This window comes from Paraburkholderia denitrificans, from assembly GCF_042655705.1.
Classification (GTDB): Bacteria; Pseudomonadota; Gammaproteobacteria; order Burkholderiales; family Burkholderiaceae; genus Paraburkholderia; species Paraburkholderia denitrificans.
Genome location: NZ_JBHSMP010000017.1, coordinates 228,969 through 286,639 on the forward strand (window position 1 = coordinate 228,969; position 57,671 = coordinate 286,639).

At 61.9% G+C, this 57,671-nt stretch carries 48 protein-coding genes (2 of these 48 cut by a window edge); 40 read left to right on the forward strand and 8 right to left on the reverse strand.

Translation table 11 applies throughout. The features are described 5' to 3' along the window. Positions 1-568, forward strand: partial view of an acetoacetate--CoA ligase gene (locus ACFPTO_RS15600; protein ID WP_377712479.1) — the final stretch only. It extends 2,612 nt beyond the left edge of the window; only the last 568 of its 3,180 coding nucleotides appear in the window; its start codon lies off the left edge, out of view; the stop codon is at positions 566-568. 84 nt (positions 569-652) lie between these two features. On the opposite strand, the gene ACFPTO_RS15605 is transcribed toward ACFPTO_RS15600, so the two are convergent. Further along, a complete protein-coding gene (locus tag ACFPTO_RS15605) occupies positions 653-1,525 on the reverse strand; it encodes a DUF707 domain-containing protein (protein ID WP_377712481.1) in 873 nt (290 codons plus the stop codon). A 412-nt stretch (positions 1,526-1,937) separates the two neighbouring features. Here ACFPTO_RS15605 and glf point away from each other — a divergent pair, with 412 nt between their 5' ends. Next, complete coding sequence (gene glf, locus ACFPTO_RS15610; RefSeq protein WP_377712483.1) at positions 1,938-3,026, forward strand: UDP-galactopyranose mutase; 1,089 nt, start codon at positions 1,938-1,940, stop codon at positions 3,024-3,026. 35 nt (positions 3,027-3,061) lie between these two features. On the opposite strand, the gene galE is transcribed toward glf, so the two are convergent. The 5 genes from galE to ACFPTO_RS15635 all read right to left on the reverse strand — a co-directional run bounded on the left by galE (position 3,062) and on the right by ACFPTO_RS15635 (position 10,155). Continuing rightward, positions 3,062-4,093: a UDP-glucose 4-epimerase GalE gene (gene galE / locus ACFPTO_RS15615; protein WP_377712485.1), complete on the reverse strand. Its 1,032-nt coding sequence runs from the start codon at positions 4,091-4,093 to the stop codon at positions 3,062-3,064. A 34-nt stretch (positions 4,094-4,127) separates the two neighbouring features. Continuing rightward, positions 4,128-5,288, reverse strand: a complete 1,161-nt coding sequence (locus ACFPTO_RS15620) for a glycosyltransferase family 4 protein (protein WP_377712632.1) — start codon at positions 5,286-5,288, stop codon at positions 4,128-4,130. A 336-nt stretch (positions 5,289-5,624) separates the two neighbouring features. Beyond that, positions 5,625-7,046 carry a mannose-1-phosphate guanylyltransferase/mannose-6-phosphate isomerase gene (locus tag ACFPTO_RS15625; RefSeq protein WP_377712487.1) on the reverse strand — a complete coding sequence of 474 codons (1,422 nt, stop codon included), beginning with the start codon at positions 7,044-7,046 and terminating at the stop codon, positions 5,625-5,627. Beyond that, positions 7,043-8,995, reverse strand: a complete 1,953-nt coding sequence (locus ACFPTO_RS15630) for a capsular polysaccharide export protein, LipB/KpsS family (protein ID WP_377712489.1) — start codon at positions 8,993-8,995, stop codon at positions 7,043-7,045. Before ACFPTO_RS15630 ends, ACFPTO_RS15625 begins: the two co-directional genes overlap by 4 nt. Then, positions 8,995-10,155: a glycosyltransferase family 4 protein gene (locus ACFPTO_RS15635; protein ID WP_377712491.1), complete on the reverse strand. Its 1,161-nt coding sequence runs from the start codon at positions 10,153-10,155 to the stop codon at positions 8,995-8,997. Before ACFPTO_RS15635 ends, ACFPTO_RS15630 begins: the two co-directional genes overlap by 1 nt. A gap of 863 nt (positions 10,156-11,018) precedes the next feature. Here ACFPTO_RS15635 and ACFPTO_RS15640 point away from each other — a divergent pair. The 19 genes from ACFPTO_RS15640 to ACFPTO_RS15730 all read left to right on the forward strand — a co-directional run bounded on the left by ACFPTO_RS15640 (position 11,019) and on the right by ACFPTO_RS15730 (position 36,966). Continuing rightward, entirely contained in the window at positions 11,019-12,179 is a 1,161-nt protein-coding gene (locus ACFPTO_RS15640; protein ID WP_377712492.1) for a polysaccharide biosynthesis/export family protein, read from the forward strand. Positions 12,180-12,244: 65 nt separating this feature from the next. Continuing rightward, positions 12,245-13,420 carry a KpsE/RkpR family capsule polysaccharide export protein gene (locus ACFPTO_RS15645; protein ID WP_377712494.1) on the forward strand — a complete coding sequence of 392 codons (1,176 nt, stop codon included), beginning with the start codon at positions 12,245-12,247 and terminating at the stop codon, positions 13,418-13,420. Further along, on the forward strand, positions 13,413-14,216 hold the full coding sequence (locus tag ACFPTO_RS15650) for an ABC transporter permease (RefSeq protein WP_377712495.1): 804 nt from the start codon (positions 13,413-13,415) through the stop codon (positions 14,214-14,216). Before ACFPTO_RS15645 ends, ACFPTO_RS15650 begins: the two co-directional genes overlap by 8 nt. Further along, positions 14,213-14,857, forward strand: coding sequence for an ABC transporter ATP-binding protein (locus ACFPTO_RS15655; protein ID WP_377712497.1), 645 nt, complete (start codon positions 14,213-14,215; stop codon positions 14,855-14,857). The genes ACFPTO_RS15650 and ACFPTO_RS15655 overlap by 4 nt, the downstream gene beginning before the upstream one ends. A gap of 82 nt (positions 14,858-14,939) precedes the next feature. Next, the gene (locus ACFPTO_RS15660; RefSeq protein WP_377712499.1) at positions 14,940-17,159 is read left to right on the forward strand and encodes a WavE lipopolysaccharide synthesis family protein; all 2,220 of its coding nucleotides are present in this window, start codon (positions 14,940-14,942) and stop codon (positions 17,157-17,159) included. Beyond that, a complete protein-coding gene (locus tag ACFPTO_RS15665) occupies positions 17,153-17,911 on the forward strand; it encodes a glycosyltransferase family 2 protein (RefSeq protein WP_377712501.1) in 759 nt (252 codons plus the stop codon). The genes ACFPTO_RS15660 and ACFPTO_RS15665 overlap by 7 nt, the downstream gene beginning before the upstream one ends. Continuing rightward, a complete protein-coding gene (locus ACFPTO_RS15670) occupies positions 17,908-18,522 on the forward strand; it encodes a PI-PLC domain-containing protein (RefSeq protein ID WP_377712502.1) in 615 nt (204 codons plus the stop codon). Before ACFPTO_RS15665 ends, ACFPTO_RS15670 begins: the two co-directional genes overlap by 4 nt. Before the next feature lie 22 nt (positions 18,523-18,544). Further along, on the forward strand, positions 18,545-19,177 hold the full coding sequence (locus ACFPTO_RS15675) for an HAD family hydrolase (RefSeq protein WP_377712504.1): 633 nt from the start codon (positions 18,545-18,547) through the stop codon (positions 19,175-19,177). Beyond that, positions 19,174-19,902: a glycosyltransferase family 2 protein gene (locus ACFPTO_RS15680; protein ID WP_377712505.1), complete on the forward strand. Its 729-nt coding sequence runs from the start codon at positions 19,174-19,176 to the stop codon at positions 19,900-19,902. The genes ACFPTO_RS15675 and ACFPTO_RS15680 overlap by 4 nt, the downstream gene beginning before the upstream one ends. Positions 19,903-19,904: 2 nt before the next feature. Further along, positions 19,905-20,228, forward strand: coding sequence for a hypothetical protein (locus ACFPTO_RS15685; RefSeq protein WP_377712507.1), 324 nt, complete (start codon positions 19,905-19,907; stop codon positions 20,226-20,228). Positions 20,229-20,232: 4 nt separating this feature from the next. Continuing rightward, complete coding sequence (locus tag ACFPTO_RS15690; protein ID WP_377712509.1) at positions 20,233-22,014, forward strand: hypothetical protein; 1,782 nt, start codon at positions 20,233-20,235, stop codon at positions 22,012-22,014. A gap of 1 nt (position 22,015) precedes the next feature. Next, positions 22,016-22,651, forward strand: coding sequence for a hypothetical protein (locus tag ACFPTO_RS15695; RefSeq protein ID WP_377712511.1), 636 nt, complete (start codon positions 22,016-22,018; stop codon positions 22,649-22,651). Between the two features lie 50 nt (positions 22,652-22,701). Then, positions 22,702-23,910 (forward strand): capsule biosynthesis protein, encoded by a 1,209-nt coding sequence (locus tag ACFPTO_RS15700; protein ID WP_377712513.1) that lies wholly within the window; start codon positions 22,702-22,704, stop codon positions 23,908-23,910. Further along, a complete protein-coding gene (locus ACFPTO_RS15705; RefSeq protein ID WP_377712515.1) occupies positions 23,900-24,685 on the forward strand; it encodes an SDR family NAD(P)-dependent oxidoreductase in 786 nt (261 codons plus the stop codon). The genes ACFPTO_RS15700 and ACFPTO_RS15705 overlap by 11 nt, the downstream gene beginning before the upstream one ends. A 1-nt stretch (position 24,686) precedes the next feature. Then, positions 24,687-26,228: an LTA synthase family protein gene (locus ACFPTO_RS15710; protein ID WP_377712517.1), complete on the forward strand. Its 1,542-nt coding sequence runs from the start codon at positions 24,687-24,689 to the stop codon at positions 26,226-26,228. Continuing rightward, positions 26,225-33,937, forward strand: coding sequence for an SDR family NAD(P)-dependent oxidoreductase (locus ACFPTO_RS15715; RefSeq protein WP_377712519.1), 7,713 nt, complete (start codon positions 26,225-26,227; stop codon positions 33,935-33,937). Before ACFPTO_RS15710 ends, ACFPTO_RS15715 begins: the two co-directional genes overlap by 4 nt. Then, positions 33,934-34,857, forward strand: a complete 924-nt coding sequence (locus ACFPTO_RS15720; protein ID WP_377712521.1) for a UDP-3-O-acyl N-acetylglycosamine deacetylase — start codon at positions 33,934-33,936, stop codon at positions 34,855-34,857. The genes ACFPTO_RS15715 and ACFPTO_RS15720 overlap by 4 nt, the downstream gene beginning before the upstream one ends. Before the next feature lie 36 nt (positions 34,858-34,893). Then, on the forward strand, positions 34,894-36,243 hold the full coding sequence (locus tag ACFPTO_RS15725; RefSeq protein WP_377712523.1) for an aminotransferase class I/II-fold pyridoxal phosphate-dependent enzyme: 1,350 nt from the start codon (positions 34,894-34,896) through the stop codon (positions 36,241-36,243). Between the two features lie 84 nt (positions 36,244-36,327). Next, complete coding sequence (locus ACFPTO_RS15730; RefSeq protein ID WP_377712634.1) at positions 36,328-36,966, forward strand: GNAT family protein; 639 nt, start codon at positions 36,328-36,330, stop codon at positions 36,964-36,966. Between the two features lie 43 nt (positions 36,967-37,009). Here ACFPTO_RS15730 and ACFPTO_RS15735 read toward each other — a convergent pair whose 3' ends face one another. Both ACFPTO_RS15735 and ACFPTO_RS15740 read right to left on the reverse strand, forming a co-directional pair. Next, the gene (locus ACFPTO_RS15735) at positions 37,010-37,831 is read right to left on the reverse strand and encodes a glycosyltransferase (RefSeq protein WP_377712525.1); all 822 of its coding nucleotides are present in this window, start codon (positions 37,829-37,831) and stop codon (positions 37,010-37,012) included. After that, positions 37,828-39,090: an oligosaccharide flippase family protein gene (locus tag ACFPTO_RS15740; RefSeq protein ID WP_377712527.1), complete on the reverse strand. Its 1,263-nt coding sequence runs from the start codon at positions 39,088-39,090 to the stop codon at positions 37,828-37,830. Before ACFPTO_RS15740 ends, ACFPTO_RS15735 begins: the two co-directional genes overlap by 4 nt. 193 nt (positions 39,091-39,283) lie before the next feature. Between ACFPTO_RS15740 and ACFPTO_RS15745 the strand changes: the two genes are divergently transcribed. From ACFPTO_RS15745 to ACFPTO_RS15835, 19 genes are all read left to right on the forward strand, one after another. Then, complete coding sequence (locus ACFPTO_RS15745; RefSeq protein WP_377712529.1) at positions 39,284-40,735, forward strand: phosphomannomutase/phosphoglucomutase; 1,452 nt, start codon at positions 39,284-39,286, stop codon at positions 40,733-40,735. Positions 40,736-42,372: 1,637 nt separating this feature from the next. After that, positions 42,373-42,561, forward strand: a complete 189-nt coding sequence (locus tag ACFPTO_RS15750; protein ID WP_377712531.1) for a Flp family type IVb pilin — start codon at positions 42,373-42,375, stop codon at positions 42,559-42,561. A 106-nt stretch (positions 42,562-42,667) separates the two neighbouring features. Further along, positions 42,668-42,856, forward strand: a complete 189-nt coding sequence (locus tag ACFPTO_RS15755) for a Flp family type IVb pilin (RefSeq protein ID WP_377712533.1) — start codon at positions 42,668-42,670, stop codon at positions 42,854-42,856. Between the two features lie 77 nt (positions 42,857-42,933). Then, on the forward strand, positions 42,934-43,482 hold the full coding sequence (locus ACFPTO_RS15760; protein WP_377712535.1) for an A24 family peptidase: 549 nt from the start codon (positions 42,934-42,936) through the stop codon (positions 43,480-43,482). 114 nt (positions 43,483-43,596) lie between these two features. Then, positions 43,597-45,018, forward strand: a complete 1,422-nt coding sequence (locus ACFPTO_RS15765; protein ID WP_377712537.1) for a P-loop NTPase and SpoVK domain-containing protein — start codon at positions 43,597-43,599, stop codon at positions 45,016-45,018. A 62-nt stretch (positions 45,019-45,080) separates the two neighbouring features. Next, on the forward strand, positions 45,081-45,917 hold the full coding sequence (gene cpaB / locus ACFPTO_RS15770) for a Flp pilus assembly protein CpaB (protein ID WP_377712539.1): 837 nt from the start codon (positions 45,081-45,083) through the stop codon (positions 45,915-45,917). Positions 45,918-46,014: 97 nt separating this feature from the next. Continuing rightward, positions 46,015-48,003 (forward strand): type II and III secretion system protein family protein, encoded by a 1,989-nt coding sequence (locus ACFPTO_RS15775; RefSeq protein WP_377712541.1) that lies wholly within the window; start codon positions 46,015-46,017, stop codon positions 48,001-48,003. 21 nt (positions 48,004-48,024) lie between these two features. Beyond that, positions 48,025-48,327, forward strand: a complete 303-nt coding sequence (locus ACFPTO_RS15780) for a hypothetical protein (protein WP_377712543.1) — start codon at positions 48,025-48,027, stop codon at positions 48,325-48,327. 24 nt (positions 48,328-48,351) lie between these two features. Next, entirely contained in the window at positions 48,352-49,626 is a 1,275-nt protein-coding gene (locus tag ACFPTO_RS15785) for a pilus assembly protein TadG-related protein (protein WP_377712545.1), read from the forward strand. Positions 49,627-49,666: 40 nt separating this feature from the next. Then, the gene (locus ACFPTO_RS15790) at positions 49,667-50,125 is read left to right on the forward strand and encodes a TadE/TadG family type IV pilus assembly protein (protein ID WP_377712547.1); all 459 of its coding nucleotides are present in this window, start codon (positions 49,667-49,669) and stop codon (positions 50,123-50,125) included. Continuing rightward, the gene (locus tag ACFPTO_RS15795) at positions 50,122-50,586 is read left to right on the forward strand and encodes a TadE/TadG family type IV pilus assembly protein (RefSeq protein ID WP_377712549.1); all 465 of its coding nucleotides are present in this window, start codon (positions 50,122-50,124) and stop codon (positions 50,584-50,586) included. Before ACFPTO_RS15790 ends, ACFPTO_RS15795 begins: the two co-directional genes overlap by 4 nt. Before the next feature lie 27 nt (positions 50,587-50,613). After that, positions 50,614-51,792, forward strand: a complete 1,179-nt coding sequence (locus ACFPTO_RS15800; RefSeq protein ID WP_377712551.1) for an AAA family ATPase — start codon at positions 50,614-50,616, stop codon at positions 51,790-51,792. An 86-nt stretch (positions 51,793-51,878) separates the two neighbouring features. Continuing rightward, positions 51,879-53,177, forward strand: a complete 1,299-nt coding sequence (locus tag ACFPTO_RS15805; RefSeq protein WP_377712636.1) for a CpaF family protein — start codon at positions 51,879-51,881, stop codon at positions 53,175-53,177. Positions 53,178-53,252: 75 nt separating this feature from the next. Next, entirely contained in the window at positions 53,253-54,230 is a 978-nt protein-coding gene (locus ACFPTO_RS15810) for a type II secretion system F family protein (RefSeq protein WP_377712553.1), read from the forward strand. Positions 54,231-54,257: 27 nt separating this feature from the next. After that, positions 54,258-55,238 carry a type II secretion system F family protein gene (locus ACFPTO_RS15815; RefSeq protein WP_377712555.1) on the forward strand — a complete coding sequence of 327 codons (981 nt, stop codon included), beginning with the start codon at positions 54,258-54,260 and terminating at the stop codon, positions 55,236-55,238. Positions 55,239-55,252: 14 nt separating this feature from the next. After that, the gene (locus tag ACFPTO_RS15820) at positions 55,253-55,714 is read left to right on the forward strand and encodes a MarR family winged helix-turn-helix transcriptional regulator (protein ID WP_377712557.1); all 462 of its coding nucleotides are present in this window, start codon (positions 55,253-55,255) and stop codon (positions 55,712-55,714) included. After that, a complete protein-coding gene (locus tag ACFPTO_RS15825) occupies positions 55,714-55,950 on the forward strand; it encodes a hypothetical protein (RefSeq protein WP_377712559.1) in 237 nt (78 codons plus the stop codon). Before ACFPTO_RS15820 ends, ACFPTO_RS15825 begins: the two co-directional genes overlap by 1 nt. Before the next feature lie 56 nt (positions 55,951-56,006). Further along, positions 56,007-56,948, forward strand: a complete 942-nt coding sequence (gene waaC, locus ACFPTO_RS15830) for a lipopolysaccharide heptosyltransferase I (protein WP_377712638.1) — start codon at positions 56,007-56,009, stop codon at positions 56,946-56,948. A 100-nt stretch (positions 56,949-57,048) separates the two neighbouring features. Then, a protein-coding gene (locus ACFPTO_RS15835; RefSeq protein WP_377712561.1) for a Kdo hydroxylase family protein crosses the window boundary here: on the forward strand, positions 57,049-57,671 show its 5' portion. 262 nt of this gene lie beyond the right edge of the window; only the first 623 of its 885 coding nucleotides appear in the window; the start codon lies at positions 57,049-57,051; the stop codon falls past the right edge of the window.

Here is a 57,671-nt window from a genome sequence, read left to right on the forward strand (position 1 = left end):
GGGCGAGCAAATCGAACTGCTCTGCATCCTCGACACCTACGTGCACGAGCGGTGCCTCCCGTTCCCGGACTGGCTGCGTTACCAGTCGGTGTATATGCGGCGCCAATGGAAAGCGTGGTGCGATGTTCCTCAGGTCGAGCGCGCGCAGTTCATCTCGCGCAAGCTGTCCGGCGCGGTCGACAAGATCAGGCTGCGCCTGGGGCATATGGCTCGCACCCCGACGCCCGAGGTCTTGAGCTTGCCGCCCGCCGTGCAGCGCATGCGCGAGGCGATGCGGGTCGCGATGGCGACATATCGGCCGAAAGCGTACGACGCCGGACCTATCCACTATGTTCGCGCGGCTCACCCGATCATCGACAGAGCGAGCCCCATGCCGCTGTGGCAACATATCGCGCGGCACGGCCTCAACGTGACCCGATTCGGTTCCGGTCACTATGACATGGTGCTGGAACCCTATGTCGAGCCGCTCGCGCGTACCCTCGACCAGATGCTGACCGGCAACAGCCTGTCGGCGACGACACGGCCCGAGCGCGGGGGCACGACGTCGGAAAGCCGGTACGCGCTATAGGCCAGTGACCCGTGGAGGTGCGGCTGATGAACCAGCCGCACCGCTCACGGTGTTGGTGGGGCGGCGGAGGTCACGTTCAAGCATCTATGCACGTTCATGGCGATGTGCCAGATGAATCCACGGGATATATTCCTTCAGGATCCGCGCGTGGCCACGGAAATTTTCGCGCCGCACCGACAAGCTGCCCTTTGCGCCGTAGAGGTAAAGCAACGGATTGCCTAACAGGCCGCTTTCCAGCGTCTTTTTGTCATCGCGCATTCTGGCACGACGTACCTTTACCGATATCTTCAGCCCGAATGCACCGAGCGTCCGATGCAGTTCGGTGACTGGTGTGACGGCTGCGGGTGCCGTTGCAGCGGCGCCCATACCGTGCCCCGCCGATCCGATCGGGCGCGTATGGAACACGGCAAATCGGTCGACTATGCCAACCCGTCCCACACCTGCCAACTGATTGGGCCATAAATAATCAAGGCCCCATCCCGACTTTGTGTTCTCGAAGCCATCCTTTACCGTCCGTAGTGCCGCCGCGGAAAAACACGGCACCATGACTTCTACGAAATTGGTCTCACGGAAGCTGAACGATTTATTTTGCAAGGTAACCGGATGCGAAAAAAAGCTTCGCTCGTCCAGAGCGGGTTGAGCAAGCGCGAAGTTCTCCCGGTCGACGTACGCAAAGAATGCGTTGATCGTCGATACGTCCGTCAAGATATCGTCATCCGGCAACCACACATAGCGGTATTGCGAAACCAGTTCGCTATTGTTTGCCAGGAAATCATTCAGGCCTTCCCACTTCGAGCCTTTGTACCGGTGTATCGACCTGGCAAATTTATCCCGGTAATCCTCGGCGCTTCCAAAATAGCTCAGAACCAGATCGAAATCCGGGGAATCGCCGTGCTCAAACCATTGGCTATGCAATGACTTGTCGCCGCATCGCAGGATGATCAAGTACTTGTGCATTTTGTCGTACTCGTATTGGCAACATATCGATCAATCAGGTTGCCAAATTAGTCGGAAACAACAAACGAGAGCGGAGGGGCGAACCAGGTTGCCCCGCAGCACTGGCTCCCCATGCTCGAGATACCGAAAATTCAGGCCAATTGGGGGTAACGCAGGATCGATCGATCCGAATCTATCCTCCGCTAGCACAGCACGATGTGCGAGAACGAACATAGTTGTTCAGCAAGAGGCCCGACAATTTCAACTGAAGTGAACCCTGTAGTGCCGGGCATAGAGGTTCATTCCCACAGCACGCACTGCAGTTCGTCACCCCCATTTTTTACGTGGCAGCCCAGGCTGGTCGGGGTCCCCCAGGGTTTGCCGCTCCAGCCGGAACGCACTATTCCAGTTCAATCTGCAAGGACGCCGCGAGATGAAATATGACTTCGTTATCGTGGGCGCGGGTTTCGCCGGCGCCGTTTGTGCTGAACGTCTGGCGACGAACGGACAGCGCGTCCTTGTGATAGACAAGCGCAATCATATAGGCGGGAATGCGTTCGACTGCATGGACGAACATGGCGTGCTGATCCATCCGTACGGACCGCATATCTTTCACACCGGCAGCAAGCGGATATTCGAATATCTGTCGCGGTTCACCGATTGGCGCTTCTACGAGCATCGAGTTCAGGCTCATATCGACGGCAATCTCTATCCGATTCCCATCAATCGCACGACCATCAACAAGCTATACCACCTCGATCTGAACGAACAGGAGACAGCCGATTACCTCGCGTCGGTACGTGAGCCACGGGAACGGCTCACCAGCAGCGAGGACGTCGTGCTAAGCAGCGTCGGCCGAGATCTGTGCAACCGTTTTTTTCGCGGCTACACGCTTAAACAATGGGGACTCGATCTATCGGAGTTGTCCGCCGGCGTGGCCGCGCGAATTCCGACACGAACGAACGATGACGACCGTTACTTTACCGACGCGTTCCAGTTCATGCCGGCGCAGGGATACACAGCCATGTTCGAGAAGATACTCGAACATCCGAACATCGAGGTGCGCCTGTCCACGGATTTCCATGTGTTGAGGTCGATCATCGAATATGACCATGTTGTTTATACCGGTCCGATCGATGCGTACTTTGACTACCGCTTCGGCAAGCTTCCTTACCGCAGCCTGTCATTCCAGCATATACATTTAAGCGGTGTGGAGCGTTTTCAATCGAGCGGAACCGTGAACTACCCAAACGATCAGGAATACACGAGAATTACCGAATTTAAACACCTTACGGGCCAGCAGCACGCTGGAACATCAATCGTCAAGGAATATCCACGGTCCGAAGGCGAACCCTATTATCCAATTCCACGTCCGGAAAACGAGGCGCTCTTTCAACGATACAACGAACTCGCTGAAGCAACCGCCAATGTCACCTTTGTCGGCAGGCTGGCGCAATACCGCTACTACAACATGGACCAGGTTGTGGGTGCGGCGCTCAAGGCAGTCGAAGCGCTGCTGTAACGCGCCGTGCGGCGACATCGGTTGTGCGAATTTGCTTACCGGAAACCCTTCGGATTGGCTTCCTGCCACCGCCAGTGATCCTGGCACATGCGCTCGATGCCGAACTGCGCGCGCCAGCCGAGCAGCTTTTCGGCATTCGCGGGGTTTGCATAGCATTCGGCGATATCGCCGGGCCGCCGCGCAACAACCTCGTAGGGCACGCGCTGGCCCGACGCCTGCTCGAAAGCCTTCACGACCTCGAGGACGCTATAGCCGCGCCCGGTGCCGAGATTCACGACAAATCCCGAATCGCGCCCATGCAGCGCGTCCAGTGCGGCAAGGTGTCCGCGTGCGAGATCGACGACGTGGATATAGTCGCGTACGCCCGTGCCGTCGGGTGTCGGGTAATCGTCGCCGAATACACGCAGTTTCTCCAGCTTGCCGACTGCAACCTGCGCGACATACGGCATCAGGTTGTTGGGAATGCCCGCGGGATCCTCGCCGATCAGCCCGCTTTCGTGCGCGCCAACCGGATTGAAATAGCGCAGCACCGCGATGCGCCACGACGGGTCGGAAACCTCGATGTCGCGCAGCATCTGTTCTGCGATCAGCTTGGACTGGCCATACGGATTCGTTGCCGAGAGCGGGAACGACTCGTCGATCGGCGAGCGTTCGGGCACGCCATACACCGTCGCCGAGGAACTGAACACGAACTGCTTCACGTCGTGCTTGCGCATCACGTCGAGCACGACGAGCAGCCCGTCGATATTGTTGCGGTAGTACTCGATCGGTTTGGCGACCGATTCGCCGACCGCCTTGAGCGCAGCGAAGTGGATTACGCCAGTGATTGCATGTGCCTTGAAAATGCCTGCGAGCGCGGCTTCGTCGTGCACGTCGGCTTCGTAGAACGTGAGCGCCTTGCCGGTGATCTGCATGACGCGTGCGAGCGACTCGCGATGGCTGTTTACGAGGTTGTCGAGCGCGATTACATCGTAGCCGCCGTCAAGCAGCTCCAGGCACGTGTGCGAGCCGATATAGCCCGCACCGCCCGTGACGAGGATCGTGCCCCTGGAGTTCGTCCGTGTCATGCCGAGTTCCTGTTGATCGAATGAATGCGCCCGTTTAGAACGTCACGCCGGTAATCTGGTGAATGAGTTCGCGATATCGTTGTACCACACCTCGTTCATCGAATTCTTTTTCGATTTTTTTTCGGCCCAGATCGGACATTTTTTCGCGCCCGGCGCGATTTGTTTCCAGTATGTCCGTGAGCCGGGCGGTGAGGGATGCGGCGTTGCGCGCCTCGCAGAGCAGCCCATTGACGCCGTGTTCGACCACTTCGCGGCAGCCGGGCACGTCCGTCGCGACAATCGGGCGGCCCATCGCGCTCGCTTCCATCAGCGTGCGCGGCACGCCTTCGCGATAGGACGGCAGCACGACGCAGTCCGCGTCGGCGATGAACGGGCGCACGTCGGCAGTCTCGCCCAGGTACTCGATCACGCCTTCGCGCTCCCACGCCGCCACGTCTTCGCGCGAGATTGCGCTCGGGTTGTCGACGCCGACCGGTCCGAGCAAGCGGAAGCGCGCATGCGGATAGCGCGCGCGCAACGCGCGGGCGGCTTCGACGTATTCGCCGACGCCCTTGTCCCACAGCAGCCGGCCGATCAGCACGAACGCGAAGGTGTCGCGCTCGGGCAGCGGCGTGAATGCGTACTCTTCGAGATCCACGCCTTCGCCGTGCAGCAATCGCGCACGCTCCGGGTGAGCGAGCAGGTTCTGATCTTTGAACGCGGCTTCGTCGTCGCGATTGAGGAACCAGACCTCACGCGGGAAGCGAAACGCGAAACGATAGAGCAGTTTTGCTACCTGTGCAGCGCGGCTTTTCTGGATAAATACGTAGCCGAGCCCTGTCGTTACCGCGACCGACGGTACGCGCGCGAGCCATGCGGCAACCGATCCATAGATATTGGGCTTGATCGTGTAGTGGAAGACGACATCGGGTTTGAGCGCGCGATAGTGGCGGTAGAGCGCGCGCAGCGTGCCAAGATCGGCGACGGGATTCGTGCCTTTCGAGGCGACGGGCAGTTCGACGCAACGGCAGCCCATTGCGGCAAGCGGTTCGAAGGTGCGGTCGCGCGGCGCGATGATGGTGACCTGCGCGCCCGCAGCCGTGAGTGCGCGCAGCAGCCCTTGGCGGTAGGTGTAGATTGCCCAGGCGGTATTGCAAACGAGGGCGACGCGCAATGAGGAAACCGGCCGGGGACCAGGCTTGGGTTGAATGGCGATGGTGTTCACGAAGGCTGATCGTTATCGAAGCAACTCAGCTGCCAGCAAAGCTGGTATAGCGTGGGGCGATCATTTTATCCGACTGGCGCCCCAGCCACCGACCCTGGCTCAAGCGCAGCAGCATACTTGCGCCATGTCGCTGTCGATGACGAAATTCACTACGTAGCGCTATGTCCCGCTAAGTGCTCTAAAGATTGCCCCGCCCGCATCCCCGACTCGGCTTGCTTGAGCGCCGCTACGATCTGGCCCGTCGATTACCGGTGACGTTTCATCGCCAACTCCCATCCCGAATGGGAAAGCAGCATTCCCAAAGCGGACAAATCCTGAGGGTTCAGCTCACGCGCGGCCGTATGTATCTTCGAAGCGAACGATGTCGTCTTCGCCGAGGTAGGCGCCGGATTGAACTTCTATTAGTTCCAGCGGAATGCGGCCCGGATTGCGAAGGCGATGCGTGACGCCGAGCGGAATATACGTCGATTGATTCTCGGTCAGGATACTTTCCGCGTTGCCGTTGGTGACGACCGCCGTGCCTTTCACAACGATCCAGTGCTCCGCGCGATGATGATGCATTTGCAAGCTCAATTGTGCGCCGGGATTCACGACAATGCGTTTGACCTGAAAGCGCTCGCCTCGATCTACGCCTTCATAAGAGCCCCACGGACGTACGACGCATCGATGCGAGACCGACTCTTGACGACCCGAAGCGTTTAGACGTTCAACCATCTGCTTGACGTTCTGCGCTTTGTCACGATGTGCGACTAGCACCGCGTCCGCAGTTTCGATGATCACCACATGGTCCAGTCCAATTGCCGCTACCATGCGATGCTCGGCGCGCACGTACGAGTTAGAGATACCGTCGGTGAGTACGTCACCGATCAACGCGTTGCCGTTGTCATCCTTTTGAGCGATCTCCGCGAGCGAGGACCACGAACCGACATCGTTCCAGCCAAGGCCCACCGTCGCGATGACGGCCGCACGATCAGTCTTTTCCATCACCGCGTAATCGATGGACACGTTGGGGCAACGCGCGAACGCGTCGGCATCGAGGCGAATGAAATCATTGTCCTGCGTGGCGCGCTCAAGCGAAAGTGACGACGTCTGGGCGATGTCCGGCGCATGGCGGCTCAACTCGCTCAGATATGAGGATGCCCTGAGCATAAACATGCCGCTGTTCCAGTAATAGCCACCCTCCGAAAGAAAGCGCTCTGCAGTCTGTAAATCGGGCTTCTCCACGAAGGCTTCCACTCTGTGCGCGCTGGATTGCGCAGCGAGCCTGGCGCCCGCGAATATATAGCCGTAACCGGTGTGGGGGCTGGTCGGTTCGATGCCGAACGTTACCAGGTGATCATCGCAGGCAATCGCGCGGGCCATCTGCACAGCCTGGACAAATGCGCTCTCGTTCTGGATAACGTGATCGGAAGGAAGCACGAGCAGCAGAGCATCTCCTGCCTCGCGGATCGCGAACTGCGCCGCGACCGCGATTGCCGGCGCGGTATTACGCCCGACTGGTTCGAGGATGATGGCTGACGGCTGCACACCAATCTGACGCAATTGATCGGCCACCAGAAAGCGTTGCTCGTTGTTGGTGACAACGATCGGCGCCCCAATGCCCTCGACGCCATGCAGTCGCCTGGCCGTCTGCTGAGCGAGTGAGAGATCGCTCGTCAGCTTGAGGTACTGCTTCGGATAGCCACCACGGGACATGGGCCACAAACGCGTGCCGTTGCCGCCGCAAAGAATGATCGGAACTATATTCATGCGCTGTTTTTCCTCGCTCGACAAGGGTGTGGGTTACGCGAACTGAGCGGCGCATGTTGTACGCGCCAAAGCAGATGTCGAATTGCATTGCCGGACCATCGGATCATTTTCAGCGCCATCCGCCGATGTCTGCTGTGCTTGAGAAGCGGACGCGAAGCCCGAGCTGCTAGCCGACGAACGACTGCCTCCGGTGTGGTGTAAATGCCGAGATATCGATCCCAATAGACTGGATATCGAATTAGAGCGCCAGCAACCAGCATATCGAGAGACAGTTTGCGGTTGCGCCACGGAATTTGAGCCAGCGCATCATGTGTGAGGCCCCACCCGGCGTAAAACGGCAGACCGTAGGTGAAGACAGGCTTGCCGCGCAGGAGGGCGTCGAAACCGGCGAGCGATGAGAGCGTGTGCACTTCATCCGCGCAATCAACGAGCGTAATCAGATCAGCATTTATATCGACGATGTCGGCGAGACGTTGCGCATCGATGAGCCCGGTCCGGTTTCCGGACAGCACATCGGGATGCGGCCTATATACGATGAAAGCATCCGGCCGCAGACGCCGCACTTCGCGAAGCAGATCCTCGGCGGTATTGACGGCGCGCGTGGCGAACCGGATCGATGCATCGTCGGCAACCTGACCGGGCACCAGAACGATGCGCTTACCGTGAGGCACACGCCATGTGAGTGCGCGGCGGCCGAGGTTGTACTTGGTCAGACCTGCATCGACGATTGAACGTCGTAGCGCTGAACTACGTGCGAGTTCGGTTTCGTCAAAATGTGCCTCATTCAGTAACACGGACAAATCGCTTGGCTGGCTCGCATCGAAATAAATTCCGCGTCGATCCACGACCTGGCTCATCGGTGCGACCATGTCAGAACCGAGTCCGCACGAATGCAGGAAGCCATCCTCGATGCGGACATGCTTCGCGCCTGCAGCCAGCCCCGACGTGCTTCGTGCACCCCAGAGTGCTGCGCACTCATTGCACGCGACAAGCGCGGTATCACCGGCCCAGCGAATTGCATTACCGCCTGCTGTGAGGAACGGTGTCGCGAAAGGCCGCTTCCACCATTGAAAGCGCACGCCGACGACATCGGGAAGATCCGCGAATCGATTACGTGTGCGATAGTGGGCTTCGATGGCGTCGAGCAATTGATCCAGTGAGCCCTCTTCGTGCGTCAAGGGATTGATGTAGCGGGCCCAGCGTATGAAAGTCAGTTCGAACAGCGCAAGCGCCGATGGACGCGCGTGGCGGTCCGGAAAAATGTCTGCGTCGTGCGTCAAGCCCCAACCCGCGTAATACGGTGCTCCGAACACGTGAACTGGCTTTCCTGAGAGAAGGGCATGCATGCCCTCGGCGGCGCCTAGCGTGTAGACGTGGTCGACATGCGCAAGCAGTTTGCATAATGCATGCGCACCGTCGATGAAGTTCATGGCGACTGGAGTCTTGTCGATCATCGACGACAGCCAACGGCCGCGTGCGACTTCACCTGAATGCACAATCCAGAATTGCGCGTCACGGTGGGCGGCGAAAGCCGATTCGATCATGCGTGAGAAGGCAAGTGGATCGTTCTGGACGATGCCAGCCATCGTGAGTGAGCGCTGACGCTGATCGATTACAAGCACGCGAGTTCGCTCGCGCGGTATGCGCAACGTGCGCGGACAACACAGCCAGTGATCGCGCGCAGGCGTTGCATTTGATTCCAGCACGCGTCGCACGATGCGTTCCATGTCGGGCGATATGCCGAGCGTTGGATCGCGCAAGGCCGCGTCAAGTACTCTGTCAGGTGGTTCAGGCGTCGCGATATACCATGACAGCATCGGCAGGCCACGTGATATATCGGACCAGACCGGACCGGGCATCTTGCTATGCTTGCGAACACCGAGTGCGCACGCGTGCCACTGAACAATTCGCGTGAAGATGTCGCGTACAAGATGGTTGAGTGCGAACACTAACGGAGCTCCCCGACAAATCGATCGACGATTTCGAAATGACGTTTCCACGTCGGTGAGCAGAAATGCCGCAAGCGTTCGATTTGCGCATTGCGGGCTCCGTTCGAGGGATCTGCATATGCGCGAATCATGGCGAGCCATCCGGGGCCGTCAAGCGGATCAAGATACTCGGGGATGTTGTTCGCGATTTCCTTAAACACCTCAAGATCGCTCGCAATCACAGGCACACCCTGGGCAAGCGCTTCGGCGAGCGGCATTCCATAGCCCTCTACGAAGGATGGAAAGACGAGCGCCTGTGCATGTTGCAGCCACGCCTGCAGACGTGCGTCATTGCAATCAGCTTCTTCGATGACCGCCCGCTTGAGCGGTGCGCTTCGCTCAAGCATGTCGATCACGTTTTCGCATTCCCACCCACGTCGGCCAACGAGCACGAGCGTCGGCGCTGCATTACCGAGGTTCTCCACGAGCCTGCGCCACACATGCAGCATGAGCCAGTGATTCTTGCGAGGCTCGATCGTACCAAGCATAACGAAATATGGTGCGTTGATGGGGCGTCGCAGGCGAGCCATCGGCTCGATTCCAGGCGCGAGATGCGCGACGACGGCGGGCGGCATAGGCAACTGCGCAGCGTGTGCTTCGTCGACAAGAGAATCGAGCGTTGCCTGAGAATTTGCAATGATGCCGCTCGCATGCCGGAGCGCGGAATGCATGCGTTGACGATGCACACGGTCTATTGTGGGTCGGCAATATTCTGCGTGCGTGAGTGGAATGAGATCGTGCACCATCACTACGGTGCGTACGCCGCGTTGTTTCATCGCGCGCATGTAGCGATTGCGTTCAATGCCCGAGTGACTCGTGTGGAATAGTATCGAGCCTGGAAAGTTGTCGTTGCGCAACGCGCGGTATGCTGCCTGGGCGATGATTTTTCGTGCTGCAAATGTCGAGGCGGGATCTTGCTGTAGCAGCAGATCGAATGCACGTTCCGATTGCGAAGCCGACAGCACGGCGCATATGCCAGCTTCGCTCAGCACCGCACGTGTGCCCGTATCGGTGCCGTAATGGCGGATATATTCGAGACCGACGCGATCGACGCCGGTGGGCAATTTGCCGCCCACCAGACGGTTGAGCAAGCGCGATACGTCTAGGAGTGCGGTGGTCAATTTTTCCGTGCTAGTGAAGCGTGTTGCAACAGGATTCGTGTCGGCCGATTGTCTGATGGGCTGATAGTACGATTATCTTTGAATCTATTTCAAATGGTCCTATGTAGTGAAAATTTGTCGTTGGCGCGCGTAATGTGGACCACAAATAGCATGCCCAACGTGTCGGCAGCCGTGCGGGTGTTGCTGCCTCGTTTGCGCATGCGACCGTCAGCGCCCGAGCGCGGACCGCTTTCACACGTGGACTGCAACGTGCGGCCATCCAGAATGAGCGCACTGGGCTGGCACTGCCGATACTGCGTTACGTGCGGCGCCGAGAGAAAATCGCCGGCCATCGCCTCGAAGCAACCGGTGTTGAGTCAGCGTTACGTTTATTGGTGGACCATCTCCCGCAGCGGGAAACTGGTCGGCAGCATGCGCCACAACGCATCGGCGCGTTTTGGTTCTACGCGGCCACGTATGAAGCAACGAAGCTCCACACCTCGTCCGAAACGTCCGTGGGAATGGCTTTCGTTCCGGTATCGTGCCGGAACGAAAGCTTGTCCGAAAGCGCCCAACATGCTCCAGGCATATTACTGCTCTCACGCAGTGCCTGTAGTGCTTGACGTATGCGAAGCGGACTCCGTCAACGCCGGATGAATGCACTTCTCGTACGAGCAAATCAAAAGGCGGCTAATATTCAAACAAGTTCACGGCACGAAAGTTTAGTGGTCGGATCACGGGGTGGTGCCCCACTGCGATACGGGATGGGCTTAACCCGTCATCGATAGTATGAGTGGTGAATACTTGTAACGATGGCATCTCATTTGGGATGAGACTATGTGGGCGAATCTGTCGCTGTCTATTGGTTAGAACTCCATAGATCTATGCATAATAAGTCTACGAGTTTACTGATGTGTGCAGGACTCGCAGCGGTTTTGAGCGGCTGTTCGGCAATTCCTGCTAGCGGTCCGACCCGGCACCAGGTGGCAGCCGCAAATGCGAGTCGTAGTGCGGCCGGAATTCAGGTGGTCGACGTCACGGACGATGTCGCTCGTCGTCTGTTCGCCGAACGTCGCAATTCGGATTTCGAGTCGACCTTCGGCGGGAGCTCTGCATTCCAGCAGCAACTCGGCGTAGGCGATGCCGTTGAAGTCGCGATATGGGAAGCGTCACCCGCGATTCTTTTTGCAAGCGAGCAGATCAATTCAAAAAGAATCGCCGGCGGCTCGCATGTCACAGTGTTGCCGAATCAGGTCATCGATGGCAGTGGCCTCATCAGCGTTCCGTTCGTGGGTGCATTGAAAGCAGCTGGCAGAACGCCGATGCAGCTTCAGCAGGACATCGTGCGCGGTCTGCGCGGACAGGCACACGACCCGCAGGTCATCGTCAGTCTGGTGCGTAATGAGACATCCTATGCGACGATCGTTGGAGATGTGGCCACTAGCTCGCGTATACCACTGACTGCGCGTGGAGAGCGGTTGCTCGATGCGCTTGCTACTGCGGGCGGCGTGCGGCAGCCGATCGGTAAGCTCACGCTGCAACTCACGCGCAGCAGAACGGTGGCGTCGCTGCCGCTGGAGAGTGTAATCCGGGATCCGCGCCAGAACATCCCATTGCATTCCGGCGATGTCGTGACGGTACTATTTCAGCCATACAGTTTCACGGCTCTCGGCGCCACAGGTAAGAACGAAGAAGTCAATTTCGAAACGCGTGGTATCACGCTTGCGCAAGCGCTTGCCCGCTCCGGAGGGCTGCAGGATTCGCGTTCGGATGCGCAAGGCGTTTTTATCTTCCGTCTGGAGGATGTTGGGGCGCTTGACTGGCCGCAGTCGCCGGCGCGCACGACGGCTGACGGCAAGGTTCCAGTGGTATATCGCGTCAATCTGCGCGATCCGAACTCGTTTTTCGTGGCGCAAAGCTTCATGATCGACAACAAGGACTTGCTCTATGTGTCGAATGCGCCGATTGCGGAGCTACAGAAATTTCTCAATGTGGTGTTCTCTGTTGCGTATCCAGTTATCACCGGCGTGCAGACATTCCGTTAGTTCATAGGGCCGCCCATGTCCGGGAGCGGCCCGCCAAATGTCTCTCTGACGCGCAGGAGTGCGTAGTGAGCATGCAAGTGTTGCAAGGAGCGCCGGTGGCTGTTGTTGCGCGGGCAAGGTCAATAAAGGAAGGTGAAGACTTGGCAATCCGTCAGGGCAATCTGATCAAGAGCGCGTTTTTTCTCATCGTCGTGAGTCCGACGTTGATTGCGATTATTTACTTCGGCATATTGGCCTCGGATATTTACGTCTCCGAGAGCAGTTTCGTTGTGCGGTCGCAGGAGAAAAGCTCGCAAGCCGGGCTCGGTGCACTTCTTCAAGGTACCGGCTTGACTCGCTCGGCAGACAGCGTGTATGTCGTGCACGATTTCATTCAGTCGCGGGATGCATTGGCTCAACTGGAGATCCGGGAGAACGTCTCGCGTATGTTCGGCGCCAGGAGCATCGACTTCGTGAGTCGTTTCGATCCGTTCGGAATCGACAATAGCTTTGAGAGTCTGTACAAGTACTTCGACCGCCGCGTCAACGTCGACGTGGATTCGACCTCAGGCATCACGACGCTCACCGTCAACGCGTTCTCTGCGCGGGATGCGCATACGATCAACGCGTCGCTGCTGGCTATGGCGGAGCACCTCATCAACGAGATGAACGCACGCATGCAGTCGGACCTTATCGCATCGGCGCAACGCGAAGTCGATGTCGCCAAGGATGCTGCCGAGGTAGCTGAATCGAACCTTACGGGATTCCGCACGTCGCAGCAGGTCTTCGATCCGGAGCGTCAATCTTCGCTGCAGCTGCAACAGTTGTCGAAACTGCAGGAGGACATTGTCGAGACGAGAGTGCAAATTGCGCAACTCAATTCCTTCGCGTCGGCCAATCCGCAGATGTCGGCGCTAAAGACACGCCTTGCGTCTTTGCGGCAGCAGGCCGACGAACAGATGTCCCAGATTGCGGGCGGCAAGGTATCGCTGACCAGGAAAGCAGGTGAATACAGCCGCCTGAAGCTCGAACAGATCTTCGCCGAGAAGCAGCTCGCCTCCGCAATGGCCACGTTTGAGTCGGCGCGCAATGAAGCGCTGCGAAAGCAGATGTATGTTGAAATCGTGGCAAATCCCAACACGCCCGACGTTCCTATTCGCCCCCGTCGTCTTAGAGCCATTCTGATTACGATCATCGCGTGCATGACCGTGTGGGGCATCGCGAGTCTGTTGATGGCCGGCATCCGGGAGCATCATGACTGACACCGCGATCGCCAGACCGTCGTTTCGCCGATCTGCGAAGCTGCAGGGGCGCGCTATCTATTCGCTTCTGATGCGGGAGATTCTCACGCGCTACGGGCGGCACAACATCGGATTCCTGTGGTTGTTCCTCGAGCCGATGCTATTGACGCTTGGTGTCACCTTGCTCTGGCACTTTACGTTCAAATCGCACGCAAGCAATCTGTCGATCACCGCGTTCGCGGTTACGGGATACTCATCGGTGCAACTTTGGCGCACGACTGCAAGCCGATGTGTCCATGCGCTGCAGCCGAACCTGAGCTTGCTTTATCACCGCAACATCCGGCTCGTTGATATCTATTTCGCGCGAATTCTGCTGGAGCTTTCGGGAGCGACGGCGGCTTTCACTCTGATGATCGTAGTGTTCGCAGGTGTCGACCTGCTTCATGTACCCGCAGACCTCTTCTCGCTGATGCTCGGCTGGTGCCTGCTCGCGTGGTTTGGTGCTGGGCTGGCGCTAGTGCTGGGTGCGGGAAGTGAATTGTCAGAGTTGGTCGAGCGACTTTGGCACCCCATTGCGTATCTGCTGTTTCCGCTTTCCGGCGCGATGTTCATGGTTGAATGGTTGCCTTCGAGCGTGCAAAAGCTCGCACTGTGGGTGCCGATGATCACGCCAATCGAGTTAATCCGCCTTGGCTATTTCGGGAGTGAAGTTAAGGCGCACTATGACGTTCCCTACGTGATCGGCGTCAACATGCTTCTGACACTTGCGGGCCTGTATTTGTGTCGGCGTGCCGAAGCAGGGGTGGAGCACGAATGATCGAGCTCGAATCCGTCTCGAAATACTACGCAACGCGCAGCGGAGCGCGGCGAATTCTCAGCGATGTAAGCACGCGCATCGCGGCGGGCGAGCGAATTGGCATTCTGGGCCGCAACGGCTCCGGAAAGTCGACGTTGCTGCGGCTGCTGAGCGGTGTGGAGCGGCCCTCCCGTGGTGAAGTACGTCGGTCGATGAGCGTGTCCTGGCCACTCGCATTTGGCGGCGCTTTCCAAAGCAGCCTCACGGGCTTGGACAATCTGCGATTCATATGTCGGCTCTATGACGTTCCGTTTGAAGAGAAAGTCGAGTTCGTCGAGCGCTTCACCGAGCTTGGTGCGTATCTTCGCGAGCCAGTGAAGCGCTATTCCGCGGGGATGCGCGCGCGCCTTTCGTTTGCGCTGTCTCTCGCAGTTGACTTCGACTGCTATCTCATCGACGAGGTCATCGCCGTGGGTGATTCAACGTTTCACAAAAAGTGCGAATACGAACTATTTGAGCGGCGGGGGGCATGTGCCTTTGTGCTGGTCTCACATGCCACTGACCTGATCGAGCGGTACTGTCGGCGCGCGGCGGTGCTCAAGGGAGGCCGATTCAGTGAGTTCGGCACGGTTGCTGACGCGTATGAGCACTACAGGGGATGAGGCAATGAGATCAACCAAGGAGGAAGCGCGAAGGCTTGCGGTCTTGTTGACCGGTGTGCCCCGCGGCGGATACGAACGGTGCGTGGACACACTGAAGTTCATGGTTGACGAGTGGAACGTGTCGTACTTTGCGGCAATTCGCGAGGAATTCGCGAGCGACGAGACGCTTGAAAGTCTGGCGCAGGCATTTCCCGGCGTGAGGGTGATCATCGTACCCCGACGGGTGTCGGCTGATGCAGTATCGCGTTTCGAAGGTAAGCCTGTCGCTTCGACGCAGATCATGATGTGGCACGAGATCGCTTATGGCGCCCGCTCGATCGAGCGCCTGGCCGACTATCAGGCCGTCCTTCGTGTCCGTTTCGACATCTATTTCCAGAAGCAATTCCTGCCAGAGGATATTCCTTCCGATGATCAAGTCTTGCTGCCGCCTCATATGAGCTGGTCGGGCGCGAATGACATGCTCTGTCTCGCTGTACCGCAGGCGTTCCGGCGCTACGCCGAAACGTACGAGAGGCTCGACGAAATTGTCGGCGAAGGAATCTGCGTTCCGGAGGCGATCATGGCCAGATCGCTGGCGATGGAGGGGTTAAAAGCGCGACCGCTGGACATTCGTTTCATTCTCTATCGACATGCACTGTTCCATTCGTTCGACGATGAGGAGCTGGGAATCCTCACAGACGTGCACCCCATCCTGTCGACGTACAAGGTGGGCGATGTCGGCGACACGCCGGAGAATCGCGCCGAATGTATTTCACTTGTCAGTCACGTCGTGAAACCGCACAAAGGTTTTCCGCTGCAAACGGGCGGCTGCACGGACGCGAACTTCCACACGGTAGAGATCGATGACCGCGATGGACTCGCGTTTCGCTGGATGGGCCTTCACGCTTATATGAACGTCGCCGTGCCACGAAATGCAAAAACGCTGACGTTCCTGATTCATTTTCAGGTGCACGGCTGGCGCCTGCCTCATTTGACTGTGCTCATTGATGGATTCCCCGTACGCTTGACCGAACAATCGGTGGACGGATGCGGCCGCACATGGGTGAAAGGTTCTATCGCAGGGATCAACTTTCGAAGGCCCTGGAGCAAGCTAGGATTTTCGTCCGGATTCCTCGCAGTACCTTCGCAGCAATCGCCGAACTCGCGCGACAGCCGAACGTTATCCGTTGCTATCGGCAGTCTCATGATCGACGGGGAACGACCTGTCGAACAACGCGTGGCGAGCCGCTTGCCGATGCCGACTCAGGTGAGTGAAGGCTCGTGGGACATCATCGCAGATAATCAAATAACCATCGTTTTCCAGGGTCCATGGAACGAGGGGCTACGGGACAACATCGCCCAGGCTCGCGAGTGCTTTCCCGGTGCGCCGATCATCGTCAGCAGTATTGACGTGCGCATACGCGAAGCATTTTCTGCGATGGATCATGTGACTCTTGTGGTCGTACCGGACCCAGGCCCACTGCCTACGTACATGCGCGGCAAGCATGCACCGCTCAACAACGTGAACCGACAGATCGTCTCTTCGCAAGCAGGATTGGCGCTCGCAGCAACGCCCTACGCCATAAAGATTCGTACGGACTGTACGCTGGAATCGCGGGCATTCGTCGAGCTCTACCAACGCGCCTCGGTCTGCGACGTAACTGCGGCGCGACTGCTCGCCAGCAGCATCTATACATTGCACCCCGATGGAATTGAAGGATTTCCCTTCCATATCTCTGACTGGTTTTTCTTCGGACCGAGCGAAGCACTCCGATCCTATTACGACGTACCGTTGATGACGGAACAAGACGCGGTCTGGTATGACCGCTTTCCGCACAAATGTGACAGTCACTACTTCGCGCGGCAATACCGCAGCCGCTTTAGTCCGGAGCAATATATCGCAATTCAAAACGCACGCAAGGGTGGCTACGTTGTTCCCAGTTTCCTTGACGACGCACGCGAGGAAGTCGCTGAGAGCTATCGTGCTTACCTGGTGAGGAAATTCACTGTCTGCAATCTGTCGCAGTTCGGACTTGTATTCGACAAATACAGGAGCGTACCGAAATCGCATTACCAGTTTTTCAACTGCGTCTGGGGATCCGACTGGGTCGGTATGGCGGAGTCATCGCGCCGTGTGGCGCTAACCGACGTCAACCTCGGGTGCGGCGGCCCCGCATTAAGTCATCGCAAGAAAGCCGTCTCGGCGATTCGCCGTATTGACAGCGTATTGGGCGTGTTAAAGCAATACGGTCTGATGCCGCTCGTTGGCCATGTGTTGGGTGTTTTCCGCAGATTCGAACTTCGAGGAAAGAATTCATGTTGAATATTGTGGTGCCGATGGCAGGTGCTGGCAGCCGTTTCGCAAACGCCGGATATCTCGATCCGAAGCCGTTGATTCAGGTACGTGGCGTACCGATGATAGCGGTGGTGATCAATAACCTCAAACCGTCCTGCGAACATCGATTCATCTTTGTTTGCCAGCGTTCGCATATTGAACGATTTCGGCTGGCCGAGAAGTTGTCGGCGTGGGCGCCGGGTTGCGAGATCGTTGGGCTCGACGGAATAACGCAAGGCGCCGCCTGCACAGTGCTTGCCGCGCGGGAGCATATCAGCGAGAAGGACTCGTTGACGATCGCCAATAGTGACCAGTACGTCGATATCGACATCGACGACTACCTGGTTGAAATGGAGCGTCAGAACCTTGACGGTCTCATCATGACCATGACGGCGGACGATCCGAAGTGGTCGTTCGTGGGCCTGTCCGACGAGCACCTCGTGAACAACGTGGTTGAAAAGCAAGTGATATCCAACGAGGCTACGGTAGGTATCTACAACTTCAGGCGTGGTGGGGACTTCCTGCGCGCAGCCGACGCGATGATTCGGAAGGAATTGCTCGTGAACGGTGAGTATTACGTTGCGCCTGTCTACAACGAAATGATCGCCGAATGCGCAAGCATCGGCATTTCGAATGTGGGAAGAGAGGGCGCTGGAATGTACGGGCTCGGCATACCTGCGGATCTCGAAAGGTTCCTGACGCTACCCGTGTGCGAGCTGGCGACTGGAGTCCCTGCATGAAAGTCCTCTCGCATCGTGGGTACTGGAGACAACCCGAGGAAAAGAACACGCCGCTTGCTTTTCATCGTTCTTTCGATCTCGGTTTCGGTACAGAAACTGATGTTCGCGACCGACTCGGCGAACTCGTCATCTCGCACGATCCGGCCACCGCGCATTCCATCCCGCTGTCCGCGTTTCTCGACATTGTCGCGGAGCGCAACTTGCCTCTTGCGATGAACGTGAAGGCAGATGGTCTCGCGCCGGCTCTTGCGGAAGCGTTTGATCGCAAAGGATTGGACTGGTTCGCGTTCGACATGTCGGTGCCGGATACGAAGATGCAGCTCAAGACAGGCAATCCGGTATTTGTGCGCATGAGTGACGTCGAACGCGCACCTGCATGGCTGAATCAGGCGAAGGGCGTCTGGCTCGATGCCTTTTCGCACACCTGGTACAACGCTGCGACGATTCACGATCTGCTTTCGCGTGGGCTGCGTGTGTGCGTGGTATCGGCAGAGTTGCACGGGCGTGAGCACGGGGGGCTGTGGTCAGAGCTCAAGAGCATGAGCGATTTCGACAACCTGATGATCTGCACGGATTTACCGGAAGATTGCCAGCGCTATTTCCGGTCTTGACTTCCAACCAGTGAGGTTTGCAATGATCAAGGCGGTTATTTTCGATATGGATGGTGTCTTAATTGAAGCAAAGGAATGGCACTACGACGCATTGAACCGAGCGCTTCAACTCTTCGGCTACGAAATCACTCGAGTTGAACATCTGACGACCTACGACGGCTTACCGACCAGGAAGAAGCTGGAGATGCTCTCACTTCAGCACGACCTGCCGCGCGGCCTGCACGCCTTCATTAACGAGATGAAGCAGCAATACACGGCGGAACTCGTGCACGCGCTTTGCAAGCCGCGCTTCGTCAACGAGTTCGCGCTGTCGAAGCTGAAGTCAGAGGGCTACAAGCTGGCGGTCGCATCGAACTCGATCCGCATGACAGTCGAACTCATGATGAGCAAGGCCGGGCTGACGAAGTATCTGGATCGCATGCTGTCGAACGAAGATGTCGTCGAGGCCAAACCAAGCCCGGAGATCTATCTGAAGGCGATAAGCTTGCTCGGCTGCAAGCCCGAGGAGTGCTTGATCGTCGAGGACAACGAAAACGGAATCCGTGCAGCGCGTGCATCCGGAGCACAGGTGCTGGTGGTGAATGATGTGCTCGAAACGAACTACACAAACATTTCCGAAGCAATCCACAAGGCTCAGGAGGTGCGCGTCGCATGAACGTTCTTATCCTTGCGGCAGGGGCCGCGGCAATGGAGCCGCTCGACGGTGAATACCCGCTGATGCTGACTGAGATCGACGGTGTAACGCTAATCGAACGCGTGATCCGTTCAGTCGAGCCGATCGTCGATGGGCGTTTGATTGTTGCGCTGCGTCGTTCGGAGATGTCGCACTTCCATTTAGGCGAAGTCGTGACCATCCTGCGTTCGGATGCCAAAGTCGTGCCGGTCTCCGACTCGGTGCGTGGCGCCGCATGTACTTCCCTGCTCGCTGCTGAACACCTCGATGGCGAGTCGGAATTGTTGGTTGTTAATGCGAATCAGCTGATCGATATTGACCTCGCCGAAGTCGTTGCCGATTTCCGCATGCGCTGGCTTGACGCGGGCGTCGTTACTTTTCAGTCGGTGCATCCGCGTTATTCCTACGTGCGTGTGGAGGACGACGGTCTGGTTTCAGAAGCCGCGGAAAAGCGCCCGATCAGTAAATTTGCTTCGACGGGTGTTTATTGGTTTGCCGACGGTCGCCGTTTTCTTGCGGGCGTCCGCAACACGATCCGCAAAGACGTTCATGTTGGCGGCAATTTCTACGTGACGCCGGTGCTCAACGAACTGATTCTGGAACAGGCACGCGTTGGCGTGTGGAGCGTCGAAGGCGGCAAATATCTGCCGATCAAGAGCCAGCGTCAGTTGCAGCACACGGAATCGCATTACGAGCATGGGGTCTGACTATGCAGGTTTTCAAGCTATCCGACATGACCAAGGGGTGGTTCGTTGGTGGGTTCGCCCCCACCGCGTTCCCGACTACCGCATGTGAAGTGGCAGTTAAGCGTTATGGTGCGGGCGACAAGGAAAGCATGCATTTTCATAAGGAAGCCACAGAGATCACGCTGGTTTTGTTCGGGCGGGTTCGTATGTTCGGCAGGGAATGGGGGGAGGGTGACATCATCGTTGTCGAGCCCAGGGATGCAACCGACTTCGAAGCACTCACGGATGCAGTCAATGTAGTCGTCAAGACGCCTGGCGCCCTGAACGACAAGTATCTGGTTGAATAAAGCGATGCCGATTTACAAGCTTGCGCATCTCAAGGCACTTGGTTACACGCCGGTTTCGAAGGTGACTGCGCCGATGCTGCCCGCCGAAGTTGCGGCCCGTGCAGCTACGGGTGCGACGATCGTGACTTTCAGACCGGTGGCGCGGCATTATCGGCCGGAAACGATTAAACGCGTCAACGCATCGGAGCGCTTTTCGTGGCTCAAGAGCCAGGATGTCGTCATGTACGGTGTGGAATCCGACACTCTGTTAGCGCCGCTCATCCTCTGGGATGTAGCGCATGCTATCGAGCTCGGTGCGACGATTACGATGCTTGGCGACGCATCGCCGTTCAAGTATCTGCAGCGCGATTACTTTGCGACGTCGTTCGAGGCAGTCGGGACTGCGGATGGAGGCGTCGCTTTTAGAAAACATTCGCCGCTGCTGGCCGAACACGATTCGGGGCTGGAAGCGTGGACATTTGGGATTCCAGTTGGTCCTGAGGATGCGACGTTGCTCAATGTGGCCGTAGAGCGCATCCTCGACTTGAAGATCGAGAATAAAGAAATCCTTTTATGCGGTCGGCCAGGCTCGAACTTTAAATATTTTGATCGCGTTCGAATCGTCGGGGAAGACATCACCGCGCCGCCGGTCAGGATTAGCGCAAAGAAGAACCGGCTGGCACAGGAGGCGAAGCATCCGAATCTTTGCATTATTCACGACCGCGTTTTCCTTCCGGAGAACTTCGACGAAGTCGTCAAGCGCTTCGGAGACTGCTACCCGCTAACGGCAATGCAATGCGTGTATTTCGAAGACAAGCTGAACATGGTTCCACGCCGGTACTCAGACGTAGGGATCTCGCATAAGGTTCGTGGCCAGAGCGAGCGTGGGGTAATGCGTAATGAGGGCGTAGAGCGTCCCAGTGAATTCGCTCCAGCCGTGCTTGCGTTGACCGAACGCCGGGGCTTTTTCGCTCACAATACGCTGCGTTACGATCAGACGAGCTATCTGACGGGCAGTATGTACATCTGCAAAAAATCGGTCTGGCTCGCTTGTCCGCAGAACGAAAGCTTGCATTGGCTCGAATTCGAGGATCTCGAACATGGGTATCGAGCATCGGATATGGGCGTTCCGAGCCGCGTCAATCCTTTTGGCGTGACGCAGTCACTGGTATCCCGTCCTTTACTCATGTACGTCAGCGGAACGTTCAGCGAAAGCGCGAAGGGCAAGGCGCGTCTCACACGTGCATGGACCACCGTGCTCCCTATCAAGCGCAAGCCTGCGATCAAGGTCAATACGGTGAAGGCACTTGAGGCGATGAACCGTTTTGCCGAAAAATACATTCCTGCCGAGATCAGGAGGCAGTTGCCCGCGGCGTCGGTGGAGCATTCGGCGCATCGGCTCACAACGATCATCGACATGCTATCGCGTGTGCGGGTACCCATGAACGCTGAAAAACTTCGCGCATTCGTGGCCGACTTCGAAAAATGGGTCGTGTTCGACCAGCTACCGGTCTCGTGGACTGAACGCGTCGTGCATGAATTCCTTTCCGAACGCGCCGATCCGGTGCGCGTGCTCGTGATGGAGAACGACGTGCTGATGAATCACATCGCAATGCGCCCGAAGGGGGCTGTGTTTCTTCGCTCGCCGGAAGAGTACCTTCAACAGAAATCTCCCGGTCTGGTCCTCGGGACCATGTTGTCGGCGCTCTATCTGTTTCTGCGACGTAGGGATGTGCTGCATCTGAAGGGTGGGCTTTTTTTCTACTTTCGCGCGTTGATGAAGTCGACGCCATTCAAGCGAGGCTGACATGCATACCGTCTGTCTACCAAGTTCTGCGTGGCGTACCGATGAACGAGCTGTCCAATCATTTTTGCACTGTGTCGCCGGGCGCGATGTGACGCAACCGGCGTCGATTCTTGTGGACAATTCGGCCATCCTGCGGCACGCGCAGGTTGTCCATGCGGAGCACGAAGTCCGTGCGTTCGAATTTTCCGATTGGGTGCGGATCGGTTTTACCGCGGAAGGCGTACTCGACATCGAACGAATCCGTAACGATTGCGCAATTTCCGCGGCAGGAAGCATCGTTATCGTGAAGGCGCACGGATTCGAATCCGATCTGATTGTACGAGCCCTCCATCAGATGCGGATAGGCTTCTTCACGGTGGCGAACTGGCCGTACGTTGTCGCCGTAGTCTGCGACGATTCGCAGGTGTTCCAGGTCGCGCCTCCGCTGTCATCGACGTTCTATCTGCAGCCGGCTGTGCTTAACCCGGCGACGTCAAGGCGCGTCGCGAAGCAGATCGCCGACGAATGCAAATCGTTGAAATGGTTCGGAAGGAGCGTCGGTACATTGCCGACCCTGCTCCGCCGCTGGGTAGCGTTGAGGCGAAAGGCGCGCGAGCGCAAGGCGAATCGCGGACTCGGCTGGGTATGGGACGAGTGAGAGCGTATGAGCGGCGCTGACAGCGCGTCGAGCACGGGGCAACCATAGCCATGCACCGTTCAATACTGGCTTTGCAGGGGCCGGCCTCTCCATTTTTCGGCGAGCTGACCTCGTCTCTTCGCACCCGGGGACACTCCGTCCGGCGGGTGAATTTCTGCGGGGGGGATCTTGTGTACGGTCGTGGAAATAACTGCCTGAACTACACCCAACCGCTTGCCGGCCTTGCCTCATGGTACGACGACGTGATCGTGCGGGAACGGGTGACTGATGTTCTGATGTTCGGTGACTGCCGAGAGGTTCATAGGCCCATGCATAAGATCGCTCACGCGCGAGGCGTACGCGTGCATGTATTCGAGGAAGGTTACGTGCGTCCTTATTGGCTCACACTTGAGCGTCACGGCGTGAACGGACGATCATTGTTGCCACGCGACCCGGAGTCGTACCTGGCGGCGCAAGCGACAACTCCACCGTGTCCGCTGGGTATCGAGACCGGCTATAGCCTGTTCGAGCGTGCGACGCACGATATGCGATATCGGGCGGCCAATTTTCTGTTCGACGGGTTCTTCCGGCACTACCAGAGTCACCGGCCGCGCAATGGAGTGACCGAATACGCAGGGCTCGCGCGGCGCGCACTAGAAGGGCGGGGCCATCGGGCGAAAGCGCTGGTAGTCGCTCGGGAGCTGCAGGCTTCCCGGCGCCCGTTCTTTCTCTTTCCGCTGCAATTGAATTCGGATTCGCAGATCGTTGTTCATTCGCCGTTTGATGGGATACGCGATGCGATTTCGAAGGTTGTCCGGTCGTTTGCACTTCACGCGCCGAAAGATTCATGGCTGGTCATTAAGAATCATCCGTTCGATACGGGGTTGATCGACTACCGCCTATACGCGCAGACGCTTGCGCAAGAGTGCGATATGGGTGAGCGTCTGCGTTTCATCGATGCGGGTCATCTGCCCACCTTGCTCGACCTCGCGCGAGGCGTGGTTGTCGTCAACAGCACAGTGGGCTTATCGGCGCTACATCACAAGCGACCACTCGTCACGTTGGGATCGGCGATCTATGGCATGGCAGGCCTCACCTGGCAGGGCTCGCTCGACACATTTTGGACGTGTGGGCAAGCGCCGAACGAGCAGTTGTATCGCGCATTCTTGAACTTTGTGGTTCATCGCACGCAAATCAACGGTGACTTCTATTCGCAAAGGGGTATCGGTATGGCGATTCCGGCTGCGATACAGCGTATCGAGGAGTCGCATGCAGCATAGTTCCCTCCGCCACGTCGCCATCACCGGCGCCAGCGCCGGCCTCGGCCGTGCGCTCGCGCTCGCCTATGCGCGTCCGGGCATGGTACTGGGCCTGAGTGGGCGGGACGAGGCACGACTCGCAGCGAGCGCCGTCGATTGCCGCCTGCGCGGTGCAACGGTTGTTACGGCGACCATCGACGTGCGCGACGCTGTCGCAATGCAGTGCTGGATCGAGACGTTCGACGCCGCATACCCGGTCGATCTCCTGATCGCTAATGCGGGTACTGCGAGTACGCTCGCGCACGCGGGCGACCGGGAGTCACGCGAGCGGACCGCAACGATTGTCGATACCAACTTTTACGGTGCGATTCACGCGGCGTTACCCGTCATCGAGCGCATGCGTATCCGCCGACGCGGCCACATCGCGCTGATCAGCTCGATAGCTGCGCTGCGCGGCATGGCAATTTCTCCGGCTTACTGCGCAAGCAAGGCTGCGCTGAAAGCGTGGGGCGATTCAGTACGGCCGGTATTGGCCCACGACGGCATTCGCGTGTCCGTCGTTCTGCCGGGTTTTGTGAAAACGGCGATGAGCGACGTATTCCCCGGCGACAAGCCGTTTCTGTGGTCGGCGGAAAAGGCGGCGAAGTTTATCCAGCGCAGACTGGCAAGCCGACGCGCCGAGATCGCCTTTCCCGGCCCGCTCGCGCTGGGGATGCGCCTGCTAGCGCTCCTCCCGCACTTCCTCGCCGACGCAATTCTCGGCCGCCTGTCCTACCTGCCGCGCGAGGAGCGATAGCGTGGAGTCTTCATCAATTGCGATCACGCTCGTCGCCGCCATCGCGCTGTCACTCGGCGCGGACACCTTTGTCATTCCGCGCGCGCGCTCGCGTCGCTGCCCCGTCGCCTTCGCCCTTCACGTCACGAGCGTGCTGTTCCTCGTCTGCCTGACCCTTGCAATTACGCGCCGTCCGCATTTCGCGGCGTTCGTTGCGTTCGCACTGGTCGCACTCGCTGGCGCCGTCAGTAATGCAAAGTACGCTTCCTTGCGCGAGCCTTTCGTCTTTACGGACCTGAGCCTTTTCAGCCAGTTGTTCACGCATCCGCGCCTTTACCTTCCGTTCCTGAGCCCTGCGACGATTGCAGCCATCGCAGTCGGCAGCGCGGTTTTCGTGGCCGGTTTCTTCCTCGATACGACGTTGCCCGCGTCCGCCGCAGTCGTTGGCGCCGCGGGTGCCGCTGCATGTCTCGCGCTCGGCTACCTGTTCGCGGCGCGCCTGCGACTCAGCCTCGACCTGCACGAAGACCAGCGCCACCACGGGTTCTTCGCAGTCTTCGTTGCCTATCTGCTGAACGGCATGCGTCCTGCTGTTTTTCGGGCATTCGCGCGTACGGTCGCTACCGGCCCGTTTGCCCAGACAAAGGCGTTACAAACCCATCCCGACATGATCGTGATCCAGTGCGAGTCGTTTTTCGATCCGCGCGCGTTATCGGATGCGATTGATCCATCGCTTCTCGCGCACTTCGACCAGGCCTGCCGCGAATCGCTCGAACACGGCCGACTGACCGTTCCCGCATGGGGCGCCAACACGATGCGTTCGGAGTTTGCGTTGCTCACGGGTTTGCCGTCGTCGCGGCTCGGCTACGCGCGCTTTTATCCCTACGCATTTGTGCGCCGCACCTGCGCATCGCTTGCCGGATGGTTTCGACACGCCGGTTATTGCACGGTGGCGGTTCACCCGTTTTTCGCGGATTTTTTTGGACGCGACCGCGTTTTTCCGCTGCTCCAGTTCGACCGCTTTCTCGACGTTCGCGCTTTCGCAGGCGCGCCGCGATCCGGCCCATATGTTTCCGATGCGGCGGTGCTCGACCGCATCGTCGCGCTGCTCGGCGAAAACCGTTCGCAGCCCGCGTTCATCTTCGCGATGACGATGGAAAATCACGGGCCGCTCCATCTGGAATCAGTCGAAGCGGGTGAGGCCGGGCACTACCACAAGCTCGGCGAGGATCCGGCGTGGCGTGATCTCACCGCCTACCTGCGCCATCTTGCGAACGCCGATGCGATGATCGGCCGCCTCATCGCGCAGCTGCGCGAACGCCGCCGCGACACGATCCTGTGCTTTTACGGTGATCACGTCCCGGCGTTATCCCACGTATTCGAACGGCTCGGCAACGTACCCGCCCATAGCAAATACTTCATCTGGCGAAACTTTGGAGGCCGGCCCGCCAGGATGCAAGGCAGAGCCGTCGAGGATCTTGGCGCCGCGCTGCTCCACGCCATGGAGAAAGCGGGTCAGTGCAACGCATCGGTTAGCACGGTGGAGAAGATACAGCGCCCATGAATAACAGCAAGATCGCAATCGTCGGCATGTCGTGCCGGTTTCCGGGGAGCGTACACGGGCCGGAGGCGTTCTGGAAACTGCTGGAAGGCGAAAAGGACGCCGTCACACAGATTCCAGCGGAGCGCTTCGGCACCGAGTTCTATCAGCATCCTTCGAAGCGCGAGCCCGGCAAGAGCTATACGTTCGCTGCGGGCGTGCTCGACGATGTCGCTGGTTTCGATGCCGGGTTCTTCGGTATCTCGCCGCGCGAGGCGACGCAGATGGATCCCCAGCAGCGTCTCCTGCTCGAACTGACCTGGGAGGCGTTCGAAGATGCCGGCGTGCGTGCGCAGGACATGCGCGGGCGCAATTGCGCGGTCTACGTCGGCGCCGCCAGTACCGACTACGCGAACCGCAGCATGGACGACCTCAATTCGGTCGATCCGTACTCCGCGACCGGCAATACGCTGAGCATCGCGTCGAACCGTATTTCGTATCTCTTCGATCTGCGCGGCCCGAGCATGACGATCGATACGGCGTGTTCGTCGTCGCTCGTCGCGCTTCATCAGGCCGTGAGCGCGCTGCGGTCGGGCGATGTCGATATGGCGCTTGCCGGTGGCGTGAACCTGCTTTTGCATCCGTTCGGTTTCGTGGGCTTTTCGAAGGCGTCGATGCTTTCGCCGCGCGGTCGTTGCCGCGCGTTCGACGCCACGGGCGACGGTTACGTGCGTGCCGAAGGCGGCGCAGTGGTCGTGCTGAAGACCCTCGATCGCGCGCTCGCGGACGGTGACGCGATTCACGCGGTCATTGCCGGAACCGGCGTCAATTCGGACGGTTTTTCGCCGGGCGGCATCAGCGTGCCGGGCGCGGCGACGCAGGCCGCGCTGCTGCACAAGGTTTATGCGTGCGCAGGCATCGATCCGCACACGGTCGATTACGTGGAGGCGCACGGCACGGGGACGGCAGTCGGCGATCCGGTCGAGGCGCGCGCACTGATCGAGGTCGCGGGTGCAGGCCGTCCTGCCAGCAAGCCGCTCCTGATCGGCTCGGTCAAGACCAACATCGGCCACCTGGAAACTGCGGCGGGCATGGCAGGGCTTTTCAAGGCGATCCTGTGTCTGAAGCATCGCGCCGTGCCGCGCACGCTGCATTTCAATGTGCCCAATCCGAATATCGACTTCGAGGCTGGCCGCCTTCGGGTCGTCGATCGCTTTACGCCCATCGGCGAGGACGGCCATGCGCTCGTCGCGGGCGTCAATTCGTTCGGTTTCGGCGGCACGAACGCGCACGTCGTGCTCACGCAGGCGCCTGCCGTCGAACGCGGCGCTTCGGGGTCGGCGTCGGCTTCACCCGGTCTTGCGCCGCTCGTGCTGTCCGCGCGCTCGAAGCCGGCGCTTGCCGCATTGGCCGCGCGCTATTCGGAACAACTCGATGCAGGCGTGCCGTGGGACGTGCTCGCGAGCGCGGCCGCGCATCGCCGGCAGTGGCTCGAGCAGCGTGCGATCGTCGCCCCGTCGAGTCTCGACGAGGCCTGGGCGGCGCTCGCCGCGCTCGCTTCAGCCGGTAGCGACGATGCGTGCGCGGCCGTCGTGCGTGGCGAGGTGCTCGAGGACGACGCGCGTGTCGCGCTCGTGTTTTCGGGCAATGGTGCGCAGTGGGCGGGCATGGGCCAGCAACTGCTCGCGCAAGATGCGACGTTTGGCGCGGCTGTTGCGGAAGTCGACGCGCTCTGGTGCGCCGACGGCAGCCCATCGCTGACGGCGGTGCTCTCGGCGGGCGTCGAGGACGAGGTGATTGCCGCAACCGAGCACGCGCAACCGCTGCTCTTCGCGATCCAGGTGGGCATCGTGCGGGCGATCGAGGCGCGCGGCGTGGCGTTCTGCGCGAGCGTTGGTCACAGCGTCGGCGAAGTTGCCGCGGCGTGGGCCGCTGGCGCGCTCACGCTGCAGGACGCCGTGCGGGTCGTGAAGACCCGCAGCCGTGCGCAGGCGACGACGCGCGGCACGGGCCGCATGGCTGCCGCCGGTATCGGCGAGGCGCAAGCATGCGAGCTGATCGAGCGCCTTGGATTGGCGGACGACATCGAGGTGGCTGGCATCAACAGCCCGCAGTCGGTGACACTGGCGGGCTCGCTCGCGGGCCTGCTGGTGATTCAGGCGGCGCTGGCCGCGAGCGGACAGTTCTTCCAGTTGCTGGATATCGATTACGCGTTCCACAGCCGTCACATGGACGCGATCGAGAAGACGGTGTACGAGCGCCTCGCGGACATCGCGCCGCGTGCGGGCAAGTGCCGTTTCGTCTCGACCGTGACGGGTGCGCCGCTCGACGGCACGGCGCTCGATGCCGACTACTGGTGGCGCAACATCCGCGAGCCGGTGCGTTTTGGCGACGCGATTGCGCGGCTCGTGGACGAGGGCGTGCGGCTGTTCGTCGAAGTCGGTCCGCACACGATTCTGCGCACCTACGTGAAGCAGTCGCTTGATGCGCTGAAGGTGCAAGGCGTCACGCTCGCCACGCTCAAGCGCCATCACGACAGCGCGCTCACGCTGCATCGCGCGATCCTGTCCGCGGTGGCACACGGCGCTCAAGTCGACCGCGAGCGCCTCGTCGCGTATCGGCCGGCTTGCGCGGAAGTCTCGCTGCCGCACTATCCGTGGCAGCACGAGCACTACTGGGTCATGCCGACTGCCGACGGCTATGGGCTCGCCGACCGCCGCCGCGAGCATCCGCTGCTTGGCTACCGTCTGCGCGAACACGCGTTCGCATGGGAAAACCAGATCGATCCGGTGCGCGTGCCGTTTCTTGCCGATCATGTCGTCGACGGCGGCGTGACATTCCCCGGCGCGGGTTTTGTGGAGATGGCGCTTGCCGCCGCGCGCGAGTTCTTCGGTACGCCGTCGTGCGCGCTCGAAAATGTCGAAATTCGCCAGCCTGTCGTGTTCCAGCCGCAGCACGCAAAACTGTTCCGTCTGACGATCGATACCCGCACGGCTGCGTTCACGATCGAGACGCGCGAGCGCATGAGCGAGGACGCCTGGGCAACCAACGTGGTCGGCCGCCTGCTCGCGAGCGGCACGACGCTTGCTTCGCGCGACGCACTGCCCGCGGCGGTGCGCGATGCCTTCGCGGTCCGGCCCGCGCTCGACGCGCACACGCTCTACGCAAGCACTGAGACGATCGGACTCGCGTATGGCCCTGCGTTCCGGCTGGTGCGCGAAGTGCGCGTGGCTAATGAAATGGCCAATGGCATGGCGCTCGCCGCGCTCGACACGCCGGTGGCAGCGCCGTATCTGCTGCATCCTGCGTTGATGGATGCGGGTTTTCATCCGCTGTTCGCGCTGCTCGCCGACGAGGGCGCTGCTGCCGGCCGCGCCGCGTATGTGCCGGTGCAGATCGTCCGCGTCGAGTATCTGCGCGGCGATACCGTCGAGCGCGTGCTTGCGACGATCCAGCGGCGCAGTCCACATTCCGTCGTGGCGTCGTTCGATTTCCTCGATAGCGAAGGGCGTGTCGTCGCCCGCCTGGGCGAGTGCCGTTTCCGCCGCGTCGATCTGCAGGCGCGACGCCACGCCGAGCCGGGACGCTATGCGTTTCGTCTCGAAGCGCGTCCGCTTGCGGGCGGCTTCGATGCGTCGTCGCTGCCCACATCGGCGATGCTGCTCGACGACGCGGTGAGCACGCTCGCCGCGCGTGACGAGCACGCACGCCGCGCGATGCATCTGACCGAAGTGCTGCCGCTCATCGACGTGCTCGCGAGCGGTTACGCGCTGCGTGCGCTCGAAGCGAGCGGCGCGTTCGACGCCCCGGCGCTGCCCGGCGGCCCGTTCGCGGACCTCACGGCGCGTCTTGCGGCGATGCTCGTCGAGGATGGCCTCGCACACTTCGACGGCGGCCGTCTCATGCGCGACGCCAAAGCCTGCGAGGCGTTGCCACACGTCGATGAGCTGTGGCGCAGTCTGCTCGAACAGTCGCCCGCGCACGTCGCCGAACTGACCTTGCTCGCGCACTGCGGCGCGTTGCTGCCTGCGTTGCTCAAGGGCGAACTGAAGCCGGAGCAGACGATGTCCGCGACGGGCAACAGTCTCGTCGAACACTTCTTTGAAGCCTCGCCGACGTGGTCGCATGTGCGTGCGCTGATCGGCGCCTTTGCGGCGCGCGCGGTGGCGGCATGGCAGGCACCGCGCCGTCTGCGCGTGCTCGAGATCGGCCATCCGGACGCGGAGGTGCCGAGTCCGCTGGAGCTCGCGCTACCCGCCGCGCGCTGCGACTGCGCAATTGCGTGCACGGCGCCGCAGCAGGCGGCGCTGGCCGCCGAAGGCACCTGTGCGGCTCGCCTCGTCACGCTTGTCACGGGCGAGCGCCTCACGCTCACCGCCGAGGATGACGCGCCCTACGACATCGTGATCGTGAACCGGCTGCTCGCAGGGCAGCGCGATCCGCTCGCGGTGCTGACCGCGCTGCGCGGCTGGCTCGCGCCGGGCGCCTTCGTCGTGATCGCCGAATCGCGCCACAGCCGTTTCGCCGACATCGTGTTCGGACCGTCCGGCGTAACGGCGGCTACGTCGCTGACCGCCGCCCAGATCGTGCACATGCTGGACGCAGCGGGTTTCGCCGACATCGTCTCGTTCGCGGAGCAGGGCGTCGAGTATGAGGGGACGCCTGCGCTGATCGTTGCGCGCGCACCGTCACGCGAGGCCACGGGCACGCTGCCGGTCGCCGCCGCGCCGTCCGTGCTGCCGATGTCGTCCGCGTCGTCCGCGTCGTCCAATGCACCGTGGCTCGTCGTCCATGCCGGTGCTGAAGCCGAAGCCGAAGCCGAAGTCGAAGTCGAAGCCGATGCAAGCGTCGAGGCGCTGGCATCGGTATTGCGCGAACGCGGCGTGGACGTCGCGGTCATCGCGCAAGCCGAAGCGGCGAAGACGCTGCACGCGATCAGCATCGCGCCCGATAACGCGCCGGTACATCTCGTGTTCATGGCACCCGATGCCACGTTGCCCGCCGACGCCGATGGCGCCGCCGTCATGCGCACCCAGCGCGCGACATCCCTCGCGCTCGCGCGGCTCGTGCGCGAACTCGGTGTCGCGGGCGTGCCGGTGCAGTTGAGCGTCATTACGCAGGACGGCGCACCGTTCGCGAGCCTCGTGCCGAATGCAGCGGCGGCAGCCGCAGCCGCGGCAGCACGTCGCCCAGAGCAGGCGACGCTCTGGGGGCTCGGCCGTGTGCTGGCGAACGAGCATCCGGAACTGGGCTGCCGTCTGATCGACGTGTCGTGTGCCTGCGAAGACGCATTTGCCACGCTCGCGAACGAACTGCTTGCTGCGGACGGCGAGGAGGAAGTGCTGCTCGGCGCGCACGGCCGCTTCGTGCCGCGCATGCTCGATGCAGCCGAAGCGCAGCGCCGCAGTACGCCGCACGGTGACGGCAGCGCGCGTGCGGTGGCGCTGGCTTTCGAATCGCCGGGTTCACTGCACAACCTCGAATGGTTTGCGCAGCCCGAGCGCGTGCTCAACGGCGACGAGGTCGAAATCGAGCCGGTCGCGACCGGCCTGAACTTCCGCGACGTCATGTACGCGATGGGACTGCTGTCCGACGAGGCCGTCGAGACGGGATTCGCGGGCGCGACGGTGGGCATGGAACTGTCCGGGCGCGTTACACGCGTCGGTGCGGATGTGCGTGAATTCAGGCCGGGCGACGCTGCGCTCGGCTTCGCGCCCGCGTCGTTCGCCACACGTGTTCAAACGCGTGCGAGCGCGCTCACGCACAAGCCGGCCGCGATGACGTTCGAAGAAGCGGCGACGATTCCGACCACCTTCTTCACGGCCTGGTATGCGCTCGTCGAACTGGCGCGCCTGCGTCGCGGCGAGCGCGTGCTCGTGCATGGCGGCGCGGGCGGCGTCGGTATCGCCGCGATCCAGCTTGCGCGCCATCTCGGCGCCGAAGTGTTCGCAACGGCGGGCAGCCGTGAAAAGCGTGAATTCGTGCGACTCATCGGCGCGGACCACGTATTCGACTCGCGCAGCCTCGCGTTCGCCGATCAGGTCCGCGACGCCACGGGCGGCGCGGGTGTGGACGTCGTCCTGAACTCGCTGGCGGGCGAGGCGATGGTGCGCAGCATCGATACGCTGCGCCCGTTTGGCCGTTTCCTCGAACTGGGCAAGCGTGATTTCTACGAGAACAGCCGTCTGGGCCTGCGGCCATTCCGCAACAACATCAGCTACTTCGGCATCGACGCCGACCAGCTCATGGGCGCGCTGCCCGAAGTGACGACGCGTCTGTTCCGCGACGTCATGCAGTGCTTCGAAGAAGGCGTGCTGCATCCGCTGCCGTATCGCATGTTCCCGGCTGCGCGCGTCGAGGAGGCGTTCCGCTACATGCAGCAGGCGCGGCAGATCGGCAAGGTCCTCGTCGGCTATCCGGCGGGCACGCCCGCGCCGACGCGCGGGCAGATGCGCGGCGAGACGTTGCAGCTCGATGCCGATGGTGCGTATCTCGTGATCGGCGGCACGGGCGGCCTGGGCTTCGCGAGTGCGCGCTGGATGGTTGCGCGCGGCGCGCGCCACCTGACGCTCGCGAGCCGCGGCGGCGTACCGAACGACGCGGCGCGCAAAGAGATCGCGCGCTGGCGCGAAGAAGCGCAAGTGAGCGTGGATGTGGTGTCGTGCGACGCGACCGATGCAGCGGCTGTCACGGCGCTCGTGGTGTCAATTGCCGCGCGCGGCACGCCGGTCAGGGGCGTACTGCATTCGGCCATGCACATCGACGACGGTCTCGTGCGCAATCTCGACGACGCGCGTTTCGAAGCGGTGCTTGCGCCGAAGCTTGCGGGCGCATGGAATCTGCATCGCGCGACGGCGGGCCACGATTTGCGCTTTTTTATTGTGTACTCCTCCGCGACGGCCGCGCTCGGCAACCCGGGGCAGTCGAGCTACGTCGCCGCCAACAGTTTTCTCGAAGCGCTCGTTGAAACGCGCCGCGCGGCGGGACTGCCCGGCACCTGCATGGCGTGGGGGCCGCTCGAAGACGTTGGTTTTCTCGCGCGCAACGAAACAACGCGTGAGGCGTTGCAGTCGCGTATCGGCGGCGCGTCGATCTCGTCGGACGAAGCGCTTGCCGCGCTGGAGCGCGTGCTGCTTGCGGACGAAGCGGGTGAGGCCGTCGTGCGGCTCGACTGGCAGGCGCTTTCGCGCGGCATGCCCGCAGCGCTCGCGCGCCGTTATGCCTCGCTGCGCATGCCCGGCGTGCAGGAACCCGTGCGCGAGGGCGCGCAGCACTTGCGCGAGCGCATCCGCGTGATGCCGCGTGCCGACGCGCTTGTGCTGGTCGAAGAAACACTGCGCGCGCAGATCGCGCACATTCTTCACCTCGCGCCCGAGCGCATCGACGTCGAACGCGCCGTGCTCGACATGGGCATGGACTCGCTCATGGGCATGGAACTGGGGCTCGCCATCGAAGAACGGTTCGAGGTCAAGCTCTCGGTGATGGCGATCGCGCAGGGTGCGACGATCCGCTCGCTCGCGGCGCGCATCATCGATTCGGTCGATTCGGCCGATTCGGCCAATTCGATCGAAGCGAATGAGGACGGTGCGGACGATGGCGTGTCTCAGGTCGATGCGCGGGGCGTCACGATTGCGCAACTGGCGAGCCAGCACGCCCTCGACGGCGAACCGGCTGCGCGCGCCGCTGGCACGCCGGATGCCGCTCAGACCGTCGAAACGGAGGCGGTGCAATGAGCGTACCGGCCGGCTGGCTAGCCAGTCAGGGTACGCTCGCGCGCGAACTGACGATGCGCGGCCGCGGATTGCATACGGGCCGTGCCGTGAACGTGCGCATCGTGCCGGTGCGCGATGCGACGGCAGCGGATGCGTCGCCGGGCATCGTGTTTCGCCGCATCAAGGACAAGCGTGAAGTGGTGTGGCTGCGCGCGGAGCCTGCGCTGCGGCACGCGCAGCCGCTGTGCACGATGCTGCGCGCAGCGAACGGGCTTGGCGTGCGCACGGTTGAGCACTTGCTCGCATCGTTGCTGGCCTGCGAGATCGACCACGCGGTGGTCGAAATCGACGCCGAGGAAGTGCCGATCCTGGACGGCAGCGCATTGCCCTGGATCGAGGCGATTCGTGCCTGCGGCCGCGAGGCGCTGCCGCAACCGAAGTGCTTCATTCGCGTGCTCAAGCCGGTTGCGGTCGTCGACGGAAGTGGCGCGCAGCGCCGCGAAATGCGCGTCGAACCCGCGGCACGCTACGAAATGTGCGTGCGCAACGATCTCAAGGGCTTCGGCGACATGCAGTGGAACGGTGCGCTCACGCCCGAAGTTTTCGCCAGCGAGATCGCGCCGTCGCGCTCGTATGGTCGCGTGAAATGGGCGGTGCCCGCAATCGTCGCGGGCTACGTGCGCGGCATGCCGATCCTGCGCGGGGCGCGCCCTTCGTGCACGGCGCCGATCGTCGGCAATCGCGTGCTGGGCGGCATGCGATTGCCCGACGAGTTCGTGCGTCATCGCGTGCTGGATCTCGTCGGCGACCTCGCACTCGCCGGTGCGCCACTGCTTGGCCGCGTGAGTGCGCAGCGCCCGAGTCACGAAATGAACTTCCGGTTGCTTGCCGCGCTGCTCGCCGAGCGCGATGCGTGGGAGTGGACCGAATGCGCGACGTAGCACCGCGCGGACCTTCGATCAGGGAGGCGGCACTTTATGGGAATGAGTGAGCAGATCCGCAAGCAGCTTGCGGCGGCGGCGCTCAAGCGCCACCTTGAGCGCGTCTCGGGTGCGGTGCAGGTGCACGGCGAAGGCACTGCCGTGAACGCCACGGCGCGAACGGGCGCGGCGGCGGGTGGTGCGTGGGACGCACGCGCGCGCTTCGAGGCCATGCCGCTGTATCGGCAGGTGAGCCTCATTCGCCAGATGGGCGACACGCTGCGCGTGTCGTCGCCGTTCTTTCGCGTGCACGAAGGTTCGGCAGGCGCCACTACCCGTATCGGCGGGCGCGAGTACATCAACTTCGCGAACTACAACTACCTCGGGCTTTCCGGCGACCCGTTCGTGACGGCCCAGGCGAAAGACGCGATCGACCGCTACGGCACCTCGGCGTCCGCGAGCCGCATGGTCGCGGGCGAACGCGTGGTGCAGCGGGAACTCGAACAGGCGCTCGCGCGCCTGTATGGCACCGACGACTGCGTGGCATTCGTGAGCGGCCACGCGACGAACGTCACGGTGATCGGCGCCCTGTTCGGGCAAGGCGATCTGATTGTCCACGATGCGCTCGCGCACAACAGCATCGTGCAGGGCGCGCAGTTGAGCGGCGCAAAACGCCTCTCGTTCGCCCACAACGACTGGCGCGAACTCGATGCGCTGCTCGCGCGCGTGCGCCATGAATTCCGCAATGTGCTCGTCGTCATCGAAGGGCTCTACAGCATGGACGGCGATCTGCCCGATCTCGTGCGGTTCGTCGAGATCCGGCGGCGTCACGGCGTGTTCCTGATGGTCGACGAGGCGCACTCGCTCGGCGTGCTCGGTGCAGCGGGCCGGGGCATCCGCGAGCATAGCGGCGTGGCGAGCGGCGACGTCGATCTCTGGATGGGCACGATGAGCAAGACGCTCGCGGGCTGTGGCGGCTTTATCGCGGGTTGCCAGCCGCTGGTCGACATGCTGCGCCATCTTGCGCCCGGGTTTCTCTACAGCGTCGGTCTCGCACCGGCACTCGCGGCAGGCTCGCTCGCGGCGCTAAATCGCATGCTTGCCGAGCCCGAGCGGGTCGCGACGCTGCAGGCGCGCGGCCGGCAGTTCCTGCGCGAAGCGCGCGCAGCCGGTCTGGATACGGGCACGAGCGCGGGCTACGCCGTCGTGCCCGTCATCACGCGCAGCTCGCTCAAGGCGGCACAGTGGGCCAACGCATTATTCGAGGAAGGCATCAACGTGCAGCCGATTTTCTATCCGGCGGTCGAAGAACGGGCAGCCAGGCTGCGTTTTTTCATCTGCTCGACGCACAAGCCGGAGCAGATCACGCATGCCGTCGACGCGCTCGCGCGCATTGCGAAAAGATAGCGGGACGACATCGTGGCGAATGGATCTGCAGCTCTGCTCGCTCTATCGGCCGACGCGCACGAAGCGTTGGCCGCACCGCCCGCGATGACCTTTCGCGCGGCGCGTGCGGAGGATGCGGCGGCGGCTGCGCCACTCGTCTTCGCTTCGGGAGAGCGGGAATTCCGGTTTTTCCTGGGGGTTTCAGCCGACGAGTGCGTCGCGTTTCTGCGTGATGCGTTCGCGCTTTCTGCCGGGCGATTTTCCTGGCAACGACATCGTGTAGCGCTCGACGCGAGCGGCACGGTCATTGGTGTGATCGCTGCGCATGACGGCCGGGACATGTGCGCGGACGATGCGCACATCGCATGGACACTGCTGCGGTATTTCGGATCGCGGCGCACGGTCCCGATGCTGCTGCGCGGGCTCGTCCTCGAACAGGAACTGCCGAAGCCGAAGCGCAGCCAGACGCGGGTTGCACACTGTGCCGTCGCCGCGGCAATGCGCGGCACGGGCGTTTTCTGCGAACTCTTTGGCGACGCGCGGCGCGCGGGCATGCGCGGCCTGGCTGGCGAGTCGGATGAACGCGAGATCGTACTCGACGTGCTCGTGAGCAACACGCGCGCGGCTGCGCTGTATCGGCGGCTTGGTTTTGTCGAGGTTGCGCGGCGGCGCCTGCGCTCGCGCCGGTTGCCTGTCGATCTCGAATCGATTCGAATGCGTTTCAGTCCCCGTATGACTGATTGAGACGCAAGATGCTCAGCATATCCATCGAAGTCCACTCAGACTTTCACGTGAACAGCACGCGCTTCACGCGCTGCAACGTCCTGTACGGCGTCACAAAATGCAGCAAGCTCTTCGCGAGCCCTGCCCAGTCGCGCCAGTTGAGCACGTTCAAATAACGCCATTGCAAACGCAGCGTGGAAACGATTTGCCGCCGCCGCTTTGTCGCGCTAATACCGCCTTCATTAAGTTCGTAATAGAGCCCAGGCTCGGGCAGGTTCGCGCATTCGTAGCGCTCCATCAGCCGCAGGAACAGATCGAGGTCCTCGGCTGCCGGATATTTCACGCGATAGTTGCCCACGGCCTTCACCGCGTCCACGCGCAGCATGACCGAAGGGTGAACCAGGGGCGAGCGCAACAGGCGCTCGCGCCGCAAACGCGCAGGGTCGGCTGCAGGCCTCAGCATGAAGAGCGGCTCGCCTGCGCGATTCACGACTTGCGTCCACATGCCGAGCGCGGCGAGCGAGGGCGTTGCCTCCATGCATGCGCGCTGCTTCGCAAGCCGGTGCGCGAACGCGAGATCGCCCGCGTCGATGCGGGCGGCATAACGAAAGCCCCGCGTGGCGAGCGCTTCGATACCCGCTTCGAGTGCGCGCTCGATACCGCCGTTCCTGGGCATGCGCAGAATTTCCACGCACATGCCCGGCACGTCGGGCGCGACGATCGGCGGCGTACTGCCGTCGTCCACGACAAGCGCGTAAATGGTTGCGTCCTCACTGAACGAAGCCAGCGAGCGTTCGACGTCGGCCTGGCCGTTATACGCGGGCATCAGCACGGCGACGTCAGCGAGCGCACCGTTACGCGCGGCGTCTGCAATGGGGTTCGTCATGAAGCGAGCTTGAGGCGGATGTAATAGAAGTTCACGCTTGCAGCGGCGACATAGCCCGCCGCAAGTCCCACGAGCGCACCGTACGCGCCGAGGCGGTCGATGGCGATGAGGTTCACGGCGAACGCCACGGCGAGCGCGAGCAGCCACTTCGCGAGCAGCACGAATTTGGCCTGGTATTTAAGCACGACGAGGTTGCCGATCGCCTCGATTCCCGCAGGCACGGAAAGCCACACGGCCCAGCGGAAAATGCCGACTGCCTCCGCGTAATCCGGGCCGAACACGCGGCCGATGATGAAGCCAGCGAGCGCATCGAGCACGAGCGCGCCCGACACCATCAACGCCGCGGTCATGATGAAGAGCCGTAGCAGATTGCGGCGCAGCTGCGCGCTTTGCTGCACGCGATAGACGAATGCGGGCGCGATGGTTTGCGCGAGCATCAGCGCGAGCGTGATCCAGTTTTCGTTCAACTGCTGCGCGGCCGAATAGCGGCCGAGGTCGGCGAACGAGATCGTGCGTTCGAGCATCAGGCGGTCGAGTTTCAGGAATAGGTACATGCAAATGAGCCCGAGCCAGAACACGGTGCCCGCCGTGGCGAAGTGGCGAAAGAGCGTACGGTCGATGTGCCAGCCGAGCTTGCCGCCGTGGCGGCGCCGGAAGTAGAGCACGAGGGCCGCGCCGATTGCCGCCGATTCGATCGCCCACAGCCAGCCGAAGCTCGCGGGCCCGAATGCGGCGCGCGCGAGCAGCCAGACGAAGAGCGCCTTGAGGATGGCCGTCGTCATGCTCGCCAGCAACTGCGGTTTGCTGTACGTCATGCTTTGCAGCCAGGCGTTGACGACGCCGACGAAAGGTTCGCGGAACAACATCGTGACCGCGAGGCCCGCGAGCATGGCGCCGACGAGCGGATCGGTCGCACCCATCGCGATGCCGGCCCAGGTCACGAGCAGCGCCGCCGCGGACACGCCGATGCGCAATGCAAATGCGCTGCCGAGCACCGTGCCCAGTTGCTCTGGCGGCCGGGTCACGATGGTCGGCACGAGGATTTCCGCGCCGCACACCCAGGTGATGGGCGCGAGCACGAGCAGCAGCGTGTTGGCGTATTGCCACTTGCCGAAGACATCGGGACCAAAGTAGCGCGCGAGTACGCCGCTGATCGCAATGGCGACCGCGATCTGCGTGACCCGTTCGAGGCCGAGCCACATGATGTTTGCGAATGCGCGGGCGACGTCGGGGTTCGCGTAGCGCTTCAGGCTCAGCATGGCCGCACGGCGCCTGGGGTGGCCGGGTGCCCATGCGGCATACGGGGCCGACGCGGAACAGGCATTATCGATATTGTTGTTGGAAGGAAATGGCCAGGCATTAAAATGGGTGCCTAATTGTCAGGTAGCACAGGCGAAAGACGGCCATTATAGTTTGTAACGGATTCGACTTTTCGTAACGCGCTGCACAAGTATGCAGCCGAACTGTGTTACCTATAGGCACGGTCATTCATGGACGGTGAGTCTCATTATGGTTTCTCAATCGATTTTCAAGGCCTATGACATTCGCGGCGTGATCGGCAAAACGCTCGACGCCGAAACGGCGCATGCCATTGGCCGGGCATTCGGCAGCGAAGTACGTGCGCAGGGCGGCGATGCAGTCGTGATCGCGCGTGACGGCCGGCTCTCCGGGCCGGAACTGAGCCGCGCGCTGGGCGACGGCCTGCGCGAAGCGGGCGTCGATGTCGTGGACGTGGGCATGGTGCCCACACCGGTTGGCTACTTCGCGGCCAGCGTGCCGCTGAAGCTGGCGGGCGGCGAGCGCAGCGTGGATTCGTGCATCGTCGTGACCGGCAGCCATAATCCGCCCGATTACAACGGCTTCAAGATGGTGCTGCGCGGCAAGGCGATCTACGGCGCGCAGATCACCGCGCTCTACGAGCGCATCGTTGCGGGCCGCTTCGACACGGGCGCGGGCAGCTACACGCAATACGACATCGCCGACGAATACGTCGCGCGCATCGTGGGCGATGTGAAGCTTGCGCGGCCGATGAAGATCGTCGTCGACACCGGCAATGGCGTGGCCGGCAATCTCGCGCCGCGCCTCTTCAAGACGATGGGCTGCGAGCTGGTCGAACTCTTCACCGACGTGGACGGCACGTTCCCGAATCACCACCCGGATCCGGCGCACCCCGAAAACCTGCAGGACGTGATTCGCGCGCTCAAGGAAACCGATGCCGAGGTCGGCTTCGCGTTCGACGGCGACGGCGACCGCCTGGGCGTTGTCACGAAGGACGGGCAGATTATCTATCCGGACCGTCAATTGATGCTGTTCGCCGAGGACGTGCTGTCGCGCCATCCGGGCAAAGAAATCATTTACGACGTGAAGTGCACGCGCAATCTCGCGAAGTGGGTGAAGGCCAAGGGCGGCGTGCCGCTCATGTGGAAGACGGGCCATTCGCTCGTGAAGGCGAAGCTGCGCGAGACCGGCGCGCCGCTTGCGGGCGAGATGAGCGGCCACGTGTTCTTCAAGGACCGCTGGTACGGCTTCGACGACGGGCTCTATACGGGCGCGCGCCTGCTCGAACTGCTCGCGCGCGTCACGGACCCGAGCAAGCTGCTCAACAGCCTGCCGAACTCGCACGCCACGCCTGAACTGCAACTCAAGCTCGAAGAGGGCGAGAACTTCGCGCTGATCGCGAAGCTGCAAAAGAACGCGCAGTTCACGGGCGCGGACGAGGTCATCACGATCGACGGTTTGCGCGTGGAGTATCCGGACGGCTTCGGGCTCGCGCGTTCGTCGAATACGACGCCGGTAGTCGTGATGCGCTTCGAGGCCGACAACGATGCCGCGCTTGCGCGTATCCAGGCCGATTTCAAGCGCGTGATTCTTGCCGAAAAGCCGGACGCGAAGTTGCCGTTTTGACGATGCGTTGCGCGGCCCGGTGCGGTTCGGCGCACATTGGGCCGCGCGCCGCATCGAGTGGCGCAGACCGTCGCCTTGATGTCCGTACGCGGACTCGCGAACAATTCCGCATGCTTTCCGGCTGACGGGTTGCTTTCTGATTCCTTTTGTTTTGCGAAACTATCGAGCGCGAAGCAAAACCGGCACCAGGCGCGCCGCACTGGATGGTGAGTATCGGATGCTTCGCCATGCAACTATGGTTCGGGCGTCTTCAGCGGGCACCGAACTTCTTCTGCCCACCCACGTTCCTGCTGGTCGTATGGCCAGCCGCGTTGCTGTCATCCCGCAGCTTGTACCTTGCCTATCTTCGGGCGGGCATTCTCTTCGTATTCCATGTGTGCGCGCGCATCCTTGTGGATCACGTGCGTGACACTGCTCCATGAATGCGGCGCTGTGCGTGCAAGCGCACAGAGCGCACGTCACCGGGAATCCTGCACGCCAAACGGTTCGAACGCCGCGCAAGCCTGCGCATGTAACCGATGAATCATTTGCGTAACAAAATGTGACGGCGCTATTTCGACTGGCTTTTTCAGACGCTCGTAAGCGACGTTATGCGTGTTTCTCCTGGTAGGCCGACGAATTCCCCTTCTCAGCAACGCCGTCTTGCACCGGTACAAGACGTTCGCGACAGCAAACGTTCGTGCGTCCGTAACGCCCGTCGACAGGGCGATTCGGCTCGCCCGAACGCTTTGCTGGCCTGAAGGAAAATTACTTCTGAAAGCTCGACGACGGCCCCTGCTGTCGTGCCGCACAAGACCGCATCGCGCGTCCGATTCACCGTTCCGGACCGCGAAGCCGTATCAAAGGTGAAACAAAACAGAATCCGCAGCGGCCGGCTGGCAAGGTCCGCACGTGTTGCATACGGTCTGTGTGTTTCTTCACATAGTGACCCTGATTCTCTTGTGCGTTGCAGGGATTTCGTCTGCATACGTGCGCTTGCCTACCCAACTATTCGCGTCGCCAAAATACCTGACGACTGGAGCGTCCCTGTTTGATTTCAATGCTTTAGCCGCCCGAACGAACGTCTTCCGTGACGCGCGCCGGGCTCTTCCCGTCGTCAAGCCGTTCCGAAGCGCTTCCATGGCTTTTCTGGCGACTTCATGGGCCCGTGTTCAGCAGTGAAACATTCTGTGTGTGACCGGATTGCCGGGATCCTTTACTTCGCCAAACAATTCAATCCCATCAAGCATCCCGGGCGTGTTGGCACGCTTGTCGCTAAGTAGCAGGCGCAACGGTGACGTGCAGCCTGCGCAGTGATCAGGCGACGCGTCACGGCTTCCGGCCTCGCAGGATTGCTGACGGGGGAATCAATCCTCGATGCCGAAAGACTTCAGCCTCTGATCCGTCGGTCATGGAAAGCGGTGCTGAAGGGCAGGGAGCAGCGATTACGGCCTCGGCGGTTATCGACGTTCCCGCAGTGGTGGCTTAGGGGAAGGGAAGGTACGCGGCGCATCACACAGGGGCGATACGTCGCAGTGCAGATCCTCTTGGTCAGGCTTCCGGGCTGTGCAGTGTGAGGCCCTTTAACCGATGCTCGGTCCCGCAGCGGGCATGTTTGAGTACTTGAGTTCAAAACTTCATTTTCAAGGAGCTTAAAAATGCAAAAGACTCTCGACCTGATCCGTGCCTTTGGCCGTGAAGAAGATGGCGTGACGGCGATCGAATACGGCCTGCTGGCTGCGTTGATCGCGGTGGCGATCATCGCGGGCGCTACCCTTGTCGGCGGTGGCCTCAATACGTTGTTCACCAACGTCGGGAACAAGCTGCAGGCTGTCGTCGTGCCCTAAGCGACGCAACAGGCGAAGCGGAGCTGCCGGGTCTTTGCCTTGTGCAGCTCCGCGATCAGTATCGCGAAGTGAGCGTCTGGAATCTGAAAGTCCTTGGGGAAAACAGATGAACGCAATTCCCGACCTGATCCATGACCTTACGCTCGAAGGCGATGGCGTAACGTCGATTGAATACGCCCTGCTCGCCGGCCTGCTGGCCGTGGCCATCATCGTCGGTGCGACGGCCGTCGGCGCCAGTCTGAACGTGTTTTTTACCAATGTCGGTAACTGGTTCACCGGCATCACGGTGCCTTAAAAAGTAAGAAAACTTGGATAACAAGTCGACCCGCTATCTATCGAGGGTCGAACTAATGAGCACAACCGGGGAACGCCATGGACGCTTTCGCTTTTCCTGTCGGAGCATGCCTGCTGGGGCTGCTCGTCGCTGCCGCAGGCACGGACCTGCATACGCGGCGCATTCCGAATGTTCTGGTGCTCACGGGTCTGGCGGTGGCGTTCGCGGTGCAGTGGGGACTGCACGGCGTCGGTGAGGGCAGCCAGCGCTGGATATTGGGCCTGCTCACGGGAGGCGGCCTGTTCTTTCCGCTCTACCTGTTGCGCGGCATGGGGGCGGGCGATGTGAAGCTGATGGCGGCCGTGGGCGCTTTCGTCGGACCCGGGACGGCATTCGAAATTGCGCTGACGGCCTGCGTCATTGGCGGAGTCTGGTCGCTGGCGGTGGTTGTCTTTAGGGGTAACGCCAGGGCCGCAGGCACCAACATCCTGGCAATCCTGCTCTCGAAGGGCGGTCAATGCAGCAGGCTGTCCGGGAAAGAAAGCGGCGCCGTACTGCCTTCGGTCGGATCGCTGCCTTATGGCGTCGCCATTGCACTGGGCACGTTGAGCATCATGATCCTGCGCGCCGGACACAGCATCGTTTGATGGGCGAGGGCAGTCGCGCAAAAAATTCACGCAAAAGCAGAGGCCACGTCGAAGGGCAATAAAGGCAGCAAAAAAACACTTCGCGCGATGCGCGGGGACATTCGGGGGTACAACGTGAAAGACCAACAGCACACGGTGCCGCAGGCATCGGCCGACGTGACGCGCCTTCATGACGCAAGCCGCGCACGTAGCGACGGGGACGCGGCGGGCAAGCTGGCCCGCGCACCGCGCACCATCGAGGAAACCGGCCTCGACCAGAACTTCCTTCTCGAACTTGTCGCCAAGTCCGCATTCGTGATAGGCAAAGTGACACTTTCCCAGCTCGTGCAGCGGCTAAAGCTCTGCGCCAGCGTGCTCGACAGTGTCGTGTCGTTCGGCGTGCGGGAGCGGATTCTCGAAATCGTCCGGCGCGGCGCCAGCGACCTCGATGTCGAACTTCAATTGACGGAAGGCGGGCGTCAGCGCGCGGCCGACTTCATGAGCCGGTGCCGCTACGTCGGCCCGGCGCCGGTGTCGCTCGCGAGTTATGAAGCCGTCCTGGCGCGGCAATCCGTGCGGCAGATGCACGTGACACGCACGCAGGTGCGCGCGGCCTTTGCCGGGCTGACGGTCAGGACGTCGCTGCTCGACGACATTGGCGGCGCGGTCAACAGCGGCAAGCCGGTGATCTTCTTCGGTCCGCCGGGAAGCGGAAAAACTTCGCTTGCCGAACGACTGGGCCAGCTGCTGCCTGGGCGCGTCGCGGTGCCCTATGCGATTGCCGTCGAAAACGAAGTGATCCAGATTTTCGACCCGCTGATCCACGAACCGTTTAACGTCGCTGCGCCGGATGGGGCGCAGGGGGCGCCCACCGACGCGCGCTGGCAAGTCTGCCGGCGGCCCACGGTGCTGTCGGGTGGCGAACTCACGCTCGATATGCTCGAGCTGCACTATGACGACGCGAGCGGGTTCTATCAGGCTCCGCCGCACGTGAAGGCCAACGGCGGTCTTTACGTGGTCGATGACCTGGGACGTCAGCGTGTCGAGCCGGCTGAACTGCTCAACCGCTGGATCGTGCCGTTCGATCGCGGCCGCGACATGCTCACCTTGCATACGGGCTTGCGCTTCTCGCTGCCGTTCGATGTCTGGGTTGCGTTCTCAAGCAACTTCTCGCCCGCGGATCTCGGCGATGAGGCGTTCTTCCGGCGTCTCGGCTGCAAGCTGTATGTTGGCGCGCTCGACGTCGCCGAATACAGGGCCGTCTATGAGCGCCGCAGCGAGGAGCTGCGTGTTCCGTCGGACGCCGATGCCTTCGAATACCTCGTTCACCACCTGCACATGACGTCCGGGCGTCCGCTGCTCGCCTGTTATCCGGGCGACATTCTGCGCATCGTGCTGGCCAACGCCAGGTATCTGGACGAGCCGCCCATCGCCAGTGCGCCGAACCTTCTGCGTGCGTGGAATAGCTATTTCGCGGTCGTCGGCGAGTACGAGGCGCCGCCGCCGCAACAGCAGGGCGCGTCGGAGCGGGCCGCAAAAAAATCAGCGGCCGGTTAATGGACCGGTTAAGCGGCCGGAAACCCTAGTCAGGACACAGGTCAGGAATCAGGAGACGCATCATGAAGAACGTACGCGCCATAGTGATGTTGCTGGTTGCCGCGATAGCCGGGCTGGGTGCTGTCGCGGTGGCATCGCGCTGGCTGATCGACCGGTCATCCGGCATGACGGCCAAGGTTGCCGTCGCGGACATCGACATCAATCTCGGACAGCGGCTCAGCCCGGAATTCATCAAGATGGTCGACTGGCCGGCGGGCAGCGTGCCGGCCGGCACGTTCAACGATGTCCAGAAACTCGACGGGCGGGTCATGAAAAACAGCGTGCTGCGCGGCGAGCCGATTCTCGAAGGCAAGCTGACGCCCGTCGGCACGCAAGGCGGCCTCTCGGCCGTGATCGCGCAGGGAGATCGGGCGATCACCGTGCGGGTGAACGACGTGATCGGCGTGGCGGGCTTCGCGCTGCCGGGCAACTACGTCGACATCATCGTCAGTACGCAGCAGGACAAAGGCGCCAAGGGTTCGAAGGACGAAAACATCTCGAAGATCGTGCTCGAGAAGATCCTGGTGCTGGCCGTCGCGCAGGAGGTCGGGCGCGACGAAACCAAGCCGAAGGTCGTCAATGCCGTCACGCTCGAAGTCACGCCCGAACAGGCAGAGAAGCTCGATCTGGCGCGCAGTGTCGGGACGCTGTCGCTCGTGCTTCGCAACCAGGTCGACACCGCTGAGCTTGCCACGCCCGGCGCGACGAAATTCACGCTGCTTGGTACGGAGGCTCCGGTGGCTGCCTCGGCGCCCGCCGCGCGTCCTGTGGTACGCACGCGCTATGTGGCACGTCGGGCTGCGCCGCGCGATTGCGTAGGTGTTCTATCGGGTGTGTTGGGCGGCGTGGAGTGTTTCTAGGCGCAAGCGGTCAGCCCGTGAGCGGGGCGTCCGGCATCGGGCGCCGGGACGACTGCACGGTGCGTTCGAAAGACATCGGGTAACGGGGGAATCAAAAATGAAGACGAAACAGGGGTTCTCGGGCGGTCGCCGGACGCGCCACCGCTCACTGGGCAGTACGGCGCTCGTTGCGGTGCTTTGCCTTGGCCTCGTGGCCGCTCAGACCAGCGAGGCGCAGGAGGCGATCGAATACCCGAGCCTGGCGGCGAAGCGCGGCCCGAATCCGCCGTCGCCGGCGTTGCGCGGTGCGGCGCCGATGAAAGTCGCGATGATGCCCGGCGCGGCGGCGATGAGCGGGCCCATTCCGTTGCGCGGCCCGAGTTGCACAGGGGAGATGCGCGCCGAAACCAACGTTGCCGTGCCGGTCGGCAAATCGGTTCTTGTGCCGCTTCCCGAGCCCGCGCGCAATCGCACGCTCGGCAACCCGGTCGTCGCGCAGGCGGCGCTGGTGTCCCCTCAAACGCTCTACGTCGTCGGGATGACGGTCGGCACCACTAACATGATCGTGCAGGGCAAGAGCGGCGCCTGCACCATGATCGATGTGAGCGTCAATGTCGATGCCGAAGGGCTGCAGCAGGCGCTGCGGCAGGTGATGCCGGAAGAGCGCGGCATCCGTGTATCGTCGGCAGCCGGCAACCTGGTGCTGGCCGGGAGCGTGTCGAGCGCGCCCGCTGCACAACAAGTGATGCAGATGGCCCAGGCTTTCGCGGACTCGCAGCCTACGCAACAGCAGCAGGCGGCCTCGTCGAATTCGGGTAACGGGACGACGAGCACGAGCCAGCAGAGTACGAGCACGAGCAAATCGGCCACGGTGATCAACATGATGGTCGTCGATGCGCCGCAGCAGGTGATGCTCGAAGTCAAGGTGGCGGAGGTCTCGAAGACGCTGATCAACCAGCTGGGCGCGGCCGTGAATATTCAGGGCGGCTTCGGCTCGTGGACGGGGGCGCTGGTGAGCAGCCTGCTCCAGGGCGTGTCGAGCGCGTTTGCCGTCAGCAAGGCCAACAACCGCCCGCTCGCTCTCGCCGTCGATGCGCAGAAGACCGACAACCTGATCAAGATTCTTGCCGAACCGAACCTCGTAACGATCAGCGGCCAGGAAGCGACGTTCCTGTCGGGCGGCAAGATCTTCATTCCGATTCCGCAGAGCAGCGGCAACGGCGTGTCGAGCATCACGCTGCAGGAGGAAGAGTTCGGCGTCGGGTTGAGGTTCACACCGACCGTGCTGGCCAATGGGCGGATCAACCTGAAGGTGGCGCCAGAAGTGTCCGAACTGTCGCCCACGGGCGTGACGGTCGCGTCCTCCGGCACGAATTCGGTTTCCATCCTGCCGCTCATCAACACGCGCCGCGCATCGACGGTCGTGCAGATGAACGATGGCGAGTCGTTCGCGATCGGCGGCCTGTTGAGCAACAACATTACGGGTGCGCTGAAGGCCGTTCCCGGTCTTGGCGAAGTGCCCGTTCTCGGCGCATTGCTGCGTAGCACATCGTTCCAGCGGGACATGACGGAGCTCGTATTCATCATCACGCCGCACCTCGTGAAGCCGATGCAGACCGCGAATTATCCGTTGCCGACGGACAGCTTCTCGCCAACGAACGATGCCGACGTGTATGCGACGGGCAACATGGAAGGCCGTCACGGCAGCAAGAGCGTGGCACCCGTCGGTACGCCGACGAACGCGCAGCCGGCGCAGTCGCCTGCACCGATGCCTGCTCCGGCGCCTCAGGCACCCGCACCTCAGGCACCCGCACCTCAGGCGCCCGCGTCTCAGGCACCCGCAGCGCCCTCGGTGATGGCAGTGCCGCCGCCCGACGTACATGTCATTTCAGAGTTGCCCGCGCAAGCTGGTTCGCAGGGGACGACCGGGCCTTCGCCGCAGAGGTCGCCGTCCGCACCGCCATCGGCACAAACGGCCGATAACGACGCCGCCCGCGACGCCGCCCGCATTGAGCGTATCGAAGCCGCCGCGAGCAGGATCGCATCGGGCACAGGCCTGCAGGAAGTGTCGACCGCAAGCGCATCGGGCCACGCGCTGGACCATTGATGTGATGCACAGGGGAATCTCATGAAACTCGAACTCGTCAATCTCCCGCGCCGTGCCGCTCTGGTTTTGTGCGCGTGCGCCTCGCTGACCGGATGCATGTCCAGCACGCCGGTCTGGGATGCGCACGTCGGCCAGGCACTCAAGGCCGTCACCCAGGCGCAGATCATCGATCCGGACGCCGGGCACATGCCCGCCACGCCGAGTATGGATGGCACGTCCGCCGTCACGGCCATGGACAGCTACGACAAGTCCTTCCGCTCGCCTACGCCGCCGGCGAATGCATTCGTCATCGGCGTAGGCGGAAGTTCGGGCGGCGGCCAGTAACCGGACCAGGCACAGGAGATCGTCATGCGTCGCGTCAATCATTCGGGTTCATACGGTGCTGCTCGCCGGGGCGCGCGCGGCGTCGTGGCGATCATCGTCGCGCTCACGCTTGCGTTGCTGATTGCCTTCGCGGGTCTCGCGCTCGATCTGGGCAAGCTGTATGTCGCGAAGAGCGAGCTGTCCAATGCCGCCGACGCCTGTGCGCTGGCAGCCGCGCGCGATCTGACCAAGGCCGTATCGCTTGCGGCGCCCGAGGCGGCCGCAATGACGGTGGGGTCGAGCAACCGCGTGCTGCTGCAGGGCGAGAACGTGGCGCTGGCAACCGATAGCAACGTCACGTTCAGCAGGCAGTTCGCGGGGCCCTACCTCACCAAGGACCAGTTCACGACGGCGGATGTGCCGTCCATCGGATATGTGCGCTGCACGGTGAGCCGTACGGGTATCCCCAACTGGTTCATGCGGGTGGTCAACGCCACGCTAGGCACGTCGGCCGTCGCAGCGACGGCGGTCGCGTCGACCACGGAGTCGCAGACGACCTGTGCTCTGCCTGTCGCCATTTGCCAACCGCCGGCCGCCAGTCCGTATACCGTTGGGCAGTGGGTATCCAGCAAGGTTGATTCGAGCACCAACCTACTGAACGGCAGCTTCATGTGGGCTGCGTACCCCGGTCAGAATGTGCCTGACATGAGGTCGCTTCTCACGGGCTCGGGCCAGTGCACGCTGCCATCGAAAGGAACCAATGTCGGCCAGCCCGGCAACGTCCAAAGCATGGCCGACGCGTGGAACACCCGTTTCGGTATCTATCATGGCAAATACAATCCGCCGCCGGATCCCACCGGAATATCCGATTTCACCGGCTTCGCCTATTCGCCCGTGACTCAGCTCAACGGTTCGATTCCGACCGGAAATGTCTTCGCGGATTTCCGTGACAACCAGCGGCCGAAGCACACGCCCTATCAGGGCGGCCCCTCGAAACCAGGCAATCTCCTGGATGTCGACGGCACGACCCAGGCGAGCACCTACTACTCGAGTGGCGCCGACCGGCGGCTGGCGCTTGTGCCGGTGGTCGACTGCTCGGTATTGCAAAGTCCTGCGCACCAGGCGCCGATCCTGTCATGGGCATGCATCCTGATGCTTCACCCGATGGAAAAAGGCGGTAGCAAGAGCGGGCTCAACGGCACCGTCTACCTGGAGTATCGCGGCGACGCGAGTGACCCGACGTCGGTCTGCGCCACGCAAGGCATTCCGGGAAGCACGACGGCGGGCATCGGGCCGATGGTGCCCGTGCTGGTTCAATAGGAGGTTCGTCATGCGCAGGCAAAGAAGGTCGACCCGGAAGATGAGGGGCGCGGTCGCCGTCGAGTTCGCCTTGCTGGCCGTGCCGCTTATCACGCTGCTGCTTGGCATCGCAGAGTTCGGCCACGCATTCTATGAGTACAACACCATCGTCAAGTCGGTGCGCGACGCGGCGCGTCTGCTGTCGGCCTACGACCCGACCGATACCACCGACTATCCGATGGCACAGGCAAAGTGTCTGGTCGCATATGGCACACCGGATTGTTCAGGACCGCCGCTCGTCCAGGGACTGACGGTCGATCAGGTGGTGGTGTGCGACCAGGTCAATACGGCCGGCTGCAACGGACAGTTCAAGAACGTGCAGACCAACCCCGCTGCGGAGACGATCAATCTCGTGCAGGTGAAGGTGACCGGATATCAGTACGCGCAGATCACCGGATTCTTCAATCTCGGCGGTCTGATCTTCGGCGATATCAGCTGTGTGATGAGGCAGGTGCTATGAACCGAATCCGAATCCATCGTCGGCCGCCCGCACGACGTCAAAGAGGCGTAGCGGCGCTCGAGTTCGCGCTGATCGCGTCGATTTTCTTCACGCTGCTGATCGGCGTGATGGAAATGGGCCGCGTACTCTTCTACTTCAACACGGCGGCGGAGGCGACAAGGCTGGGCGCGCGCGTGGCGGTCGTCTGCGATATCGACAGCAGCCAGGCCACGACCAACCCGGTCGTCCGGGACATGCGGCGGATGCTGCCGATTCTGACCCCGGCCAATGTCTCGGTGGTGTACACGCCGTCGGGATGCGACGCCTCGTCGTGCACGGCAGTGACGGTGTCGGTCACCAACGTCACCGTCAATACGATGGTGCCATTCGTGCCGTTCAATGTGACCTTGCCGCCGTTCTCGACGACCTTGCCGCGCGAAAGCCTGAACAGCGTGGGTGGCACCAATCCGAGCTGTACGTAGACCATCGTTCATCACGGGAAGAATGAAATGATCGACATTCTCACAATTTCATCCGATCCGGCGCATGCGAATGCCATTGCACGGATCGTCGAGACCGGTGAGTCCCACCATCGCGTGAGGACTTCATCGGCACGCCTTTCGGATCTCTGCGCGAGCGACGAAGCGCTCGATGGCATCGACCTGTTGATTTTCGAGGGTTCGCAACTGATGCAGGAGGATTTCGATGCGCTCGCTACGATCGCGGCGAGGCATGCCGATTTGAGCTGCATCCTGCTCGCGCCGTCGCCGTCCGCGGACCTGCTGGTGCGCGCGATGCGTGCAGGCGTGAAGGACGTGCAGCCGTGGCCCGCGGACCCTCACGATCTGGGGCGTGCCGTCGCGCGTATCGCGGCGAAGACGCGCGGCACGCGGCGCGACGGGCGGGTGATCTCCTTCGTTTCCTGCAAAGGCGGCAGCGGCACGTCGTTCCTCGCGGCCAATCTGGCGTTTGCCGCATCGGCAGCGGGCAAGCGTGCGCTGCTGATCGACCTGAACCAGCAGTTTGGAGAAGCGGCGTTCCTCGTCTGCGAAGCCACGCCGCCCGCCACGCTCGCCGACGTCAGCGCGCAAATCGAGCGTCTCGATCCGGCGTTTCTCGAAGCCTGCCTGACGCACGTCAGCGAGAGCTTCGACGTGCTCGCCGGCGCGCTCGACCCGGCGTGCGCCAGGGACATCAAGCCGGAGCATCTGCAACGTATCCTGAATCTGGCGCGCCCGCTCTACGATCTCATCATCTTCGATATCGGGCAGAGCATCAGCCATGTGTCGATCGCCGCGCTGGACCAGAGCGAATGCATGTTTGCCGTGCTGCAACTGAGCCTGCCGTATCTGCGGGCGGGCCGCCGGCTGATGGAAATCTTCCGCTCGCTCGGCTATCGCGGCGACCGGGTTCGCGTGCTGGTGAACCGCTATGAAAAGAGGGGGCCCGTGGGATTGCAGGAACTGGAGAAAGCAATCGGCCTGCGCGCATCGAGCGTGATCCCTGAAGACGATGCTTCGGTATCCGCATCGATCAATCAGGGCGTGCCGATCCTGCGTCTCGCGAAATCGAGCGGCGTTGCGAAAGGATTGAACGATCTGATGCGCAGTCTCTCACCGCAGCCCGTGATCGGGCGGACGCGCATCCTGCAGAAATTCTTCGCCCGTCCGGCGCTGAGCCGGGCCTGAATTTGAGGAGAACCAGAATGGCCGACGTAATGACACTTCGTGAGCAGTTTATTGATCTGCCCGACGCATCGGTGCACGATCAGGGCATGCATCGCTCGCAAATGGCGCAACGGGCGTATCAGGAACTGAAGAAGAACGTCCATCAGGCGATCATCGATCGCGTCGAACTGGAGAAGCTGCAGCGTCTGTCGACTGAGCAGATCCAGCATGAACTGGCGCAACTGGTCGAGCGGATCATCGAAGAAGACAACGTGCCGATCAACGAGCTGGAGCGCAGGCAACTCGTGCGCGACGTGCGCGACGAGATGCTCGGCTTTGGTCCGCTCGAACCGTTGCTCGCCGATCCGACCGTCTCGGACATTCTCGTCAACACGCACAAGCATGTGTACGTCGAGCGGCGCGGCAAGCTCGAGCTGACCGACGTCACGTTCTACGACGACGCGCATCTGATGAAGGTGATCGAAAAGATCGTGTCGCGCGTCGGCCGCCGGATCGACGAATCGAATCCGATGGTGGATGCGCGCCTTCCCGATGGCTCGCGGATGAACGCGATCATTCCACCGTCGGCGATCGACGGGCCATTGCTGTCGATTCGCCGTTTCTCGGTCAATCCGCTCTCGCCGAAAGACCTGGTCGAGAATCAGAGCATGACGCCGCCGATGCTTCAGGTGCTCGAAGCGATGTCGGCCGCGAAGATGAACGTGCTGATCTCCGGTGGAACGGGCAGCGGCAAGACGACGCTGCTCAACGTGCTGTCGGGGTTCATCCCGGCGGACGAGCGGATCGTCACGATCGAGGATGCCGCCGAGCTTCAGTTGCGCCAGAGGCACGTGCTGCGCCTCGAAACGCGCCCGCCCAATATCGAAGGACGGGGCGAGATCACGCAGCGCGCACTGGTGCGCAACGCGCTGCGGATGCGGCCGGACCGCATCATCCTGGGCGAGGTGCGCGGCGCCGAGGCGCTCGACATGCTCCAGGCAATGAACACGGGCCACGAGGGATCGCTTGCAACCGTGCATGCGAATACGCCGCGCGATGCGCTGACGCGGCTCGAAAACATGATTGGCATGGCTGGGCTGAACCTGCCGCCGAAGTCGGCCCGCCATCAGATCACTTCGGCGATCGGCGCGATTATTCAGGTCGCACGCCTGACGGACGGACGCAGAAAGATCACGAGCATTCAGGAAGTCACCGGCATGGAAGGCGACATCGTCAACCTGCAGGAGATTTTCGCGTTCAGGCGCGCCGGCGTCGATCGGGACGGCAAAGTATGCGGGCATTTTTGCGCCACGGGCGTGCGGCCGAATTTCTCCGAGCGTCTCCAGGCGTTTGGCGTAGCCGTGCCCGATACGCTGTACGACCCGTCGAAGCATTACCCGGTATGAGCCCAGCATGACGAACGCAGCGCGAAACCAGCAACGGGCGGCGGCCACGGACATGTGCCTGCGAGGTATCTGGAAATGAACACGCTATTCTATGGATTCGTCATTCTGGTCTTCGTCTCGATCATCCTGCTGATCGAAGCCGGCTACTTCTGGTGGAAAAGCGGGCACAGCAGCGAGGCGAAGCGCGTGGAAAACCGCATCCGGATGATGTCCGCGGGCGGCCATGGCAACGATCGAGCCGGGTCGATTCTCAAGCAGCGTGAGCTCAGCTCGTCACCGCTGATGACCCAGCTGCTGCTGAAGGTGCCGCGCATTCATGCGCTCGACCGCTGGCTGGTTCAGTCGGGACTGAACTGGTCGGTCGGGAAGTTCGTGATGCTGATGGTATGTCCGCCCGTCGTGATCGCGCTGCTTGGCAGGCTGATCTACGTTCCGGTTGCCGCGCTCGTCCTGCTGATGCTCATCGGGGCGCTGTATGCACCGTTCAGGGTCAAGCGTGCCGTGAGCAAGCGGCTCAAGCGGCTCGAGGAACAGTTGCCGGAGGCAGCCGACATGATGAGCCGCTCGCTGCGCGCAGGCCACTCGTTTGCGACGGCGCTCGGGATCGTCGGCGATGAAATGCCGGAGCCGATAGGCAGCGAGTTTCGTGCGGCGTTCGACGAGATCAATTTCGGCGTCCCGCTCAACCAGGCGCTTGGCGCGCTCGCGAACCGCGTTCCGATCAGCGACTTGCGCTACTTCGTGATCGCCGTTTTGATCCAGCGCGAAAGCGGCGGCAACCTGGCCGAGATTCTCGGCAACATCAGCCAGCTCATCCGCAGCCGGCTCGCGCTGCTGGGCAAGGTGAAGGCGCTCTCGGCCGAGGGCAGGTTGTCGGCCTGGATACTCGGTCTCCTGCCTTTTGCCCTGGGGCTGGTCATCTCGGTCGTCAACCCGGGCTTCATGAAAGTGCTGTGGACCGATCCCGCTGGGCTCAAGATGGTCGGCGGCGCGGTGGTCCTGATGCTGTTCGGTCTCGTGTGGATGCGCAAGGTCATCCGGATTCACGTTTGAATATCTGAACGGAGATGGGCACGTCCCATGTCGACCATGAAAACAGAGCAGATCGCATTGCTGGCCATCGTGTTCATCATCGTTGTCCTGTTCAGCTTCGGTGTGATGGCGCTATTCATGCCCAATTCACTGAATCGCCGCCTCAAGACGTTGACGGATGGCGCTGTTCCGCTATCGGATACGAACGACCTCGACGTGCAATGGGCGAAGAAGATTGCGCAGGTGTCGGCGCCGATTGCGCGCCTGTCGATTCCCAAGGAGGGCTGGGAGAACTCCGCGCTACGCACTCGCTTCATGCACGCCGGGTGGCGCGGCGCGTCGGCGCCGGTGCTCTATTTCGCCGCGAAGACGGTGCTTGCGGCCGGGCTGCCGCTGGTCAGCCTGCTTGCGGCGGCGCCCTATCTCGAGGCGGGCAGGAATCATGGCTTCATCGCGCTACTTGTCGTGCTTGCGGCCATCGGGTATTACCTGCCGAACGTCGTGCTGTCACGCCGGGTACAGCGCCGCCAGCAGACTATCTTCGAAGACTTTCCCGATGCACTGGATCTGCTCACGGTGTGCGTGGAAGCGGGGCTCGGGCTGGATGCGGCCCTGATGAAAGTGGCCGACGAAATGCACATCAAGAGCCGGACCCTGAGCAACGAACTGCAGCTTCTGCTGCTTGAACTCCGGGCGGGACAGAGCAAGGAAACCGCACTCAAGAACCTCGCGTTGCGCACGGGCGTGGAAGATCTCGATGTGCTGGTGGCCATGCTGATTCAGGCCGAACGGTTCGGTACCAGCATCGGCGACTCGTTGCGCGTGCATTCGGAGAACCTGCGCCTCAAGCGCAGGCTGCGCGCGGAAGAGGCGGCTGCAAAGATCGCCGTGAAACTGCTGTTCCCGCTGATCTTCTGCATCTTTCCCACGCTGATGCTGGTCCTGCTGGGACCCGCCTTCATCCAGGTGCTTCGCGTGCTGCTTCCGACGTTCGCCGGGCAGACGGGTGGAGCGATGCCCCCCATGTAAAGGCAGGAGCGGTCATGACAGATGCAGGAAAAAACGCGGAAGTCGTCCGGCTGCGGTTCATGCTGGGCGTCAAGCTGGCGGCCTTCAACCAGTTCGTGGCTGAACGACTCGGGCTGAGCATCACTGACCTCAAATGCCTGGAAGTCGCCTGTTACGACGAGGTTCAACCTGTCACGCCGGGCCGGTTATCGAAGCTCATGCGGTTATCGCCGAGCAGCATTACGACGTCGCTCAAACGCCTGGAAAAGGCAGGATTGATCAAACGGGAACCCGATCCTACCGACCGCAGGCGCGTTCTGTTGCGTTTTGTCTCCGGGCGCCGGCCGCTGATCAATGTCTGTTACGAGCAGGTGAATCGCAGTCTGGCCGAATTCGACAGCAAACTGGACAGCACGGAACGGGAGAGCATCAAGAAGTACCTTTCCGGACTCGTGCAGATCGTCGACGAATACCTGGAAGAGAACCAGACGGACTAGTGGCCATCGACATTCACCGCGAGCGCGAGCCGCTACTTCACGAGCAGCGCGCATTTCGCCGGGTACTTGAGCGCGACGAGGTTGCCGATCGCTTCGATTCCCGCGGGCACGTCGCGCTTGCCCGCATGCCTGCGTCATCCCGGCCCGCGCTTTTCCTCGTTTTCCTCGCCGCTCGCGCTAAAATCACGGCCTTTACCGCCTCTTTCGGCGCAGATGCGCCGTCCGATTTGCCTTGAGCGTCCAAAAGATCCTGATCGTGCGCGTATCGTCGCTCGGCGACGTCGTCCACAACATGCCTGTCGTCGCCGACATCCTGCGGCGGCATCCCGACGCGCAGATCGACTGGCTCGTCGAGGAAAGCTTCCAGTCACTCGTAGAACTCGTGCACGGCGTGCGCCGCGCGATCCCGTTCTCGCTGCGCCGCTGGCGCAAGCGCATCCTGTCGCCCGCGAACTGGCGCGAAATCGGCGCATTTCGCCGCACGCTCGCCGCCGAAAAGTACGACCTCGTGATCGACTGCCAGGGCCTCATCAAGACGGCCTGGGTCGGGAGCTGGGCGCACGGGCCGCTCGTCGGCCTCGGCAACCGCACGGACGGCGCGGGCTACGAATGGCCCGTGCGCTTCTTCTACGACCGCTCCGTGCATATCGAGCCGCGCACGCATGTCGTCGAGCGCTCGCGGCAACTGGTTGCGGCCGCACTGAACGAGCCGGCGCCGCTGTCTGCCGACGCAATCGACTTCGGCCTCGATACCGGACGCGCCGCGCAGGCGCTCGCGGGCGTCGGGCTGAACTTGCCGGTGCCTTATGTCGTGTTCGTGCACGCCACGTCGCGCGCCGACAAGCAATGGCCCGACGCGCACTGGATCGAGCTCGGCCAGGCGCTGGTGCGGCGCGGCGTGTCGCTCGTGATGCCGTGGGGCAGCGACGCGGAGCGCGCGACGAGCGAACGTCTTGCGCGCGAGTTCGGCGCCGCGGCCATCGTGCCGCCGAAGCTCGGGCTGGCGGCGGTCGTGGGCCTGATCGACGGCGCGGCGGCGACCGTGGGCGTCGATACGGGCCTCGTCCATATCGCAGCGGCGCTGAAACGGCCGACCATCGAGTTGTACAATTTCGCCACCGCGTGGCGCACGGGCGGCTACTGGTCGCCGAACGTCGTCAATCTCGGCACGGCCGGGCAGCCGCCGACGCTCGCTCAGGTCAAGGCCGCGCTGGCGGGCTTCGGGCTGCTGTAGCCCGCACCGCGTTATTGCGTGGCGCACGAGGCGCGCCCGCATCGTCACCCAGCCCGGCGGGCACCATCGTGCAACCCGATCCATCACTTCGAGGGGCGACATGAAAGAATCGCAGATCGTCGAAATCGCTTCCGCCGACTGGCACGGCCAGCACCTTTCGCAGCCGCGCGAAACGCTGCTCGATGCCGTCGAGCACGGCAAGGTGCTGTACTTCCCGAACCTGGCGTTTGCGCTCGACGGCAGTGAGCGTGCTCTGCTCGATCCGGCCATTGCCGATCCCGGGCGCAAGAACATCAGCCTCGACCCGAACGGCGGCGCGCTGCACGGCGTGCTGGGCGAAGCGGCCGTGCAGTCCGCGGCGCGCGCGCTGATCGCGCGTTACCAGGCCTGCGCGCGCACGCTCGTCGACGGTCTCTTTCCCGAGTACGTCGGCAAGCTGCGCTCCGCGCCGACGAGCCTGCGCCTGCATCGGGTGGAGACGCGCCAGACGTCGTGGCGCAAGGACGATTCGCGCCTGCACGTCGACGCGTTTCCGTCGCGTCCGAACTACGGCGAGCGCATCCTGCGCGTCTTCACGAACGTGAATCCCAACGGCGTGCCGCGCGTGTGGCGCGTGGGCGAGCCGTTCGAAGACATCGCAAAGCGCTTCTTGCCGAAAATCAGGCCGCAGGTGCCGGGCTCGGCGTGGCTGCAGCATCGGCTGCACATCACGAAGTCGCCGCG

Coding starts and splice junctions, on each gene's coding strand:
- ACFPTO_RS15665 (WP_377712501.1), top strand. CDS start 17,153: ATGTTGAATATTGTGGTGCCGATGGCAGGTGCTGGCAGCCGTTTCGCA.
- ACFPTO_RS15675 (WP_377712504.1), top strand. CDS start 18,545: ATGATCAAGGCGGTTATTTTCGATATGGATGGTGTCTTAATTGAAGCA.
- ACFPTO_RS15685 (WP_377712507.1), top strand. CDS start 19,905: ATGCAGGTTTTCAAGCTATCCGACATGACCAAGGGGTGGTTCGTTGGT.
- ACFPTO_RS15775 (WP_377712541.1), top strand. CDS start 46,015: ATGAAGACGAAACAGGGGTTCTCGGGCGGTCGCCGGACGCGCCACCGC.
- ACFPTO_RS15720 (WP_377712521.1), top strand. CDS start 33,934: ATGAGCGTACCGGCCGGCTGGCTAGCCAGTCAGGGTACGCTCGCGCGC.
- cpaB (WP_377712539.1), top strand. CDS start 45,081: ATGAAGAACGTACGCGCCATAGTGATGTTGCTGGTTGCCGCGATAGCC.
- ACFPTO_RS15800 (WP_377712551.1), top strand. CDS start 50,614: ATGATCGACATTCTCACAATTTCATCCGATCCGGCGCATGCGAATGCC.
- ACFPTO_RS15795 (WP_377712549.1), top strand. CDS start 50,122: ATGAACCGAATCCGAATCCATCGTCGGCCGCCCGCACGACGTCAAAGA.
- ACFPTO_RS15670 (WP_377712502.1), top strand. CDS start 17,908: ATGAAAGTCCTCTCGCATCGTGGGTACTGGAGACAACCCGAGGAAAAG.
- ACFPTO_RS15605 (WP_377712481.1), bottom strand. CDS start 1,525: ATGCACAAGTACTTGATCATCCTGCGATGCGGCGACAAGTCATTGCAT.
- ACFPTO_RS15725 (WP_377712523.1), top strand. CDS start 34,894: ATGGGAATGAGTGAGCAGATCCGCAAGCAGCTTGCGGCGGCGGCGCTC.
- ACFPTO_RS15690 (WP_377712509.1), top strand. CDS start 20,233: ATGCCGATTTACAAGCTTGCGCATCTCAAGGCACTTGGTTACACGCCG.
- ACFPTO_RS15655 (WP_377712497.1), top strand. CDS start 14,213: ATGATCGAGCTCGAATCCGTCTCGAAATACTACGCAACGCGCAGCGGA.
- waaC (WP_377712638.1), top strand. CDS start 56,007: ATGCCTGTCGTCGCCGACATCCTGCGGCGGCATCCCGACGCGCAGATC.
- ACFPTO_RS15650 (WP_377712495.1), top strand. CDS start 13,413: ATGACTGACACCGCGATCGCCAGACCGTCGTTTCGCCGATCTGCGAAG.
- ACFPTO_RS15700 (WP_377712513.1), top strand. CDS start 22,702: ATGCACCGTTCAATACTGGCTTTGCAGGGGCCGGCCTCTCCATTTTTC.
- ACFPTO_RS15735 (WP_377712525.1), bottom strand. CDS start 37,831: ATGACGAACCCCATTGCAGACGCCGCGCGTAACGGTGCGCTCGCTGAC.
- ACFPTO_RS15755 (WP_377712533.1), top strand. CDS start 42,668: ATGAACGCAATTCCCGACCTGATCCATGACCTTACGCTCGAAGGCGAT.
- ACFPTO_RS15790 (WP_377712547.1), top strand. CDS start 49,667: ATGAGGGGCGCGGTCGCCGTCGAGTTCGCCTTGCTGGCCGTGCCGCTT.
- ACFPTO_RS15715 (WP_377712519.1), top strand. CDS start 26,225: ATGAATAACAGCAAGATCGCAATCGTCGGCATGTCGTGCCGGTTTCCG.
- ACFPTO_RS15810 (WP_377712553.1), top strand. CDS start 53,253: ATGAACACGCTATTCTATGGATTCGTCATTCTGGTCTTCGTCTCGATC.
- ACFPTO_RS15680 (WP_377712505.1), top strand. CDS start 19,174: ATGAACGTTCTTATCCTTGCGGCAGGGGCCGCGGCAATGGAGCCGCTC.
- ACFPTO_RS15705 (WP_377712515.1), top strand. CDS start 23,900: ATGCAGCATAGTTCCCTCCGCCACGTCGCCATCACCGGCGCCAGCGCC.
- ACFPTO_RS15750 (WP_377712531.1), top strand. CDS start 42,373: ATGCAAAAGACTCTCGACCTGATCCGTGCCTTTGGCCGTGAAGAAGAT.
- ACFPTO_RS15805 (WP_377712636.1), top strand. CDS start 51,879: ATGCATCGCTCGCAAATGGCGCAACGGGCGTATCAGGAACTGAAGAAG.
- ACFPTO_RS15625 (WP_377712487.1), bottom strand. CDS start 7,046: ATGAATATAGTTCCGATCATTCTTTGCGGCGGCAACGGCACGCGTTTG.
- glf (WP_377712483.1), top strand. CDS start 1,938: ATGAAATATGACTTCGTTATCGTGGGCGCGGGTTTCGCCGGCGCCGTT.
- ACFPTO_RS15745 (WP_377712529.1), top strand. CDS start 39,284: ATGCAGCCGAACTGTGTTACCTATAGGCACGGTCATTCATGGACGGTG.
- ACFPTO_RS15760 (WP_377712535.1), top strand. CDS start 42,934: ATGGACGCTTTCGCTTTTCCTGTCGGAGCATGCCTGCTGGGGCTGCTC.
- ACFPTO_RS15740 (WP_377712527.1), bottom strand. CDS start 39,090: ATGCTGAGCCTGAAGCGCTACGCGAACCCCGACGTCGCCCGCGCATTC.
- ACFPTO_RS15815 (WP_377712555.1), top strand. CDS start 54,258: ATGTCGACCATGAAAACAGAGCAGATCGCATTGCTGGCCATCGTGTTC.
- ACFPTO_RS15730 (WP_377712634.1), top strand. CDS start 36,328: ATGACCTTTCGCGCGGCGCGTGCGGAGGATGCGGCGGCGGCTGCGCCA.
- galE (WP_377712485.1), bottom strand. CDS start 4,093: ATGACACGGACGAACTCCAGGGGCACGATCCTCGTCACGGGCGGTGCG.
- ACFPTO_RS15695 (WP_377712511.1), top strand. CDS start 22,016: ATGCATACCGTCTGTCTACCAAGTTCTGCGTGGCGTACCGATGAACGA.
- ACFPTO_RS15820 (WP_377712557.1), top strand. CDS start 55,253: ATGACAGATGCAGGAAAAAACGCGGAAGTCGTCCGGCTGCGGTTCATG.
- ACFPTO_RS15780 (WP_377712543.1), top strand. CDS start 48,025: ATGAAACTCGAACTCGTCAATCTCCCGCGCCGTGCCGCTCTGGTTTTG.
- ACFPTO_RS15640 (WP_377712492.1), top strand. CDS start 11,019: ATGCATAATAAGTCTACGAGTTTACTGATGTGTGCAGGACTCGCAGCG.
- ACFPTO_RS15785 (WP_377712545.1), top strand. CDS start 48,352: ATGCGTCGCGTCAATCATTCGGGTTCATACGGTGCTGCTCGCCGGGGC.